The 42,380-nt window shown below is 71.0% G+C and carries 40 protein-coding genes (1 of these 40 only partly in view); 19 read left to right on the top strand and 21 right to left on the bottom strand.

Annotated features, from left to right (window positions below; genetic code table 11):
- Window positions 1–2,279 (top strand): M36 family metallopeptidase (locus tag ABZ671_RS08250; RefSeq protein ID WP_357853226.1); only part of this gene is annotated, 2,279 nt, incomplete at its 5' end.
- Window positions 2,280–2,536: 257 nt separating this feature from the next.
- On the opposite strand, the gene ABZ671_RS08245 is transcribed toward ABZ671_RS08250, so the two are convergent.
- The 4 genes from ABZ671_RS08245 to ABZ671_RS08230 form a co-directional block, all read right to left on the bottom strand.
- A complete protein-coding gene (locus ABZ671_RS08245) occupies window positions 2,537–3,037 on the bottom strand; it encodes an RICIN domain-containing protein (RefSeq protein ID WP_357853223.1) in 501 nt (166 codons plus the stop codon).
- Window positions 3,038–3,180: 143 nt separating this feature from the next.
- Entirely contained in the window at window positions 3,181–4,317 is a 1,137-nt protein-coding gene (locus tag ABZ671_RS08240; protein WP_357853220.1) for an RNA-guided endonuclease TnpB family protein, read from the bottom strand.
- Between the two features lie 203 nt (window positions 4,318–4,520).
- Window positions 4,521–4,910, bottom strand: a complete 390-nt coding sequence (locus ABZ671_RS08235; protein WP_357853217.1) for an MmcQ/YjbR family DNA-binding protein — start codon at window positions 4,908–4,910, stop codon at window positions 4,521–4,523.
- 102 nt (window positions 4,911–5,012) lie between these two features.
- Window positions 5,013–7,289: a hypothetical protein gene (locus ABZ671_RS08230; protein ID WP_357853214.1), complete on the bottom strand. Its 2,277-nt coding sequence runs from the start codon at window positions 7,287–7,289 to the stop codon at window positions 5,013–5,015.
- A 145-nt stretch (window positions 7,290–7,434) separates the two neighbouring features.
- Here ABZ671_RS08230 and ABZ671_RS08225 point away from each other — a divergent pair, with 145 nt between their 5' ends.
- The 5 genes from ABZ671_RS08225 to hypF are packed head-to-tail and all read left to right on the top strand — an operon-like array spanning window position 7,435 to window position 11,618.
- Entirely contained in the window at window positions 7,435–7,812 is a 378-nt protein-coding gene (locus ABZ671_RS08225; RefSeq protein ID WP_357853211.1) for a helix-turn-helix transcriptional regulator, read from the top strand.
- A gap of 10 nt (window positions 7,813–7,822) precedes the next feature.
- Window positions 7,823–8,437: an SIS domain-containing protein gene (locus tag ABZ671_RS08220; protein ID WP_357853208.1), complete on the top strand. Its 615-nt coding sequence runs from the start codon at window positions 7,823–7,825 to the stop codon at window positions 8,435–8,437.
- Window positions 8,434–8,661: a HypC/HybG/HupF family hydrogenase formation chaperone gene (locus tag ABZ671_RS08215; protein ID WP_357853205.1), complete on the top strand. Its 228-nt coding sequence runs from the start codon at window positions 8,434–8,436 to the stop codon at window positions 8,659–8,661. Before ABZ671_RS08220 ends, ABZ671_RS08215 begins: the two co-directional genes overlap by 4 nt.
- A complete protein-coding gene (locus tag ABZ671_RS08210) occupies window positions 8,658–9,323 on the top strand; it encodes an SIS domain-containing protein (RefSeq protein WP_357853202.1) in 666 nt (221 codons plus the stop codon). The genes ABZ671_RS08215 and ABZ671_RS08210 overlap by 4 nt, the downstream gene beginning before the upstream one ends.
- Before the next feature lie 24 nt (window positions 9,324–9,347).
- Complete coding sequence (gene hypF, locus ABZ671_RS08205) at window positions 9,348–11,618, top strand: carbamoyltransferase HypF (protein ID WP_357853247.1); 2,271 nt, start codon at window positions 9,348–9,350, stop codon at window positions 11,616–11,618.
- Between the two features lie 109 nt (window positions 11,619–11,727).
- On the opposite strand, the gene hypE is transcribed toward hypF, so the two are convergent.
- The 12 genes from hypE to ABZ671_RS08145 all read right to left on the bottom strand — a co-directional run bounded on the left by hypE (window position 11,728) and on the right by ABZ671_RS08145 (window position 21,530).
- Window positions 11,728–12,798 (bottom strand): hydrogenase expression/formation protein HypE, encoded by a 1,071-nt coding sequence (gene hypE / locus ABZ671_RS08200; protein WP_357853200.1) that lies wholly within the window; start codon window positions 12,796–12,798, stop codon window positions 11,728–11,730.
- A complete protein-coding gene (gene hypD, locus ABZ671_RS08195; RefSeq protein WP_357853197.1) occupies window positions 12,795–13,922 on the bottom strand; it encodes a hydrogenase formation protein HypD in 1,128 nt (375 codons plus the stop codon). The genes hypE and hypD overlap by 4 nt, the downstream gene beginning before the upstream one ends.
- A gap of 12 nt (window positions 13,923–13,934) precedes the next feature.
- The gene (locus ABZ671_RS08190) at window positions 13,935–14,207 is read right to left on the bottom strand and encodes a HypC/HybG/HupF family hydrogenase formation chaperone (protein ID WP_357853194.1); all 273 of its coding nucleotides are present in this window, start codon (window positions 14,205–14,207) and stop codon (window positions 13,935–13,937) included.
- A 133-nt stretch (window positions 14,208–14,340) separates the two neighbouring features.
- On the bottom strand, window positions 14,341–14,544 hold the full coding sequence (locus tag ABZ671_RS08185; RefSeq protein ID WP_357853191.1) for a hypothetical protein: 204 nt from the start codon (window positions 14,542–14,544) through the stop codon (window positions 14,341–14,343).
- Between the two features lie 14 nt (window positions 14,545–14,558).
- Complete coding sequence (locus ABZ671_RS08180; RefSeq protein ID WP_357853188.1) at window positions 14,559–15,173, bottom strand: DUF5947 family protein; 615 nt, start codon at window positions 15,171–15,173, stop codon at window positions 14,559–14,561.
- Window positions 15,170–15,781: a hypothetical protein gene (locus tag ABZ671_RS08175; RefSeq protein ID WP_357853185.1), complete on the bottom strand. Its 612-nt coding sequence runs from the start codon at window positions 15,779–15,781 to the stop codon at window positions 15,170–15,172. Before ABZ671_RS08175 ends, ABZ671_RS08180 begins: the two co-directional genes overlap by 4 nt.
- Entirely contained in the window at window positions 15,774–17,573 is a 1,800-nt protein-coding gene (locus ABZ671_RS08170; RefSeq protein ID WP_357853182.1) for a nickel-dependent hydrogenase large subunit, read from the bottom strand. Before ABZ671_RS08170 ends, ABZ671_RS08175 begins: the two co-directional genes overlap by 8 nt.
- On the bottom strand, window positions 17,570–18,691 hold the full coding sequence (locus ABZ671_RS08165; protein WP_357853180.1) for a hydrogenase expression protein HypE: 1,122 nt from the start codon (window positions 18,689–18,691) through the stop codon (window positions 17,570–17,572). Before ABZ671_RS08165 ends, ABZ671_RS08170 begins: the two co-directional genes overlap by 4 nt.
- Complete coding sequence (locus tag ABZ671_RS08160; protein WP_357853177.1) at window positions 18,688–19,227, bottom strand: hemerythrin domain-containing protein; 540 nt, start codon at window positions 19,225–19,227, stop codon at window positions 18,688–18,690. The genes ABZ671_RS08165 and ABZ671_RS08160 overlap by 4 nt, the downstream gene beginning before the upstream one ends.
- Window positions 19,227–19,583, bottom strand: a complete 357-nt coding sequence (locus ABZ671_RS08155) for a hydrogenase/urease maturation nickel metallochaperone HypA (RefSeq protein WP_357853174.1) — start codon at window positions 19,581–19,583, stop codon at window positions 19,227–19,229. Before ABZ671_RS08155 ends, ABZ671_RS08160 begins: the two co-directional genes overlap by 1 nt.
- Window positions 19,576–20,142 (bottom strand): hydrogenase maturation protease, encoded by a 567-nt coding sequence (locus ABZ671_RS08150; RefSeq protein ID WP_357853171.1) that lies wholly within the window; start codon window positions 20,140–20,142, stop codon window positions 19,576–19,578. Before ABZ671_RS08150 ends, ABZ671_RS08155 begins: the two co-directional genes overlap by 8 nt.
- On the bottom strand, window positions 20,139–21,530 hold the full coding sequence (locus tag ABZ671_RS08145; protein WP_357853168.1) for a hypothetical protein: 1,392 nt from the start codon (window positions 21,528–21,530) through the stop codon (window positions 20,139–20,141). Before ABZ671_RS08145 ends, ABZ671_RS08150 begins: the two co-directional genes overlap by 4 nt.
- A gap of 190 nt (window positions 21,531–21,720) precedes the next feature.
- On the opposite strand from ABZ671_RS08145, the gene ABZ671_RS08140 reads away from it, so the two are divergent.
- Window positions 21,721–22,596, top strand: a complete 876-nt coding sequence (locus tag ABZ671_RS08140; protein WP_357853165.1) for a S1 family peptidase — start codon at window positions 21,721–21,723, stop codon at window positions 22,594–22,596.
- 7 nt (window positions 22,597–22,603) lie between these two features.
- Here ABZ671_RS08140 and ABZ671_RS08135 read toward each other — a convergent pair whose 3' ends face one another.
- Both ABZ671_RS08135 and ABZ671_RS08130 read right to left on the bottom strand, forming a co-directional pair.
- Entirely contained in the window at window positions 22,604–24,808 is a 2,205-nt protein-coding gene (locus tag ABZ671_RS08135; protein WP_357853162.1) for an ATP-dependent RecD-like DNA helicase, read from the bottom strand.
- Between the two features lie 7 nt (window positions 24,809–24,815).
- Window positions 24,816–25,238, bottom strand: coding sequence for an acyl-CoA thioesterase (locus tag ABZ671_RS08130; protein WP_357853160.1), 423 nt, complete (start codon window positions 25,236–25,238; stop codon window positions 24,816–24,818).
- A 94-nt stretch (window positions 25,239–25,332) separates the two neighbouring features.
- On the opposite strand from ABZ671_RS08130, the gene ABZ671_RS08125 reads away from it, so the two are divergent.
- The gene (locus ABZ671_RS08125; RefSeq protein WP_357853158.1) at window positions 25,333–26,517 is read left to right on the top strand and encodes a D-alanyl-D-alanine carboxypeptidase; all 1,185 of its coding nucleotides are present in this window, start codon (window positions 25,333–25,335) and stop codon (window positions 26,515–26,517) included.
- Window positions 26,518–26,550: 33 nt separating this feature from the next.
- Here the strand turns inward: ABZ671_RS08125 and ABZ671_RS08120 are convergent, their stop codons facing one another.
- From ABZ671_RS08120 to ABZ671_RS08110, 3 genes are all read right to left on the bottom strand, one after another.
- Entirely contained in the window at window positions 26,551–27,111 is a 561-nt protein-coding gene (locus ABZ671_RS08120; RefSeq protein WP_357853244.1) for a peroxidase-related enzyme, read from the bottom strand.
- Between the two features lie 140 nt (window positions 27,112–27,251).
- The gene (locus ABZ671_RS08115; RefSeq protein WP_357853155.1) at window positions 27,252–30,074 is read right to left on the bottom strand and encodes a M14 family zinc carboxypeptidase; all 2,823 of its coding nucleotides are present in this window, start codon (window positions 30,072–30,074) and stop codon (window positions 27,252–27,254) included.
- 160 nt (window positions 30,075–30,234) lie between these two features.
- Window positions 30,235–31,008 carry a hypothetical protein gene (locus tag ABZ671_RS08110; protein WP_357853152.1) on the bottom strand — a complete coding sequence of 258 codons (774 nt, stop codon included), beginning with the start codon at window positions 31,006–31,008 and terminating at the stop codon, window positions 30,235–30,237.
- Window positions 31,009–31,567: 559 nt separating this feature from the next.
- Here ABZ671_RS08110 and ABZ671_RS08105 point away from each other — a divergent pair.
- The 11 genes from ABZ671_RS08105 to ABZ671_RS08055 form a co-directional block, all read left to right on the top strand.
- On the top strand, window positions 31,568–32,548 hold the full coding sequence (locus ABZ671_RS08105) for a LacI family DNA-binding transcriptional regulator (RefSeq protein ID WP_357853149.1): 981 nt from the start codon (window positions 31,568–31,570) through the stop codon (window positions 32,546–32,548).
- Between the two features lie 53 nt (window positions 32,549–32,601).
- Window positions 32,602–33,642 (top strand): BMP family ABC transporter substrate-binding protein, encoded by a 1,041-nt coding sequence (locus tag ABZ671_RS08100; protein ID WP_357853146.1) that lies wholly within the window; start codon window positions 32,602–32,604, stop codon window positions 33,640–33,642.
- A 74-nt stretch (window positions 33,643–33,716) separates the two neighbouring features.
- Window positions 33,717–35,270, top strand: a complete 1,554-nt coding sequence (locus ABZ671_RS08095) for an ABC transporter ATP-binding protein (protein ID WP_357853143.1) — start codon at window positions 33,717–33,719, stop codon at window positions 35,268–35,270.
- The gene (locus tag ABZ671_RS08090; RefSeq protein WP_357853140.1) at window positions 35,267–36,370 is read left to right on the top strand and encodes an ABC transporter permease; all 1,104 of its coding nucleotides are present in this window, start codon (window positions 35,267–35,269) and stop codon (window positions 36,368–36,370) included. The genes ABZ671_RS08095 and ABZ671_RS08090 overlap by 4 nt, the downstream gene beginning before the upstream one ends.
- On the top strand, window positions 36,367–37,278 hold the full coding sequence (locus ABZ671_RS08085; RefSeq protein WP_357853136.1) for an ABC transporter permease: 912 nt from the start codon (window positions 36,367–36,369) through the stop codon (window positions 37,276–37,278). The genes ABZ671_RS08090 and ABZ671_RS08085 overlap by 4 nt, the downstream gene beginning before the upstream one ends.
- A complete protein-coding gene (locus ABZ671_RS08080) occupies window positions 37,275–38,207 on the top strand; it encodes a nucleoside hydrolase (protein WP_357853133.1) in 933 nt (310 codons plus the stop codon). The genes ABZ671_RS08085 and ABZ671_RS08080 overlap by 4 nt, the downstream gene beginning before the upstream one ends.
- A gap of 50 nt (window positions 38,208–38,257) precedes the next feature.
- Entirely contained in the window at window positions 38,258–39,016 is a 759-nt protein-coding gene (locus tag ABZ671_RS08075; RefSeq protein WP_357853130.1) for a glutamine amidotransferase, read from the top strand.
- Window positions 39,013–39,774: an alpha/beta fold hydrolase gene (locus ABZ671_RS08070; RefSeq protein ID WP_357853127.1), complete on the top strand. Its 762-nt coding sequence runs from the start codon at window positions 39,013–39,015 to the stop codon at window positions 39,772–39,774. Before ABZ671_RS08075 ends, ABZ671_RS08070 begins: the two co-directional genes overlap by 4 nt.
- On the top strand, window positions 39,771–40,784 hold the full coding sequence (locus ABZ671_RS08065; RefSeq protein WP_357853124.1) for an acetamidase/formamidase family protein: 1,014 nt from the start codon (window positions 39,771–39,773) through the stop codon (window positions 40,782–40,784). Before ABZ671_RS08070 ends, ABZ671_RS08065 begins: the two co-directional genes overlap by 4 nt.
- Window positions 40,781–41,722, top strand: a complete 942-nt coding sequence (locus tag ABZ671_RS08060; RefSeq protein ID WP_357853121.1) for a ribokinase — start codon at window positions 40,781–40,783, stop codon at window positions 41,720–41,722. The genes ABZ671_RS08065 and ABZ671_RS08060 overlap by 4 nt, the downstream gene beginning before the upstream one ends.
- Window positions 41,719–42,380 carry the 5' portion of an aldehyde dehydrogenase family protein gene (locus tag ABZ671_RS08055; protein ID WP_357853118.1) on the top strand. 820 nt of this gene lie beyond the right edge of the window, so the window shows 662 of its 1,482 coding nt (coding positions 1–662); the start codon lies at window positions 41,719–41,721; its stop codon lies off the right edge, out of view. Before ABZ671_RS08060 ends, ABZ671_RS08055 begins: the two co-directional genes overlap by 4 nt.

The following is a 42,380-nucleotide window of genomic DNA, read 5'->3' as shown; positions in this document are numbered from 1 at the left end:
CGGGGATCTCCGATGAGCCGATCCCGGCGAAGCTGGGTTGGCAGCGGACCGAGAACGGGCTGCGGCTGGCCTGGCAGATGGTGATCGACGACTCCACCGACGACCACCTGTGGAACGCCGCGGTCGACGCCGAGACCGGCGAACTGCTCAACGTCGACGACTGGACCACCCACGAGAACGCTGAGGAGATCTCCAGCAACCTGGGCCGCAGCGTGACGTCAACGTCGAAGTCGCTGTCGACGTCGTCGCCGCTCAGCCCCGCGGACTTCGGCACCCGCAACCCGATCCAGGACGGGTCGAGCTACCGGGTGTTTGCCGGCGCCAAGGAGAGCCCGAACGACGGGCCGCGGACCCTGCTGACCAACCCGGCGGACAGCACCGCCTCGCCGCACGGGTGGCACGACACCGGCCTGCCGGGTGGCAAGTACACCACCACCCAGGGCAACAACGTCCACGCCTACCAGGACCAGGACAACAACAACGCTCCGGACCTCGGCAGCAGCCCGGATGGTGGCGCGAACCTGGGCTTCGACTTCCCGATGGATCATGCCGAGCACGCGCAGAACTACCGGGACGCCGCGACCACCAACCTGTTCTACTGGAACAACGTCATCCACGACGTCTCCTACCTGTACGGCTTTGACGAGGTGTCCGGCAACTTCCAGGCCAACAAGCACGGTCTGGGCGTCGCCGGCGACTACGTTCGCGCCGAGGCGGCCGACGGCGGCGGCACCAACAACGCCAACTTCTCCACCCCGGCGATTGGCGGCACCCCCCGGATGCAGATGTACCTGTGGCCGGGCACCCAGTTCGGCGACCCGAACCAGGTCGTCGTGGACGGCGTGGGCTCGTTCAACGCCTCCTGGTCGCGGTACTCGCCGGCGCCCACAGTGGCCGGCCTGGCCGGGCAGTTCGTCTACGCCGGCACCGGCTGCACCGCGGCCGCGTACCCCGCCACGCTGCCCTCGGGCAACTGGATCAGCGTGGTCGACGGCGGCACCACCGCCTGCAGCTACCTGCAGCGCAGCCAGGTCGCGGAGGCCGCCGGCGCCAAGGGGCTGGTCATCGCCCACAACGCCAGCGGTGCCGCTCCGGTGCTCACCGGCGCCATGACGACCGCGCCGGTCACCATCCCGGCCGTCGCCGTGACCCAGGCCAACGGGGCCACCATCAAGGCCGCCATCGCCGCCGGCACCGTCACCGGTAACGTCCGCAAGCACCCGAACCACCCGGGCATCCGCGACGGTGACTTCGACGCCGGTGTGATCATCCACGAGTACACCCACGGCATCTCCACCCGGCTGACCGGTGGCCTGGGCGTCAACTGCCTGAGCGGCGACCAGCAGCAGGGCGAGGGCTGGAGCGACTACGTCGCGCTCACCATGCTGCTCGACCCGAAGTTCGACACGGCCGACGGCAAGCGCGGCATGGGCCCGTACGTGCTGTTCCAGGACGACCGCAGCGGTGACGGCATCCGGCCGCGGCCGTACTCGCGGAACATGGACATCCAGCCGTTCACCTACGACAGCATCAAGACCGGTGGCTGGCTGAACGGCACTTCCCTGGCGGTCCCGCACGGCATCGGCCACGGCTGGACCTCCGTGCTGTGGGACATGACCTGGAACCTGATCGACCGGCACGGGTTCAACCCGAACATCTACGACCCGTGGAGCGCCGGCGGTAACAACCTCGCGCTGCAGCTGGTCATCGACGGGCTGAAGATGCAGGGTTGCAACCCGGGCTTCGTGACCTCCCGTAACGCGATCATCGCCGCGGACAAGGTGCTGACCGGTGGCGAGAACTCCTGCATCATCTGGGGCTCGTTCGCCCGCCGTGGCCTGGGCTACAGCGCGGTGCAGGTCGGCACCAGCCGCGCCAACAGCAGCGAGGCGTTCGACATGCCGCCGTCCTGCCGGGCTGACTTCGTCAACCAGGCTGCCGCGCCCGCGCTCAACAGCGTCAAGGCCGGTACGAACGTGCAGCTGGCCTTCAAGCTGGCCACCAACCGTGGCCTGGACATCCTGGCCGAGAACTCGCCGTACTCGCGGCTGGTGGACTGCAACTCGCTGAAGACCGTCAACCCGAGCGGGCCGATCACGCCTCGTCCCACTCCGGTCGCGGCCCTCACGCCGGCTGGCCAGAGCATGTCGGCCAACGACAACGGCCGCTACACCTACCCGTGGAAGACCGACAAGGCCTGGGCCGGCACCTGCCGTGAGTTCGTCCTGACTCTCGACAATGGGTTCCAGCACCGCGCCTACTTCAAGTTCACCAACTAGTAACACCAGCACCGGCCGGAGGGAGCGTCCCCACCAGGGAACGCTCCCTCCGGTCCTTGCGTGCTGGGCGCGCCGGCCGCTCAGGCGCGGGCGGACCGGCCGGGGACGAGAGGTCCGACCTGCACGACCAGTTTCCTGGGTGCCAATAGGCAGTAGCTCTCGGTGAGCAGCTCGGCGACCTCGTCCCAGTCGGTTTCGCCGTCAGCCCCGCCGCTACCCGCCCGCAGGAGCTGCCGGCCGCAGGTCGATGGAGTGGTTCAGGAACGCTTCCACTGCTGGTTCGAGCCGCCGTTGCAGTACCACACGATGACAGCCGTGCCGTTGGCTGTGCCGCCACCGTTCACGTCCAGGCACAGCCCGCTCTGCACGTTGGTGATGGTGCCGTTGCTGTTGACGTTCCACTGCTGGTTTCCGCTGCCGCTGCAGTCCCAGGTCTGCAGCTTCGTGCCCCAGGTGGTGGATGAGCCGGGCACGTCGAGGCACCGGTTGGAGGGGACCCCGCGGATCGGAGCGGAGGTGGCGCTGCCGACGCCCCACGCCCACTGCAGCCGGCTGACGCCGGAGGCGTTGGTGTTGGTGAGGGTCAGGTTGGTGCCGCTTCCGCCGAGCGTCGTGACACTGTAGGAGTCCCCGGTGCGCAGCCCCGGCCAGTAGACCGAGCCCATGCCCAGTAGCCGCAGCGTGTCGCTGTCGGCCTGGATGTAGGCGATGTAGGCGTTGCCGTTGATCGGGCCGTTGTAGTTCAGGCCGGTCGTCATCGGCGCGCCCCACTCGTCCTTGACATCCTCTCGGCCCTGAAGGGACCGGGATTCCCACGGTCACCCGTGAGGTTTCCTGTTTCATCGCCGACTGCCTGTCCGGGAGGTTTCCCTTGAGGTCTTACGTCAGCTCCGCAGGCGTTTTACCTCTCCGCCAGCCCGGCGGCGAGGATGTTTCTAGCGGCGTTGATGTCCCGGTCGTGCTCGGTTGCACAGCCGGGGCACGTCCAAGCGCGGTCGTTGAGGGCGAGCGTGGTGTTGATCCGCCCGCATGCCGAGCAGGTCTTGGACGACGGGTACCACCGGTCGACGGGGATCACCTCACGGCCGTACCACTGGGCTTTGTATTCCAGCATGCTGCGGAATTGACTCCAACTCGCGTCGGAGATGACGCGGGCCAGGCGCCGGTTACGCAGCATGTTACGCACGCTGAGGTCTTCGATCACGACCGTTTGGTTCTCGCGGACGAGTCGAGTGGTCAGCTGGTGCAAATGGTCCCGACGCCGGTCGGCGATCCGGGCGTGAATCCGGGCCACCTTGATTCGGGCCTTGGCCCGGTTCGCGGAGCCCTTCTGTTTGCGGGCCAGGTTCCGCTGTGCTCTGGCCAGCTTGCGCCGGTCGGCCTGCCCGAAACGCGGGTTGGCCACCTTTCCATCCTCGTCGCTTATGCCGGGGATGGGGTGGGACAGGGTGAGCAGACTGGTGATGCCCGCATCCACACCCACCGCAGGCGTGGCCGGCGGTAGCGGCTCCACGGTCGGGTCCTCCACCAGGATGGACACGAACCAGCGGCCGGCGGGGTCCCGAGACACGGTGACCGTGGACGGTTCCGCCCCTTCGGGCAGGGGCCGTGACCACACGATGTCCAGCGGAGTATCCATCTTGGCCAGGGTGAGCCGGCCGTCACGCCAGCGGAACGCCGACCGGGTGTACTCCGCCGACGCCCGCGACTTGCGCTTGGACTCGAACCTCGGATACCGGGCCCGTTTGTCCCAGAACGCCGCGAACCCGGCCTGCAGGTGCCGCAGCGTCTGCTGCAACGGCACTGAACTGACCTCGTTGAGGAACGCCAGATCCTCGGTGCGTTTCCACTCCGTCAGCCACGCCGAGGATTGCACGTACGTGGTGCGCTGACGGTCCACCGCCCACGCCCGGGTACGGGCTTTCAACGCCCGGTTGTAGACCAGACGCACGCAGCCGAAGGTGCGGTTCAGCAGTTCCGCCTGTTCAGGGGACGGGTAGAGGCGGTACTTGTACGCGCGCTTCACCACCTCACCCACGCCTCACACTCTAGCGACCATCCAAGCAGGACGATTACTGAGGGGACGAAGCGGTGTTTCCTCCCGGCCCTGAAGGTCTCCACGCCGCAACGCCGATGACCACGCCATCAGAGGTGGTCCGATTTGGCGGTGATCGCACCATCCGAGCAAATGAAGGCGGCAGCCTCGGGGTTCCGATTCCTCGGCACTTGCCGGATCCGGATTCAGCTTGGCTCCGGGGCGGCGTCGAGCTGGGCGATCAGCCGTTTGGGGGCGACCGCCCGGTACGCGTCCTCGCACAGCTCCGCCACCTCTGCCCAACTGGCGCCCCGGTCGAGCCGGACGCCGACCCAGCCACGGTGCCCGACGTACGGGGGCCGGAAGAAGACCTGCGGGTTCGCGACGATCAGCTCCTTCTGAGCCCCCGGGGACGCCGCGCACCACAGGTGTGGGAAGTCGTCGTGGTGGTGCCCGTCCGGCCACAGCTGGGCGAAGGACTTTCTGCCGTTGACGAACCACGTCGGCGTGCCGTGACTGGGACGCTCCGTCACCTCGGCAAAGGCGGTGCAGATCCGCCGTACCTGATCGAGCAGGTCCATCTCTTCGCTGGCCACGGTGTCTCCCGGCGGTCGAACGGCGTGGCCGCAGTCTATGCCTCGTTGGGGCGGATCAGTTCCCGCTCATCGGCGGAACGCTGGGTCCGCGACGCTGACCGATCAGGGCGGCGGAGACTCCGGTCCGGCGGCCGGATCGTTCGTGCCGGTGGGGCCGGCCCGGCCGGCGAGTTCCCGTACGGCCGCCTGGTATTCCGGCTGCGTGTGGTAGGGCCAGTGGCGTTCGATCGGTGGTGGCACGGTGTCGGCCGGGTCGATGGTCACGGCACGGGGGTCGCGGAGCCGGACATCGACGGACCTGGCGGCCGGGTTGGCGCAGGACGGCTGTGCGCCCTGGTGGTGGTCGAAGAGGGGGCCGCCGATCGGATCGGTGTCCCGCCAGAGGTTGCGCCAGCGCCAGTCGAGCCGGTCGCCGAGGTCGCACAGCGTCTGATCACCGAGGTAGGCCGGATAGAGGCGGGCGTAGATGCGGCGCAGGGGACAGCCGTGGCTCAGCAGCGCGACGTTGGGCAGGGCGGACGGGGGCAGTTGCAGGATGGTGGCCGCGGCCAGGACCGAGCCGTGGCTGTGCCCGGAAATGACCACCGGTCCCCGCGCGGCGAGCGCGGAGACCCGCTTGGTCAGTTCGGGCACCGCCCGGGCGGCGTAGCAGGGCGGCGCGAACGGGTGCACCGTGCGCGGCCAGAAGGTGCCCAGGTCCCACAGCACCGCCACCATGCGTCGGGTCTCGCGCGATCGGTATGCGCGGTAGCCGAGGAGGACGAGGCCGACGACGAGCAGGCTGATGACCCAGATTCCGGCGTCGGTGACGTACGCGGCGATCAGCGCGGTGGCGCCGGTCCTGCCGATCCGGGCCGCGAGTTCGGTGGGACCGATCCCGAGCAGGTCGAGTGCGACGGTGGCCAGACCCAGCGAGGAGATCACGAAGAACGCGATAAGGACCGGGACCAGTTCGTCGGTCACCTGGGACTTGGCGATGATCTTGTGGACCAGGCGTACGCGGGCCACCGCGTCCGTGGGGACCTGCGGGTAGTCCTCCTGCACGACGCGGTCGGCCAGGGCGCGCCGACGCCGGCGGCTGAGCGCGAGCGTGGCGGCGACGGCCGCGGCGACGAGTAGCAGTGAGACGAGTCCGGCGAGTGCCGCCCACCAGTACGCGACCGGCGGCTCCAGGGGACCGTAGGAGGGTGGGCTCGGCCCGATCGGATCGGGGATGTAGCCGCGGTCGAGTTGGTCGGCGACGCGGAAGACCAGGGTGGCGGTGAAGGCGGATGCGACGCTGACCGACAACGCCGCCACGACCGGCGTGCCGAGCCCGCGCAGCATCGGGCGGCTGTCGGTGGGAATCGCCCGCTGACGGACGACGGTGACCACGGCGATCGCCACCAGCAGGACTCCCTGTGTCGCGATCAGGCCGCTGGCACTGCCCTCGTAGCCCGGCAACTGCCCGACCACCGGCTGCACCGAGCGGGTCGCCGCGGCGTAGGCGAGGCTCAGGCAGGTCACCACGGTAACGGTCACCCACAGTGGGCGCAGGAGGCGACGGGCCTGCGCCGGGCTGGTCGGCACGGGCAGGCAGAGCAGCACCGCACAGAACCCCACCAGGGCAGCGGCGGCATAGAGCAACATCGGGCCGATCATGCTCCGCCCGCCGGAGACCCCGGCGAGCAGGCTGACGTCGACCGTGCCGGTGCCGATCCCGACGTGGATCTGGCGCAGCCAGGAGGTGATCCGCTCGTCGTCCCAGAACCCCGGCGTGGTGAGGCTCTCAGTCAGCTCCGAGGGTTTCGGTTCCGGTGAGCTCGGGCCGAAGCCCTCGAACGCCTTGGCCGACCGGGCGCCGATCGTCCAGAACAGGCGCAGCGCGAGCAGTGGAATCAGCGACAGCAGAGCCAGGCGCGGGCCCATCGGCAGGTAGACGAGCCAGGCCAGGTAGGAACGGCCGGCTCGGCACATGGCGTACGGCACGCACTGCCAGCCGACGAGGTTCACCGTGGCCCCGACGATCGCGAGCATGAGGATGGCGGTGATGCTGCCGGCGAGCAGGCGGCACAGCGCGCCGAGCAGACCGAACCGGTCGGCCGCTGTCGGGCGCAGCCAGATCGCGAGGTTGCTCAGCATGAACGGCAACAGCAGCAGCATGGACGCGGTGCGCACGACGGCGCCGGCGGTCAGGGCGCCCCAGCGGTACGCCTCGACGGCGATCCCGGGGCTGGCGCCGCCGGCCGCGCCCGTGTCCGGCCGGGGCCGGTAGAAGCCGGCGTACCGGTCCCCGGCGACGCGCACCACGATCGGGTGACCGAGGATCTTGTCGGCCGAGGCGCCCGACACCCCGTGTACGCGCAGCTCGACGGCCTCACCCCCGGGTGCTTCGCCCACGCGGTCAGGGTCACAGACCGGCGACGGGCTTCGCTGCTGAATCTGCTGATTTTCCCACCAGAACAGGAGAAATGGCATATCTCACCTATTTCTGTGTTTAGCTGCAGAAATCGGCGGAAAGTCGCGCCTGGGGGAGGGATCGAGGATGCAGGGACGTGAGCTGCGGGGCCTGCTGCACCCGTTCCTCCTGCTGCTGATCCTCGAGCGGCCCGGCCACGGGTACGACCTGATCGAGCGACTCGACGCGATGGGGGTGTCCGACGTCGAGCCGGGCCACGTCTATCGGGTGCTCCGCGGACTGGAGCGTGACCGGTCGGTGACCTCGACCTGGCAGACCGACGGCGGGGGGCCGGCGCGCCGCTGCTACACGCTGACCGCCAAGGGCCACGATGACCTGCGCTCGTGGGTCACCGACCTGGCGTACCTCAACCAGGTGATCGGCGCCTGCCTACGGCGCTCGGCGGACGCCGTCGAGCGGACCCGTGGCGGGCCTCGCGATCCGTACGCCGCAGTCCGAGGCTGACGGGAGGACCATGCCATCGTCCGTGATCCCGGCGGTCGACCGCGCGTTCGCCCGCCGGCTGGCACCCGGGGAAGCCCTCGCCGCCGACGCGCAGCGGATCGCGCGCGCCTGCTACGCGATGGCCGTGCGTTTCCACCGCCGCGGCAAACTGATCGTGTTCGGCAACGGCGGGCCGGCCACCGACGCGCAGCACGTCGTGGTGGAGTTCGTCCACCCGGTCATCGTCGGCAAGCGGGCCCTGCCGGCGATCTCCCTGACCAGCGACGCCGCCACCCTCACCGGGATCGCCCGTGCGGACGGCTTCGACGAGGTGTTCGCCGCGCAGCTTCGGCTGCTCGCCGCACCCGAGGACATCGCGCTCGGCCTGTCGGCCGACGGCCGGTGCGCCAACGTACGCCGGGGCCTGGCGACGGCCCGCGACCTCGGCCTGCTCACCGTCGGCCTGCTCGGCGGCGACGGCGGCGACATCGCTCGTGACGCGGTCGCCGACCACGTCGTCGTCGCCCGCTCCGACGACCCGTGCATCGTCAAGGAGGTGCACGTGACGATCTACCACGTGCTGTGGGAACTGGTGCACGTGTTCTTCGAGCAGCCGGGGCTGCTGAACCAGGAGGAGATCCGGTGACACCATCGACCGCGCCGGAATGCCACGGCGACGACCACTGCATCACCTGCTCCGACGCGGCGGTGCCCGTCCGCGTCCGCGAGCTGACCGGTGACGGACTGGCGGTCGTCGACACCGACGCCGGCCCGGAGGAGGTCAGCGTCGCCCTGGTCGAGGCGGCGCCGGGCGACATCGTGCTGGTGCACGCCAAGGAGGCCATCGCCGTGGTGGGCAACTCCCGATGAGCACCCGGGTCGAGGGCGCCCTCGGGGCGCTCTATCCGTTCCTCGACGCCCGTCCGTCCGACATGGACGCCGTGCTCGCCGCGGTCGCGACCTCCACCGCCGAGAAGGCGGCGGAGATCGTGGCCCTGCGCAGCTCCCTCGTCGCCGAGCACGGGCAGCGGTTGGTCGACTGCGCCCGCCGGTGCGCCGCCGCCTTCGCCGCCGGCGGCACGCTGTACGCCTTCGGTAACGGCGGCAGCAGCACTGACGCGCAGGACGTCGCGCAGCTGTTCCTGCACCCACCGACGGCCGCCCGCCCGCTGCCGGCCATCTCGCTGACCCACGACGTCGCCCTGATCACGGCGCTCTCCAACGACGTGGGGTTCGACGTGGTCTTCGCCCGACAGGTGGCGGCGTTCGGCCACGCCGGGGACATCGCGGTCGCCCTGTCCACCAGCGGAGGATCTGCCAACGTCCTGCGGGGCCTCGCGGAGGCGGCCCAGCGGGGCATGGTGACGATTGGCATCGCCGGCTACGAGGGCGGCCGGATGGCCGAATCCGACGCCGTCGACCACCTGTTCGTGGTGCCGTCCGCCTCCGTGCACCGCGTGCAGGAGGCACAGACCACGCTCTATCACGTGCTCTGGGAACTCACCCAGCAGGCACTGACCGGCGACCTCTGACCGGCAGCCATGGGCTTGGCCAACGTGGAGCGGATCCACGTCCGCGTCGAGGGCATCGTGCAGGGTGTCGGCTTCCGCCCGTTCGTGCACGCGCTCGCGACGGAGTACCGCCTCGCGGGGCTCGTCGGCAACGACACCGGCGGCGTCTTCGTCGAGGTCGAGGGGGACGGGCCCGCTCTGGCCGCGTTCGTCGCGGACCTGCGCCGGCGCGCACCGGCGTTGGCCCAGGTGGAGCGGGTCACCACCGAAACCGTCACGCCGACCGGGCAGCCCGGCTTCGTCATCGCCGCCAGTGTCACCGGCGCCGGCCGGGACGTGCTGATCTCCCCGGACACCGCCACCTGCCCGGACTGCCTGCGGGAGCTGTCCGACCCGGCAGACCGTCGGCACGGCTATCCGTTCACGAACTGCACCAACTGCGGCCCGCGATTCACCATCGTCACGGACGTGCCGTACGACCGCCGCACCACCACCATGGCCGAGTTCCCGCTCTGCCCGGACTGCGCCGCCGAGTACGCCGATCCGAAGAACCGGCGATTCCACGCCGAGCCGGTGTGCTGCCCGGCGTGCGGACCCGCCCTGCGGCTCGTCACCGCAGCCGGCGACCCGGTCCACGGTCCGCCGCTGGACACCGCCGTGCGGTGGCTGCGCGACGGCCGGATCGTCGCGGTCAAGGGGCTCGGCGGCTACCACCTGGCCGTCCGCGCCGACGACGAACGGGCCGTCGCCGCGCTGCGCGCCCGCAAGCACCGCGAGGAGAAGCCGTTCGCCGTCATGGTTGCCGACCTGCCGGCGGCCCGCGCCCTGGTCGACGTGGCGCCGGCGGCGGTGCCGGTGCTCACCGGCGCCCGCCGTCCCGTGGTGCTGCTGCCCCGCCGCCCGGACGCCCCGGTCGCCGCGTCGGTGGCGCCGGACAACCGCGACCTGGGCGTCCTGCTGCCGTACACGCCGTTGCACCAGCTGCTGGTCGGCCGGCTCGGCACGCCGATCGTGCTGACCAGCGGCAACGTCTCCGACGAGCCGATCGCCCACCGCGACGACGACGCCCGTACGCGGCTGGCGGGCATCGCCGACGGCTTCCTGACGCACGACCGGCGCATCCATGTGCGCACCGACGATTCCGTGGTGCGCGTGTTCCGGGGCCGGGAACTGTCGGTGCGGCGGTCCCGGGGGTACGTGCCCGCGCCGGTGACGGTGCCGTGGCGGTTCGACCGCCCGGTGCTGGCCTGCGGCGCGGAGCTGAAGAACACGTTCTGCCTGGCGAAGGGGCGCCGCGCGTTCGTCTCGCACCACATCGGCGACCTGGAGAACTACGAGACGCTGTGCGCGTTCACCGACGGCATCGCCCACTTCGGTCGGCTGTTCGACATCCGGCCGCAGGTCGTCGCCCACGACCTGCACCCGGAGTACCTGTCGACGAAGTACGCGCGGCAACGCGACGACGTCGAGCTGGTCGGCGTGCAGCACCACCACGCCCACATCGCCGCCTGCCTGGCCGACAACGGCGAGCCCGGCCCGGTGATCGGCGTCGCGTTCGACGGTCTCGGGTTCGGCACGGACGGCACCCTCTGGGGTGGCGAGCTGCTCGTCGCCGACCTGGTCGGCTTCGAGCGGGTCGGCCACCTCGACGCGGTGCCCATGCCCGGCGGGCCGGCGGCGATCCGCGAGCCGTGGCGGATGGCCGCGGCGTACCTCGACGAGGTGTACGGCGACGCGCTGCCGGACCTGCCGGTGCTGCGGCGGCACGAGCGGCGGTGGCCTGCGGTGGTGGCGTTGGCGCGCAGCGGGTTGAATTCGCCGCGTACCTCCAGCGCGGGCCGGCTGTTCGACGCCGTCTCGGCGCTGCTCGACCTGCGCGACCGGGTCAGCTACGAGGGGCAGGCCGCCGTCGCCCTGGAGCAGCGGGCGGATCCCGGCGAGCGCGGCGGCTACCGGATCGACACGTCCGGCCCGGCACCGCTGGTCGACGTCGGACGCCAGTTGGTCCAGTGTGTGGTCGACGATCTGCTCGCCGGCGTGGACCCCGGCCGGATCGCCGCGCGCTTCCACCACGGCCTGGCGGACGCCGTGGTGCGGGCGGCGACGGTCGTACGGGAGCGTACCGGACTGACCGACGTGGCGCTCTCCGGCGGCGTGTTCCAGAACGTGCTGCTGCTCGACCGGGTCGTGTCCGGGCTGGCGGCGGCGGAGTTTCGGCCGCTGGTGCACTCGCGGGTGCCCCCCAACGACGGCGGCATCTCCCTCGGCCAGGCAGTGGTGGCCGCCGCCGGCCACCGCGCCGCCCCATCCGCCTGACCCCCCGCAGCTCGGTGGGTTGATCAAGGAGTTTGCGTCGGAAACCATCGTCCGGGTGACACGTACGCCTTGATCAACGGCGGCATCGGGGTCGGGGTGCCGGGCGAGGTCAGCAGATGCGGGGGAGCGGGTCGCCGACGAGGAGGTCGACGACGCGGGTGCCACCGAACGCGGTCTTGAGCAGCACGATCCCGGACGGATCCGCGGCGACGTGACCGATGACGGCCGCGTCCTGTCCGAGCGGGTGGCCTCGCAGCGCGGCCACGGCCGCCTCCGACTGCGCGGCGTCGACGACCGCGACGAAGCGTCCCTCGCAGGCGACGTAGAGCGGGTCGATGCCGAGCAGTTCACAGGCCCCGGTGACGGCGGGACGCACCGGCACCGCGGCCTCGTCGACGACGACGGCCAACTCCGCCGCCTGCGCCACCTCGTTGAGGATCGTCGCCACTCCGCCCCGGGTGGCGTCGCGCAGCAGCCGCACGCCGGGTGCCGCGTCCAGGAGGGCCGCCACGAGCCCGTGTAAGGGCGCGGTGTCCGAGACGAGGTCGGCCTCGAGGTCCAGTTCGCCGCGGGCCAGCATGACGGTGACGCCGTGGTCGCCGATCGGCCCGGAGACGAGGATCGCGTCACCGGGCCGCACGTGCGGGATGCCCAACCGCACCGGCCGCTCCAGCAGGCCGACCCCGGCGGTGTTGACGTAGCAGCCGTCGGCCTTGCCCCGCTGCACCACCTTCGTGTCACCGGTGACCACCTGGACCCCGGCCCGCTGCGCCGCCGCGGCCATGGAGGCGGTGATCCGCTGCAGATCGGCGACCGGAAAACCTTCCTCGAGGATGAACCCGGCCGCGAGGTACAACGGCCGGGCACCGCTGACCGCGAGGTCGTTGACCGTGCCGTTGACGGCGAGGTCGCCGATGTTCCCGCCCGGGAAGAACAGCGGCGACACCACGTACGAGTCGGTGGTGAAGGCCAGCCGGTCGACGCCCGGGCACAGCACCGCCGCGTCGTCGAGCGCCTCCAGGGTCGGGTTGCGGAACGCGTCGACGAAGATCCCCTCGACCAGGGTGCGGGTCGCCTTCCCGCCCGCGCCGTGCGCGAGCGTGACCCGGCTCTCCCGGATCCTCGGCTTGCGCCGGCGGGCCCGTTCGATGCGCTCCAGCACCTGCTGCTCTGTCGTCATGCCCGTACCGCCTCCGTCAGGCGCTGCCGGGTGAACCGGCCGAAGTTGTAGTAGGCCGCGCACGCGCCCTCGGAGGAGACCATGCACGTGCCGATGGGCGTCTCCGGCGTGCACGCGGTGCCGAACACCTTGCACTCCCAGGGCTTGAGCACCCCCTTGAGCACCTCGCCGCACTGGCAGGCCTTCGGGTCCGCCACCCGCACCCCGGGTACGTCGAACAGCCGCTCGGCGTCGAAGGCCGCGTACTCGTCGCGCATCCGCAGGGCGGAGTGGGAGATGAAGCCGAGGCCGCGCCATTCGAAGTACGGGCGCAACCGCATCACCTGCCCGATGGCCTCCAGCGCCCGCAGGTTGCCCTCCCACGGCACCACCCGGGTGTACTGGTTCTCCACCTCGCAGCGGCCCTCGGCGAGCTGCTTGAGCAACATGAAGACCGACTGCAGGAGGTCCAGCGGCTCGAACCCGGCGCACACCAGCGGCTTGCCGTAGTCGCGGGCGATGAACTCGTACGGCCGGCACCCGATGACCGTGGAGACGTGCCCCGGCCCGAGGAAGCCGTCGAGCCGCAGGTCCGGTGAGTCGAGGATCGCCTTGATCGCCGGCAGGATCGTGACGTGGTTGCAGAAGACCGAGAAGTTGTCGATCCCTTCGGCGGCGGCCCGCAGCACGGTCATCGCCGTCGACGGCGAGGTCGTCTCGAAGCCGATCGCCATGAACACCACCCGGCGGTCCGGGTTGGTCCGGGCGATCTTCAAGGCGTCCAACGGCGAGTAGACCATCCGGATGTCCGCGCCGGCCGCCTTGGCGTCGAAGAACGAGCCGTCGCCGCCGGGCACCCGCATCATGTCCCCGAACGCCGTCATGATGACCCCGGGCTCGTGGGCGATCGCGATGGCGTCGTCCACCCGGCCCATCGGGATCACGCACACCGGGCAGCCCGGCCCGTGCACGAGCTGGACGCTCTCCGGTAGGTAGTCCTCGATCCCGTGCTTGTAGATGGTGTGCGTGTGACCGCCGCAGACCTCCATGAACTTGTACTGCCGGCCCGGCTCGCACAACGCGGCGATCTGGGCGGCCAGTGCCTGGGCCCGGTCCGCGTCGCGGTATTCGTCAACGAAACGCATATGGTCGTTTCCCTAGGTGATGTCGGACTCGGCGAGCGCCTGAAGCTCGTCGGTGTACGCCTGTCCGAGGCCGTTCAACAGTGCCAACGTGGCGGCGGCCTCGGCTTCGTCGATTTTTGACATGGCGAACCCGACGTGGACGAGCACCCAGTCGCCGATGCCCACCTGGTCCTGACCGAGCAGGCCGATGTTGATCGCCCGCCGGACGCCCACGACGTCCACGACGGCGAGATCGTCGCGGCCGGCCTTGAGCTCGACGATCTCGCCCGGGATTCCTAGACACATCGGTCACATCTTTTCGATCTTGATGTAGCGCCGCAGCGCGGGCAGTTCCTTCCAGAACAGCCCGACGACGGCCACGCCGGCCAGCAGCACAAACAGCTTCCGCACAGCTCACCTCTCCTTGGTCGCGTACCGCTCAGCCCGGCGGCAGGTTCGGCATGATCGGCAGGATCGGGCCGAGTTTCTTGGGCCGGATGCCGGTCGACCGGCGGGCGTCCACCGTCCCGTCATCGTGATGGCCCGCCTGCTTCCTGCGCCGCGAGTTGCCCTCTTCGACACCCTTGGTGTGGGCCGGGGCGTCGAGTTCGACATCGGGATCGCCCACCCGGATCTCGCCCATTCCCGCCTCCTTTGTCAGTCGTTGCCGGTCGGCCCGCCATGCCGCCGGCCGAGGTCGTCGAAGAACCGGCGGATCTCCTGCCATACCACGCCGCCCCCCGACATGCCCGTCCAATGCCGGCGGATGAGCGCCACGAGCCGGAAGCAGTCGTCGACCGGCACCAGCCACTGTTGGCTGGTGCCGCGCGGCACGTCCGTCCACACCAGCAGCGCCTCGACGCGTGGTCTCAGCTCGGCCAGCGCGGGTGATCGCGCCTCGACGGCCCGCCAGGCGTCGACGTCGATCTCCGACTCGGTCGTGCCGAGCGGGCTCGGGTAGTGCCCGAGCACCCGCCCGTCCCGCTGCTTCACGAAGAACGCCAGGCCGACCGGCACGCCGAGCTCGTCGGCGGACAGGCCCGCCAGCCGTGCGCCACGGGTGGGGACGAGCTGGTACCGGCCGCCGCCGGCCGCCTCGCGTTCGAACAGCAGCGAGCACGGCGGGCAGGCGCAGATCAGCTCCGCGTCCTGCTCGTCCCACACGTGCCGGTGCTCCGGGCGGACCGGCCCGGCGCACATCCCGCAGCGCTCGACCGAGGCCGCACGAGCGCTCGCGCGGCGGATCGCCCGCTGCAGCGCGCCGGCCGTCACGCCGTGCTCCCCGACGCCACTGGGCCCGTGACCTGCGGCATCCGCTCGCCCGCCGCCGCCCGGTCGGCCGGGGCCTCCGGTCGCTGCCACAGCGTGGCGACCGGGATCAGCGCCGGAGCCGGCGCGGGCGTCACCACGTCGACCGTGGTCAGCTCCGGGGCGAACGCCAACACCTGCTCCCGTACCAGGTCACGCAGGGCCCCCGCACTGCACGAACTCGCCGACAGGCTGATCGTCGCCACCACCTCCCCGACGTTGACCAGGGCGAGGTCGGCGCCCCGCGCGCGCAGTTGCGGCCGCAGGTCGTCCACTGCGTGGGCCACCCGACGCCGCACCGGATCCGGGTGGACGCGGTGCAACAGCAGCAGGTGCCGCAGCAGCTCGTCGCTGGTGAACCGGTCGAGCGCGCCAGGGCTGTCGGCGGCGAGGTCGGTGACCCGGGCCAGCGCCTCGCCGTACACCTCGGTCAGCAGCTCGACGGCCTCCAGCGCCAGCTCGGCGGTGCGGCCGGGGGTCTGCTCGAGTTGGCCGAGCACGGCGTCCAGGCGGGCCAGCCGCGGCTCGACGGCCGGGTCGTCGAGCCGCTGGACGTCCGGCTGCTCACCCATGCGACGCGCCGAACATCGGCGAGTGGATCTTCTGGAGGGTGCGGCCCCCGCCCACGTACATGTGCACGCCGCAGGGCAGGCAGGGGTCGAAGCTGCGCACCGCCCGCATGATGTCCACGCCCTTGAAGTTGTCCGGGCCGTTCTCCTCGAAGATGGGCGTGTTCTGGATCGCGTCCTCGTACGGCCCGGGGGTGCCGTAGCTGTCGCGGGGGCTGCCGTTCCACGGCGTCGGCGGATACGGGTGGTAGTTGGCGATCTTGCGGTCTCGGATCACGATGTGGTGCGACAGGACGCCCCGGACGGCCTCGTGGAAGCCGCAGCCGATGGCCTCGTCCGGCACCTCGAACTCGGCGAAGATGCGCATGTCGCCGGCGCGCATCCGCTCCATCGCCCGTTCCAGGAAGTACAACGCCATCGCCGCGGCGTACGCGATGAAGTAGGCCCGCGAGCGGTCCCGCTCCAGCGCGTTCGACCAGCGGGGGATCTTCCACTCCAACGTCATCTCGGGCAGGGTCTGGCTCTTCGGCAGCGAGATCAGCACGCTGTGCCCGGTCGACTTGACGTACGGGGTGTCGACCATCTTCGCCAGCGCCGTGGTGTACAGCCGGGCGAAGCAGCCGCCGCCGGTGTCCAACGCGAGATGCTCCCCGCTGCTCTTGTCGAACCAGCGGGGGCTCATCACCCAGCTGTACTTGTCGTCGAAGTCGCGCTTGCCGGGATCCGGGAGGGTGGTCTGGTTCCAGGGATGGCGGATGTCGATCGGGTTGCCCAGCGGGTCGTACTTGACGAACGGTTCCTCCTGGCCGGCCCAGTCCTTGTAGTAGGAGCTGCCGAGCAGGATCCGGATGCCGAGGTTGATGTCGACCAGATCGGTGGTGAGCAGCTTGCCGTCGACGACGATGCCGGGCGTGACGTGCATGGCCCGCCCCCAGTTCGACATGGTCTCGTACCGGTAGTCGACGACGTCGGGGTTCTGGAACGAGCCCCAGCAGCCGAGCAGCACCCGGCGGCGGCCGACCTCCTCGTAGCCGGGCAGCGCCTCGTACCAGAAGTCGAAGATGTCGTCGTTCATGGCGACGGCCTTCTTGACGAAGTCCAGGATGCTGACCAGCCGGCTCAGGTAGTCGGTGAACAGCGTCGGCTGCGGCATGGTGCCGACGCCGCCGGGATAGACCGTCGACGGGTGGACGTGCCGGCCCTCCATGAGGCAGAACATCTCCCGGGTGGTCCGGCTGACCTTCAGCGCCTCCTTGTAGACCTCACCCTCGAACGGGTTGTACGCCCGCATGATGTCGGCGATCGTCCGGTAGCCGTGGATGTCCCGGCCCGGCGCGGCGGTGGCCTCCGCGCGGGCGAGCACACTCGGGTTGGTCTGCTTGACCATCGCCTCGCAGAAGTCGACGAAGACGAGGTTGTCCTGGAAGAGGGTGTGGTCGAACATGTACTCGGCGGCCTCGCCGAGGTTGATGATCCACTCTGCGAGGGGCGGGGTCTTGATGCCGTAGGCCATGTTCTGCGCGTACACCGAGCAGGTCGTGTGGTTGTCGCCGCAGATGCCGCAGATCCGGCTGGTGATGAAGCCGGCGTCGCGCGGGTCCTTGCCCTTCATGAACACCGAGTAGCCGCGGAACAGCGACGACGTGGTGTGGCATTCGGCCACCACCCGGTTCGCGAAGTCGATTTTGGTGTAGACGCCGAGGTTGCCGATGATCCGGGTGATCGGGTCCCACGCCATCTCCACCAGCTCGCCGGGCTTGGTGGCGGCGGCCGGCTTCGGCTTCGTCGCGGTCAAGGCTTGTTCCTTTCCATTGCCGCCTGTCGGCGGGGATCCGCGGGACCGTACGGGCGCCACCGGGGGTTGTAGCCGCTGGTGAGCTCCGGGCCGTTGTGGTGCCACTTCGGTTCCCGGTTGGCGGTGGCGTTGGTGATGCCGCGCAGCCGGCGGATCATCGCGCCGTACGGCTTGATGAGCAGGGTCGACAGGCTGCCGCCGGGCGGCATGTCCATGAACGGCATGAACTTGTCGGGGAAACCCGGCATGGTGCAGCCGATGCAGATGCCACCGACGTTGGGGCAGCCGCCCACGCCGCCCATCCAGCCGCGCTTCGGCACGTTGCAGTTGATGACCGGCCCCCAGCAGCCGATCTTCACCTGGCACTTGGGCGAGTTGTAGTCCTTGGCGAAGTCGGCCTGCTCGTAGTAGGCGGCCCGGTCGCAGCCCTCGTGCACGGTCTTGCCGAACAGCCACTGCGGCCGCAGCATGTGGTCCAGCGGCGGAGGTGGCGCCGAGCCTGCGGCGTGGTAGAGCACCCAGGTCAGGGTCTCCATGAAGTTCTCCGGCTGGATCGGGCAGCCGGGCACGTTGACGATCGGCAGCCCGCCCTGCGACCGGAAGTCCCAGCCGAGATAGTCGGCCAGGCCCATGCACCCGGTCGGGTTGCCCGCCATGGCGTGGATCCCGCCGTACGTCGCGCAGGTGCCGGCGGCGACGACCGCCCACGCCTTCGGCGCCAACTGGTCGATCCACCAGTTCACGGTCAGCGGCTCACCGGTGCGCTCGTCGTTGCCGAACGACGTCCAGTACCCGTCGCCGTTGATGTTCTCATTCGGGATCGACCCCTCGATGACGAGGATGAACGGCTCGCGCATCTCGCCGCGGGCCGCCTTCCGGTACGGCGCCAGGAACTCCTCGCCGCCGGCGGCCGGCGACAGCACCTTGTTGTGCAGGTTGACCTTCGGCAGGCCGGGGATGAGCCCGAGCACGATGTCCTCGATCGCCGGCTGACCGGAGGCGGTCATCGACACGGTGTCGCCGTCACAACTCATGCCCTCCGAGATCCACAGGATGGTGATCTCGTCGAACCCGTTCTCCTGCGGGATCACCGCGGTGTCGCGGCTGCTCTGCGTCATGTTCGAGGCCTCCCTTGCATCCGGTCCCGCAACCGGTCGTAGATGGCCACCACCGGCGCCGCGAGGGCCAGCACTGGCGGCTTGTCCGGCGCGTGCGGGTGCGGGCGCGTCGGGGCCCGCTGCTTACCCTGGTCGATCTCCTGGCCCAGCTCGCGCAGCGCCTGCTCGTCGGTCTGGGAGCACAGCAGCGGCATGAGGTCGTCCTCGTCGTCGCGCACATGCCGCTCGACGGCGGACGCCAACCGCTCCATCAGCTCGTCCTGGGCGGGGTCGCCCGCCTGGCAGCGGTCCAGTTCGAGGAGCAGCTCCTTTATCGGACGATGCCCGGCGAGGTGCTGGTCGACGTGCCCGTCGGCGAGCACCTGCGCGGCGAAGGGATAGAAGAGAACCTCCTCGAGCGCGGCGTGCTTCGACAGCTCGCGGACGAGGATCTCCACGACGCCACGGCGCTGCGCGTCCGATTTCGCCGCCCGATAGTCCCGAAACAGCTGTTCCACCACGCGGTGGTCGTGCCGCAGCAGCTCGGTGGCGTCCATCAGACCGCACCCAGCTCGACGCTGGCCACCGTCACGGACTCCAGCACGACGTCGTCGCTGCCGGTGACGTCGATGTCGACGCCCCCGCACTGCGGGCAGGCCACCATCGTGAGGTGATCGGTGATCGGCCCGCTGCGGCCGCAGTCGTGGCACCGCACCGTCATCGGTTCCAGCACCAGATCCACTGCGGCGTCGGCGGCCACCGTGCCGGCCGCGGCCACCTGGATGCCCTGCGTGACGACGTCGGGGTTGACCGGGTGGCCGCCGATCCGTACCCGCAGGCCGGTGACCCGGCGCCCGGCGGCTCTGCGTACCGCCGCCGCCACGATTGCCTCGGACAGACCTGTCTCATGCATCGGCGGTCACCCCCTTCTCGGTTGCCGAACGAGCCACTTGCCGTTCGCCGGCGGCGAGCCGCGCGGCTTCCTCCCGCGCGATCCGGACCACCGTCCGGACCGCCTCGTCGACCGCGCCGGAGACCGGCGCCGACAGCTCCATTCGCTCGTCGAGGACGGCGGGCTGGCAGCCCACCACGAGTACGCGTCCGACACGGCCGCCCAGGCTGCGCAGCAGACGCAGCACCGACTCGGGATCCATGCCGTGCCCGTCGGCGGCCGGCGCCGCCAGCACGTCGGCCGGCCGCAGGGTCCAGCCGGGGTCGTCGAGATCCACCTGCAGGACGGCCAGCGTTCCCGGCGGCTCGTCCAACGGCAACGCGTCCACCATGACCAGCACGTCGTGGCGGCCGTCCAGCAGATCGTAGGCCAGATGCATGCCCCGAATGCCGTAATCGGACACCTCCACCCCCGCCGGGAGGACGACGTCCCGCAGGCGTCGGACGACCTCCACGCCGAAGGCGTCATCGCCGAGGAAGATGTTGCCGATGCCGGCGACCAGCACCCGACCGCCGCTCATCGTGCCTCGACCTCTTCGGGCAGCGGCTCGACCTCCTCGGGGCGGAAGTGACGCAGGCGGCCGTACCACTGGTGCAGGTCCGCGCCCGGGTCGTCGTCCACCGTCACCGCCAGGAACCGCGTCCCGTCCACGTCCAGCAGCACCTGCTCCACCCGGGCGGTACGACCGGCCAGGAACATGTCGTGCGCGTCGGTGCCCCGCCGGCGTGGGCGCAACCGAACCCGGCTGCCGCGCGTCAGCAGGGCGCCCGCGACCAGGACGCTCTCGGCCACCGGTTCGGCACCGGGCTCCCACCAGGGCGTCTGCTCGGCGGCCTCGCCGGGCGGGCGTACCGGTTCCAGGGACCGGATGGCCCCGTGCAGCCGTTCGAGGACCTCGGGCGGCATCGCCTCGACGCGGTCGAGGATGGCCGCGGCGCGGGGATCGGTGGCCCGCACCTCGCGCTTCTCGTCGTCGGAGAGGGTGAGCGTGCGCAGCGACAGGATCTCGTCGATCTCGGTCGCGTCGTGCAGGTCGCCTGGGCTCTCCGGGGCGATCCGTGGATGGTCGTAGAGGATGACGGGGGATGACAGGAGCACATCCGAGGTGCCCGGCTCGCCGGCGAGCACCGGAAAGGTGTGCACGTTCCGGCACTCCCGGGCCGCGTCCGCCGCCCACTCCGGCGGACCGAGCAGCGACAGGAACCGCCCCTGGCCGACGGCGATCAGAGTGTGCGCCGCGAGCAGGCAGCACCGCAGCGCCTCGGCGCGCCGGCTGTCCGCGGGGGTCGTCCGGTCGGTGTTCTCCACGCGTACCGTGAGGCGCCGCAGCAGGAAGGGCGTCGGGCACTCCTCGGCGGAGACGCTGACCGACGCGGACAACGCCCACCGCCGGCGCACCACCCGGCCCACCGGCTCACCCCGGCCGTCGACCACCGGTTCGACGTCCTCGCCGCCGGGAACGTGGAGGTCCAGGCGACGCCCGCGCAGCAGGTCACCGACCCGCGCCTCGACGTCGAACTCCCGGGGCACGGCCTCGTCGAAGCTGAGCTCGGTGCGGTCGCCGGCGTCGATCCGGTCGACCGGCCGGTAGCCGTCGGCCGTCCGCTCCTCGACCGTCTTGCGTTGCAGGTGCAGGAAGCGCAGCCGGATTCGGACGATCGCGTCGTCCGGGGCCTCCAGCAGGCATTCGGTCTGCTGCCACGGCGATTCGGCCGAACCGGCCACGCCCGTGTCGACCAGGCCGTGTGCCGCCGCCCAGGCGGAAGGTACGAGGACCCCGAACTGCCAGCGCACCCGGTTCTTGCCCGACGACCGCCGGTAGGGGTAGAGCAGGTAGCCCTCGTACAGGATCGCCTCGGCGACCGCCTCGGCGCTGCCGAAGCCGGCGCTCGGCCAGCGCGGATCCATGCCGTCAACCCCCTCGGTGCGAGCCGTCACCCTGGTGTAGCCCAGCGGCGCGGACGGCGGTAAGTGCGCGTCGTTCGTAGGCCACGACAGCACTCGTCGGATCGGGTGAGCGCCGTCGAGGGTTGAGTGGCGGGTGACATCGATGGATGCTTGAGAGTCATTGGCCGTCATTGATTTATAGGAGGCCCGAATGCGCCGGCTCCCGTTCGTCGCCCTCGTTCTGGCCGGGGTGCTCACCGGCACCCCGGCCGCCGCCCACGCCCACGCCCGGCCCGACTCGCAGCAGGCGTTCGTGGCGCTCGCCGAGGTGCGTACCCCCGGCACCGCATGGGGCCTCGACCCCGCCAGCGGCCGGATGACCCTCACCGTCGACGACACGGTCGGCGGCGCCGAGCTGGCGGCGTTGCGGGACACCGCGACCCGGGCCGGCGCTGAGCTGCGGCGTGAACCCGGCCGGCTGCGTACCCTGATCGCCGGAGGCGAGGCCATCTACGGCAGCGGCGGCCGCTGCTCGCTCGGGGTCAACGTCCGCAGCGGCAGCACCTCCTACTTCGTCACCGCCGGGCACTGCAGCAGCGCCGTCTGGTACGCCGACAGCGGGCACACCACCGTGCTCGGCAGTTCGGTCGCAGGCAGCTTCCCCGGCAACGACTACGGCGTGTGGCGGTACACCGGCACGATCGACCATCCCAGCGCGATCTACACCTATCCCGGCCGGCGCACCGTCTCCGCCGCCGGCGATCCCGGCCTGCTCACCGTCACCGGCGCCGGCAACGCCTCCGTCGGCCAGGCGGTCTGCCGCAGCGGTGCCGCCACCGGCGTACGGTGCGGCATGGTCACCGGGCTGAACCTGACCGTGAACTACATCGAGGGCCCGGTGTTCGGGCTGATCCGCACCAACATCTGCGCGGAGCCCGGCGACAGCGGCGGTCCGCTCTACGTTCCCTCGACCGGCATCGTCCTCGGCATCCTCTCGGGCGGCACCGGCAACTGCACCGTCGGCGGCACCACCTACTTTCAGCCGATCACCACGGTCCTCGCCAAGTACGGCCTGACCGTCCCGTAGGTCGGCGTCAGGTGAGGCGGTGATCGAGGGCGGTGTGCCGGCGGCCGGCGCCGACGGTGCGTACGGCCGCCGCGAGGGCCCGGCGGGAGCCGACGAGGACCACGAGCTGCCGGGCGCGGGTGACGGCGGTGTAGAGCAGGTTGCGCTGCAGCATCATCCACGCGCTGGTGGTCAGGGGAATGACGACCGCCGGGTATTCGGAACCCTGCGAGCGGTGGATGGTCATGGCGTACGCGTGGGACAGCTCGTCGAGTTCGTCGAAGTCGTAGTCGATGCTCTCGTCCTCGTCGGTGCGTACGGTGAGGGTCTGCTCCTCGGAGGAGAGAGCGGTGACGATGCCGAGCGTGCCGTTGAAGACGCCGGCCCGGCCCTTGTCGTAGTTGTTGCGGATTTGGGTGACCTTGTCGCCGACCCGGAACACCCGCCCGCCCATCCGCCGCTCGGGCTGCCCCTCCAGGTGCGGTGTGAGGCGCTGCTGCAGCAGCGTGTTGAGCGCGCCGGCGCCGGCGGGGCCGCGGTGCATCGGGGCGAGCACCTGCACGTCACGGCGAGGGTCGAGCCCGAACTTCGCCGGTACGCGGGCGCAGGCGACGTCGACGGTCAGCGCGGCGGCGGCCTCGGTGTCGTCGCAGGGGAACAGGAAGAAGTCGGGCAGGCCGTGCAGTACGGGTGGGCGGCCGGCGTTGATCCGGTGGGCGTTGGTGACCACGCCGGACTCGGCGGCCTGCCGGAAGATCTGCGTGAGCCGCACCCGGGGGATGACCGGCGCGGCGAGCAGGTCGCGCAGGACCTCACCCGCGCCGACGGAGGGGAGCTGGTCGACGTCGCCGACCAGCAGCAGGTGCGCCCCGGGTGGCACGGCCTTGACGAGCTTGTTGGCCAGGATCAGGTCGAGCATAGAGGCCTCGTCGACGACGAGCAGGTCGACGTCGAGGGGGTTGTCGCGGTCGTAGGAGGCGTCCCCGCCGGGGCGGAGTTGCAGCAGCCGGTGCACCGTGGCGGCCGGCTGCCCGGCCAGCTCGGAGAGCCGTTTGGCGGCGCGGCCGGTCGGCGCGACGAGGGTGACCTTGGCTTTCTTCGCGGTGGCGAGTTCGACGATCGAGCGGACCGTGAAGCTCTTGCCGCAGCCCGGCCCGCCGGTCAGCACCGCTACCTTCGAGGTCAGCGCGAGGCGGACCGCCTGTTCCTGCTCCGGCGCCAGGTCCGCGCCGGTGCGCGCCCGCAGCCAGGTCAGGGCCCGACCCCAGTCGACGTCGGCGAAGTGGGGCAGCCGATCTGCCCGGTCGTGCAGCAGACGCAGCAACGACCCGGCGAGGGACTGCTCGGCGCGGTGGAACGGCACCAGGTACACCGCCGGCACCGGCTCGCCCTCCCCACCGGGCAGCGTCTCGCGGACGACCCCCTCGTCGGCGACCAGGTCGTCCAGGCAGCGGGTGACAAGGTCGCCCGGTACGTCGAGGATCTTCGTGGCGTCGGCGATCAGGTCGGGTGCGGGAAGGTAGCAGTGGCCGTCGTCGGTGGCCTCGGACAGGGTGTAGCGCAGGCCGGCCATGACCCGCTGGGGGCTGTCGTGGGGGATGCCGACGGCCTGGGCGATGGTGTCTGCGGTCTTGAAGCCGATGCCCCACACGTCCGCGGCCAGCCGGTACGGCTCCTTCGTCACGACCTCGATCGACGCGTCGCCGTACTGCTTGTAGATTCGCACCGCGAGGGAGGTCGACACGCCGACGCCCTGCAGGAAGACCATCACCTCCTTGATGGCCTTCTGCTCCTCCCACGCGGCGCTGATCTTCGCGGTGCGCTTCGGCCCCAAACCGGGCACCTCGACCAGGCGAGTCGGCTCCTCCTCGATCACCCGCAGCGTGTCCAGCCCGAAGTGAGCCACGATCCGTTCCGCGAACACCGGGCCGATGCCCTTGACCAGACCGGAGCCGAGGTAACGCTGAATGCCCTGAATGGTGGCCGGCAGCACGGTGGTGTAGGAGTCGACCTCGAACTGTCGCCCGTACTTCGGGTGCGACGACCACCGCCCGTGCAGGCGCAGGCTCTCCCCGGGCTGCGCGCCCAGCAGCGCGCCGACCACCGTCAGCAGGTCGCTGCCGCGCTCGGTGGCGACGCGGGCGACGGTGTAGCCGGTCTCCTCGTTGACGTAGGTCAGCCGTTCCAGCACCGCGTTCAGCACGGCCAGCGGCGGACGAGCAGGGGCAGTCATCGGACGGTCAGAGGTTGAGCGGCCGGGGGTCGGTGGCCAGTTCCCGGAACCGCTCGCGTGGGTTCGGCACCATCCGCCGGGCGGACAGGTCGAGCAGCCCGGCCACCCCGGTCAGCGTGGCGACCTGGGTGCCGTCCGGCCGCGTGTAGTTCTGGTCGATGTGGAAGGTCTTGCCCTCGCCCCAGCGGAACTCGCAGGACACGTCCACCTCGTCGCCGCCGCGCAGCTCGCGCAGGTAGCGGACGGTGGCCTCCAGCGCGACCGGTCCCACGCCGCTGGCGATGAGCCGGTCCTGGGAGATGCCGGCGGCGCGCAGACACTCCCACCGGGCGTGCTCGCCGTACTGGAGGTACACGGCCTGGTTCAGGTGGCCCTGCGTGTCGAGCTCGTAGCCGCGGACGGTGATGCGCACCCGGAAAGGATCTCCCATGCGCCCGAGCATAGTGGCGGCTCCGACAGCGGCAGCTGCGGCGCTTTCCCCAATTGGACCACCCTCACCCGGCTGGCGATTACCGTACGTAAACGTGACCATCTTTCGCGTGATGCTTGGTGCGGTCCTCACCGTTCCCACCGCGGTGGTCGTGCCAGCGGCGCCGGCAGTAGCCGCGCCGTACGTGCCCTGTCCGGCCGTGCAGCCGCCGGCGCCCCCGCCCGCCGCGCCCTCCCCGCCACCGGTCGACGCCGCCGCGGCGGCGGTCGGCGGCGAGGCGCTGGCGACCGCCGGGCTGGCCGCTCCCGCAGGCGCGCCGAGTGCGCCGGCGGTGACCGCCACCTCCTGGCTGGTGGCGGACCTCGACAGCGGAATGGTGCTGGGTGGGTGCGGCCCGCACGAGCATCGGGCGCCGGCCAGCGTGCAGAAGCTGCTGCTGGCGGCAGCCCTGATGCCCCACCTCGATCCGGCCCAGATCGTCGAGGTGAGCCGCGACGATCTGCGCGATCTCGACCCGGCGAGCTCGCTCATGGGGGTAATCGCAGGCGGCCACTACACGATCGAGAGCCTGTGGCTGGGGCTGCTGCTCAAATCGGGCAATGACGCGGCCAACGTGCTGGCCCGGCTCGGCGGCGGCAGCGCCGGCCGGCCGGGCGGCGTGCAGGCGATGAACGACGAGGCGCACCGGCTGCGCGCCAACCAGACCCACGCGGTGACGCCCTCCGGCCTGGACGGCCCCGGCCAGTACACCAGCGCGTACGATCTCGCGCTGATCGCGCGGGCGGCGTTCGCTCGCGAAGACTTCCGGCGCTACATCTCGACCCGGGTGGCGCAGATACCGGGAGAGCAGGGAACGCCGCCGCTCGCGCTCACCCACGACGTCACGCTGCTGGACACCTACCCGGGGACGCTCGGCGGCAAGACCGGCTTCACCGACCTGGCCCGGCAGACGTACGTCGGGGTCGCCGAACGCGACGGGCGGCGGCTCGCGGTGACCCTGCTCGGCGCGGAGACCGCGCCGCTGGGCAGCCTCGGCGAGGCATCAGCCCTGCTCAACTGGGGCTTCAGCCTCGCGCCCGACACGTCCGTCGGCCGTCTCGTCACCTCCGACGAGAAGAAGGACGACCACCAGGTCGCCGCGGTGTCGAGCGAGCGCCCCACCTGGGGCGCGGGACGGCTGTCGGTGCCGATCGGCCTCGGCGCCGCCGCCGTCGCGCTCATGCTGGCGGCGATCATCCGGCGACGCGTCGGCGCGCATCGGCGAGCCGGCCGCCGATAGCGCGGGCGGCCGGCGGACTCTTACTCCGCGTGCTCACTGGCGGATGACCTCCTGCTGCAGTACACCGAGGTAGCCGTGGGCGGCGATCCGCTTCGCACGGTCGGTGTAGAAGTCGGGGTCGTCCGGCAGGACGGTGGCCAACCCATCGACGTACCGGTTGAACATGCAGAACGCGGCCGCGATCAGCACCGTGTCATGGATCTCCACATCGGTGGCGCCCTCGGCTCGGGCGGCAGCCACCAGGTCCTCGGTGACCTCTTTGCCACCGCGTTGAACCGCGCCGGCGACGTCGAGCAGCGCACGCAGCTTGGCCGACACCGGTGCGCCGTCGACGTTGTCATGAACCTGCTCGACCAGGGCCATGCCCTCGGGAAGCTGGGCTGCCGCATACGCCGCGTGGGCGGAGTAACAATACCGGCACTCGTTGAGACCGGACACATAGGCCGCGATAAGTTCGCGTTCGCCACGAGTCAATGTACCGGGGCCACACAGCAGTGCCTCGACCAGTCCATTGAGCGGCAGCGCTGTCTCCGGCCTGAACCGGAACAGACCGCGAATCCCGGGTTCGTTGGTGTTGAGTGTGATGTGTGGCATGCGCACTCCTTCGCTGACCCCGGTCGGCAACCCGGGCTTCCTGAGGCGGGCTGCCGTCCAGCCTGAGTTACGTTCATCGATCTTGTCAACCGGTCTGGGGTCCGGCCGGCCACCAGGCCAGCCGGACCCCAAGCCGGGTGTCAGGCCACCACGGACCGCAGCGGAATCCCCGCGTCCCGCAGGGCGCGTACCAGGTCAGCCAGGAACGGGTGCTCGTCGACCTGCAGGCCCTCCGGGTTCGGGATCACCAGGTAGGCGGAGGAGTCGGCCACGGACGCCCGCGCGGCGTCGGTGAAGTCGGCCACCACCTGCCGGGTACGGGCCAGGTCGTCGGCCGCCACCTCGACGGTGATCGGCCGCCACTCGCCACCCAGGTTCTCCGGGGCCGGAGCGGCGGCCGCGGCGGCACGGGCCGGATCGACACCGCCCGCACCCTGCGGCGCGAAGGTACGCGCCGCCGGGCTGCCCGCGCCCGGGTAGAGCAGCGCGTTGGCCACCAGGTGCAGCCCGTTCTCGTTGTACGCCCGGAACAGCGGGTTGAACGCGAACAGCACCGCCCGGCCGGCGCCGGTCGGCTCGTCCACCAGCGCCACCGTCCCCTTGAGCGCGTCGCCCTTGACGGTGTAGCCGTTGGACCAGAAGGTGTCACCGGCCGGGTAGCTGAGCACGTTGGTGCCGGTGCTGCTCGGGCCGAGGATCGGGTCGCCGTTGTTGAACTCGAAGTCCTCCGCCGGGCGGCCCAGCGCGACCGGGCTGTCCTGGTCGACGTCGACCCGCAGGTGCGAGCCGATCACCTGGTAGCCGGTCGGCTTCGTCCGCTCGACGGTGGAGGTGAGCCCGGCGGCGCGGGCCATCCGGGTGCCCTCGTTGCGCAGCCCGACGTAGGTGTGGCCCTGAGCGATCCAGTTGCGCAGGTTGGCCTGGCCCGCCGCGGTGAGGCCGCCGGTCGCGTTGCTGCCGTCCGGCACCAGCAGCACCGTACGCCCGGTGAACGCCGGGGTGTTGTTGTTGATGTCGGCGGTGGTCACCGGCTTGAGGTCCAGCCCCCACCGCTTGCCGAGCACGTACCGGGCCTCGCCGTGCGAGCCGGAGGTGGTGGCGATGCCGGTACCCTCGAACAGCCCGACGTCCGGCAGGTCCACCGGGGTTCCGCTGGCCGCTTTGCCGGTCGGGTTCAAGGTCACCCCGAGCGACCGGGCAAGCTGTTCGGTCTCCTTGGTCAGGCTCTTCGCGGGGAAGCCGACCACGCCGGTGTCGAGGTCACGGACCAGCGGCACGCCCCGGCCGAGCAGCCGGAAGGTGAGTTCGGCCGCCGCCGCCGAGTCCAGCGGGTACGCGTACGAGCCCTTCGCCCCGGCCGCCGAGGTCTTGCCGCCGGAGATCTCCCGGACCAGCTTGGCGTGCGGCCGGACGTCGTCGCCGGTGTAGATCGTGTCCACGCCCATCAGCAGCGGGTTGCTCCAGGACGACACGTCGTAGAAGTAGGGGAACGGGACGTACGGGTCCTCGCCCATGATCGCCTGGATCCAGTGCTTCTGTGGCTGGTCCAGCGGGATCCAGTACGCGCCCTCAGGCACCGTGACGTTGGTGGCGGTGCGCCCGCCGAAGACCCGGGCCGTCGGCACCTTGGTCGGCTTGGTCACCTCGTACACCTCGACGTCCATCCGGCGCAGCCGCTCGACCAGCTGGCGTACGTCGGCGACCTGGCGGTCGGGCAGCAGGAAGTAGGACCGGATCTTGATGTCCGGGACCGGGAACTGGACGGCGTTGGTCGGCTGGACCACCTCGTTCGGCTCCAGGGTGCCGGCCCGCCCCTGGGCGAGCGCGTCCGTCCAGATCTTGTAGTAGCCGGTCAGCAGCTCGTGCTTGTGCGCGGCGGCCCAGCCGAGGGTGGACCACTGGGTGTGGAACTGCTGCTGCACCCGGTCGGCCACCGAGGAGGAGCTGCCCTTCTCGAAGGTCATGCCGGCGGCGCCGAAGCCGGCGGCCGGCACCGTGTCGCCGTAACCCATAAAGAACAGGTCGTACGTCGAGTAGTTGAAGTAGCACTCGGTCGTGACGCCGCTGCGGCAGGCGCCGTTGTAGCCGAACCCGGCCTTGTTGGCCTCGCCGATCTGGTTGATCCAGTCGACGACCTCGCTGGCGACCTCATGGTGGATCGGGTCGGCGTTCGGCGGGAAGAAGTACTGCCGGCCGCTCATCTCGTGCGCGTCGACGAAGACCTGCGGCGGGTACTGCCGCATGAGTTCGAGCTTGCCGTCGGTCTCCTGCTGGGTACGGGCGAACCAGTCCCGGTTCATGTCGAAGCCGTACTCGTTCTGCCGGCGGCTGGCGTCGCGCCCGTCCGGGTTCTGAGTCGGCACGATGACCGTGACCAGGTTGTCGTTGCGCTGCTGCACCGCACAGGACAGGCCGGCGGCCAACTCGTACAGGGTCTTGAGGGCCGCGTCCGTGCCGCTCTTCTCGCCGCCGTGGATGTTGGCCGTCACCCAGACGATGGCCGGCTGGTCGGCCGCCGTGTCAGCGGCCTTCTTCGGCTTGGTCTGCCGCGGGTCCCGAAGGTCGCGGATGTCGTCGGCGATCTTGCGCAGGGTTTCCTTCTTGACGTGCCGCTCGCTGGAGACGACGGCGTACGGCAGCGGCTGGCCCAGCACGCTGGTCGCCATGACACCGGTGACCACCCGGTCGGAGGCACGGTCGACGACGTTCAGGTAGGTCCGTACCTCGTCGTTGGTGACCACCCGCTGCTGGCCGAGCCCGAGCGGGAAGCCGAGCACCGCCTCTGGGCTGGGCACGGTGGACAGTCGGGCGGACGGGTCGTTGCTGCAGGTGGGAGTCGGGGCCGCGGCACCGGCGGGGGCGGCCACCGCGAGCGGTGCCGTGCCGGAGAGCAAGAGGATCGCCGCGGCGCCGGCCAGCCGTCGCGTGAGGACTGTTCCGGGTGGATGCTTCGACAGGGGCATGTCGGTACCTGCTTCCGTTCGGTGTTACAACGCAGAGACCGCAGCCTATGGTCGACGTAATTCCATGGTCAAGATCTATTCGCATTGGCATGCCCGCACGTCAAAGCGCGTCTGCCCCGCGCCGTGCTCCCGATGCGTCCCTCTGAGCGGGTGAGGAAATTCAGGATCCGGTCGCCTGGTATCTGCGGAGAGCGGCTTCGGCGAGCTGGGTGAGGTATTTGTGGCCGCCGGGTTCGTTGCCCTCCTCCTGAACGGCCACCAAAGTGGTTCCGATCCGGACGAGTAGGCTGTCGCCCTCCAGCGTGCCTGAGTTGGCCGTCATGCTGTTGCTGACGTGAATACTGTCATCGCCGAGCTGTGGCCCTGGTGCCACTGCGAAGCGGTGCCTGTCGCCGACGCCAAGGCCGGACGACACGACGACGATGGGGCAACGGCCGATGAAGGTTCGCAGGTCGGTCATGGCTCGTCGTGCGCCGTCGTCGGAGTAGGTCCGAAGGAACTCGGTTCCCACCCAGAAGTCATCGGGACCAGCGTCATAGCTGAGGGTGGCTGCGGCCATCGCTGACGGCGTCCCGGTCAGCCGCCTCGCCGACAGCAGCGGGATCGAGCTGTCCGAACAGGACACGTCAGCGTCCGAAAGCTGATCTCCGGCATCCTCCGGCATGCTGGTCGCGATCCCCTCCATAATGAAGCCGGGTGGCAGTGAGTCCGTGGTCAGCAAGCGTGCGGACAGCGTCGCGGAGTAGCCGGCCCCACCGGTCGCCGGAACTGCTGGGGCAACGGGCGTCGTGGCTGCTGCCGAGGTCGGCTGTGCCGTGGAGGGGATCGTCTCGTCCGCCGATCGACTCGCCGTATGAGCCGTTGAAGAACCGCACGCGGCCACCAGGCAGACGGCCACCACCGCGACCGACCGACGCAGCACAAGCCTGAGCATCGGGCCGACCCACCTCTCGCGCGAGACGCGTCAGGCTACCAACGAGGTTGACTTCAGCGGTGGCGCACCCTGCACCGCGTGGGCCTCGCAGCTCCCCGCCAATCGGCCATCGCCCAGTTGGACCGACACCAGCGAATACGAACTTGATGGCGCAGACGATTCAGCCCGGTCGGCCGGCGCGACACCGCCAACTCCCGGCCCTGATTCGTTCACGTCATCAAGTTCTAGCGCGCGAACGAGACACTCGGCCCCCGGCCTGCCGGGCTGACCATCTTGGCGTGAAGTCAGTTGTGCCCGGCACCCCGGTAGAGGTCGAGCTCGCCGTCCAGTTCGGCGATGTCCGGGATGTCCGGGATTGCGCCTCGTCGCCTCCCGGCCGGGTTAACGGGACTAATTGCCCAATCCGGCACATAGTTTTCAGGTCTTACCCTTGGGTCACAGTTTCCCGAGCCGTTTCCATTTCGTGTCTTGACAGTCGCGAAGCCGTAGGACGTATGGTTCCACGCAACCGGTTGCGCAACCGGTTGCGTATCCTGGTGCACAAGGAGGTGCGGGGGAGATGGTCACCATCGGTGATGTCGCGAAGGCGGCGGGTGTGCACCGCTCCACGGTGTCGCGGATCCTTAGCGATCCGAAGGCGTTCCGTGGCGAGACCCGCACCCGGGTGCTGGAGGCGGCCGCCCGCCTGGACTACCGACCGAGCCGGATCGCCCAGGCGCTGAGCGGCGGCGCGTCCCCCCTCGTGCCGCTGGTGGTGCCGGACATCAGTAACCCGTTCTTCGCCCGGGTCGCCCGCGGGGCGGAGGAGACCGCCCGCGCCTCGGGCCTGCACATCGTGGTCTGCAGCACCGGCGGCGACGTCGAGACCGAGGTCGCGTACCTGCAGGCCATGAGCGATCTCGACACGCCGTGCATCCTGTTCACCCCGAGCACCGACACCGTGGCGGAACAGGTGCTGTCGATCGCGCGGCACACCGCCGTGGTGCTCATCGACCGCTCCCTGCCGGAAACCGATCTCCGCTGCGTCCGCGTGGATCACGTGCAGGCCGCGGCGGACGGCACCCGGCACCTCCTTACCCGGGGGCACCGCCGCGTCGCGTGCGTCAGCGGCCCGATGTCGGCCTCCTCCGCTCGTGAGCGGGTCGCCGGCTACCGGGCGGTCATGGACGAGGTTGGGCTGCCCGCCCAGGTGGTGGAGGGCGACTTCACCATCGCCGGTGGCCGGCACGCCGCGGCGCAGCTGTTCGCCGGGGCCGAACCGCCGACGGCCGTGCTCGCCGCCAACGACCTCTGCGCCGTCGGTCTGCTGGCCGCGGCGCGCGACGCCGGGCTGAGGGTGCCCGACGACGTGGCCGTGTTGGGCTTCGACGACCTCGACGTCGCGCAGCACGTGAACCCGAGCCTGACCACCCTCCGGCAACCCTCGGCCGAGCTGGGCGGCCAGGCGGCCCGCCTGGCGCTCGCCGCCGCCGGAATCGGCGACGACTCGGACGTCGTCCTGACTCTCCAGGCCGAGCTCGTCGTTCGGGAATCCGCGTGATCCAGACCGTTCGCACCACCCTTTACCACCGCTGTTGAAGGAAAGGCGTCAAGATGAAGAACCTCCGTGTCCGCCGGCGCTCGCTGGTGGCCCTGGCGGCCGTAGCCACGGCCGCCCTGACGATCTCGGCCTGCTCGTCCGGCACCACCAACGCCGGCGGCAAGGGCGACGGCACCAACGTCGTCTACGTGATGTCCGACAACCTCGGTGACAAGGGCTTCAACGACTCCGCGAAGGCCGGCTTCGACCGGGCCAAGGCCGAGGGCGCCGGTACGAAGCTGCTGCAGGCGTCGCCGAGCGACCCGCAGTTGTGGCGGCAGAACCTCGAGGCCGTCTCCAACTCCGGCCAGTACGGCCTGATCTTCACCGGCCCCGGCATGCACGACAACCTCGCCGCGGTCGCCCCCCAGCACCCCGACCAGAAGTACGTCTTCTTCGACGACGAGCTGAAGGCGCCGAACGTCCTGTCCATCCGGTACGCCCAGAACGAGGGCTCCTACCTGGCCGGCGTCCTGGCCGCCAACGCCTCGCTGGACCCGAAGACGTTCCCGCTGTCCAAGGGCAACAAGAAGGTGGGCATCGTCGCGGGTCAGGACCTGCCCGGCATCCAGGAGTTCATCGTCGGCTTCAAGCAGGGCGTGGCCTCGGTGGACCCGGGCATCGCCGTCAACATCTCGTTCGTCGGCAACTTCAACGACGCGCAGAAGGCGTACGACCTGACCACCACGCTGTTCAACTCCGGCGCGGACGTCGTCTACAACGTGTCCGGCCCGGCCGGTCTCGGCATCCTGAAGGCGGCCGCCGACACCAACCACTACGCGATCGGCGTGGACTCCGACCAGAACGGCCTGCACCCCAAGAACGTGCTCGCCTCGATGCTCAAGCAGATCGGCAACTCGGTCTACGACTCGGTCAAGAAGTACGAGAACAACGAGATCACGTTCGGTCAGACGGTCGTGTACGGCCTGGACAACGACGGCGTGGCGCTGGTCTACAACGACGCGCTCGTGCCCGACGAGGTGAAGCAGAAGATCGACGCCGCCAAGCAGAAGGTGGTAAGCGGCGAGGTCAAGGTCGACTCCGTACTGAAGTAATCATGCCGGTGGCCGCGACGGGCCTCGACGCCCGTCGCGGCCGCGGCCAGATTGTGCCAAGCGAAGGAAGCCATATGGACGCCTCCACCGCGGGTCACCCGATCCTGCATCTGCAGGGGATCCGCAAGACGTTCGGTAGCAAGGTGGCCATCGAGTCCATCGACCTGGCCATCGCTGCCGGAGAGGTCCACGCGATCTGCGGCGAGAACGGCGCGGGCAAGTCGACGCTGATGAACATCCTGGCCGGCATCCACCAGCCGGACACCGGGACGATCAGCGTCCGGGGCCGGGCGGTGGGCATCGCGGGCCCGGCGGCGGCGGCCCGCCTCGGCATCGGCATGGTGCACCAGCACTTCACCCTGGTGCCGTCGATGACGGTGGCTGAGAACATTTTCCTCGGCCGGCAGCCCCGCCGTTGGGGTGGCCTCGTCGCCGACCGGGCGGCGATGCGGCGGGCGGCCGCGGACCTGATCAGCCGGTACGGCTTCGAGCTGCGCCCCGACCAGCGGGTCCGGGACCTGACCGTGGGGCAGCGCCAGCGCGTGGAGATCATCAAGGCGCTCGCCTTCGACGCCGAGATCCTCATCCTGGACGAGCCGACCGCGGTGCTCACCCCTGCCGAGGTCGACGACCTGATGAAGGTCATCGAGGTGCTGCGGGACCGGGGTCGCACCGTCCTGTTCATCACCCACAAGCTGCGCGAGGTCAAGGCGGTGGCCGACCGGGTCACCGTGATCCGGCACGGCCGCAGCGTCGGCACCCGCGACAACGCGGGGCTCTCCGAGTCGGAGATCGCCGACCTCATGGTGGGCCGGGCCGTCTTCCTCGCCGAGCGCAAGCAGACGTCGCCCCGCACCGACCGTGGCGACGATCAGCTGACGGTCACCGGCCTGACCAGCCGCGACGGCACCGGCCGGGCGGTGCTGGAGGACGTCACCTTCGGCATCCGGCCCGGTGAGGTGCTCGGCATCGCCGGCGTGGAGGGCAACGGGCAGACCGAACTGGCCGAGGCGCTCACCGGCCTGCGCGCCGTCACCACCGGCCGGGTCACCCTCGCCGGCACGGACGTCACCGGCTGGTCGGCGGGCCGGCGTCGCGGCGCCGGCATGGCCTTCATCCCCGAGGACCGGCTGGACCGGGGCCTGAGCCCGACCATGTCGGTGGCGGAGAACCTCGCCGCGTCCAACTACGGCCGCAGCGGGCTGATCCGTCGCGGCCTGGTCTCCCAGGCGGCGCTCCGCCGCTTCGCCGCCGAGCAGATTCGGCGCTACGACATCCGTGGCGCAGCCCCGGAGACCCCGGTCGGGACGCTCTCCGGCGGCAACATGCAGAAGGTGGTCCTCGCCCGCGAACTCGCCCGGGAACCAGGGGTCCTCGTCGTGTCCCAGCCGACCCGAGGAGTGGACATCGGGGCGAGCGAGTTCGTCCATCGGCAGATCCTCGCCGCTGCCGAGCGCGGCTGCGCGGTCCTGCTGATCTCGTCGGAACTCTCCGAGGTGCTCGCGCTCTCGGACCGGATCGGGGTGATGCTGCGCGGCCGCCTCGTCGACGTGCTGGACGCCGCCGACGCGACGGAGACCCGGCTGGGCCTGTTGATGAGTGGCGGCCGAGCGGAGGTGGCGGCATGAGCACGACAGAACTGATGATCGACGCGTACCAGGAGACCCGCGCCACCGCCCTGCGTCGGCGGGTACGTGAGACCTGGTCCGCGTCGCGCCGCCCGCTGATCGCCGTGGTCCTCACCCTGGTCTTCGGCTTCCTGCTCGTGGTCGTGGTCTCCGACAACCCGGTGCTCGCCTACCAGCAGCTCCTGCTGGCCAACTTCGCCAGCCCCGCGAACTTCGGCAACCTGCTGATGCGGACCGCGCCGCTGCTGCTGATCGCCGTCGGGATCGTCTTCTCGTTCCGGGCTGGCATCTTCAACGTCGGTGGGGAGGGGCAGCTGTACGTCGGCGCGATCAGCGCCGCCGCGGTGGCCCTGTCGCTGCCCACGCTGCCCGCCGTGCCACTGATCCTGATCTCCATGGCCGCCGGCGTGGTGGCCGGGGCGATCCTGGCCTGGATTCCCGCGCAGCTGAAGGTCCGGCTCAACGTGGACGAGGTCGTCACCACGCTGATGCTCAACTTCATCGCCATGCTGCTCACCAGCTACCTGGTCAGCAAGCCGCTGCGGGATCCGACCGCGTACGGCGCCACCAGCAAGCCGCTGCCGCCGCAGTCCTTCCTGCCGCAGATCCCCGGCCTGCCGACCGCCAACATCGGCTTCGTGATCGCGCTGCTGATGGTGCCGGTGGCCTGGCTGGTGCTGTTCCGCACCCCGTGGGGCGCCGAGCTGCGTGCCTCCGGCAGCAACCTGCGCTTCGCCGAGGCCGTCGGCGTACGCGCCAAGAGCGAGATCATCCGCGCGATGCTGGTCTCCGGCGGCCTCGCCGGGCTGGCCGGCGCGGTCTACGTCCTGGGCACCGGGCACCGCTTCGAGCAGAACTTCTCCCCGGGCTTCGGACTCATCGCGCTGACCGTGGCCCTGCTGGCCCGGCTGCACCCGGTGGCGGTGCTGCTGACCAGCCTCTTCTACGCGGCCATGCTCAACGGCGCCGCCTACATGCAGATCACCACGGACGTGCCCCGCTCGCTGGTCAGCCTGCTGACGGGTCTGCTCGTCGTCCTGATGACCGTCGAGTTCCGTCGTCGGCACCGCGCCCGGGTGCAGAAGGAGGCCGGGGCATGAACCAGTTCCTGTACGCCGCGTTGCTGTCGACCACCCCGGTGCTGCTGGCGGCGCTGGCGGCGATGTTCACCCAGCAGGCCAACATCCTCAACGTCGCCGTCGAGGGCATGATGCTGACGGCGGCCTTCGTGGCGATCGCGGTCGGACAGGCCACCGGCAGCGTCGCCGCCGCACTGCTCGCGGCCCTGGTCGCCGGCCTGCTGATGGCCCTGGTGTTCGGCGTGGTGACGCTGATCCTGCACGCCGACCCGCTGGTCGCCGGTCTCGGCATCAACCTGCTGGCGGCGGGCGTGACGGTGTTCCTGCTCGAGCGGGTCTATCACAACCCCGGCGGGCTGCGGCCGGACAGCTTCCCCGACCTGTGGCGGGTCGAGGCCGGCTGGCTGGAGGCGATCCCGCTGATCGGGCCGGCGCTCAACGGGCAGAGCGTGATCGTCTTTCTGGCGATCCTGCTCGTGCCGGTCTCGTCGATCATTCTCTACCGCACGCCGCTCGGCTACGCCCTGCGCGCGGCCGGTGAGGACGAGGCGGCGGCCCGCGCCGCGGGCATCAACGTGCCCCGGGTACGCCTGATCGCGGTGCTGTTCAGCGGCGTGCTCGGCGGGCTCGCCGGAGCGCAGCTCTCCATGGCCACCCTGCACTTCTTCCTGCCCGACATGACCAGCGGGCGCGGCTTCCTCGGGCTGGCGGCCATGCTGTTCGGCGGGGCCACCCCGGGCGGCGCGGTCGCCGCGTCGGCGCTGTTCGGCGTCGCCGGAGCGGCCGGTGACCGGCTGCAGAGCGGTGCCATCCCCAACCAGCTGGTCCTGGCGCTGCCCTACCTCGCCGCGATCGTCGCGCTGAGCCTGTCCAAGGCGGGCGTGCTGCGGCGCGTCCGCATCCGCAAGAAAGTGAAGGCAACCGCGTGAGCACCCCCATCGTCTACGACTGCGACCCCGGCAACGACGATGCCCTGGCCGTCCTCGCGGCCGTCGGGCACCCCGGGCTCGACCTGCTGGCGGTCACCACCGTGGCCGGTCACCTGGTGGCGGAGGGCACCGCGCGGAACGCGGCGATCGCCCTGGCCGCCGCCGGTTCCGCCGTGCCGGTCAGCCGGGGCAGCGAGCTGCCGCTGGTCCGCGACCAGGTGCTGGCCGGGATCCTCGACCTGGAACAGGGGCTGGACCGGGTCCGGGAAGACCTGCCGGCCGTCACCCTCGACCCGCGCCACTCCGTCGACCTGATCATCGACACCGTGCGGGCCCGGCCCGGCGCCGTGCTGGTCGCCACCGGACCGCTGACCAACGTCGCCACGGCGTTGCGCAAGCACCCGGCCGTCGCCGACGACCTGTCGCGGATCATCACCCTCAGCGGCGCCTGGGGTCTCGGCGGCAAGACCGCCGCCGCGGAGTTCAACGTGTGGTGCGACCCGGAGGCGGCGGCGGTCGTCTACTCGGCTCCGGTGCCGGTCACCGTGCTGCCCACCGAGGCAAGCGGCGGCGTACCCGTCGACGAGGCGCTCGTCGCCCGGGTGGCGCAGCTGCCCGGCCCCGCCGCCGCACTGGCGGTGGAGCTGCTGCAGTCGCTGCGCGACACCCACCGCAGCAACATTCTCGGGCCGACCCCGGTGCCGCTCAACGACCCGTGCGCCGTCCTGTACGCGGCCGACCCCGGGCTCGGTGAGCTGGTGCGGGTCCGCGTCGACGTCGAGCTGGCCGGCCGGCACACGTACGGGCGGACCGTCATCGACCTCGGCGGCCGCAGCCCTGAGCCGCCCAACGTCGACGTGGTGCTCCGCCTGGACGCCGCCGCCGTGCAGGACGCGCTGGTCGACAGCCTCCGCCGGCTCGCCGCCTGACCTCGTACCGAAATTCTCCGCAACCGCGCCTTGCGAAAGGAACCCATACCGTGACCCGCAAATCGGTCCTCATCGCCGGTGAGTCCTGGACTGTCCACAGCATCCACCAGAAGGGCTTCGACAGCTTCACCACCACGGAGTACGCGGAGGGGGTGCGGTGGCTGCGCCAGGCGCTGGAGGACGGCGGCTGGCAGGTCACCTACCAGCCGGCGCACGTGGCGGCCACCGACTTCCCGAGCACCGTCGAGGAGCTGAACGCCTACGACTGTGTGATCATCAGTGACGTCGGCGCCAACAACTTCCTGCTGCACCCGGAGACGTTCACCAAGTCGGTGCCGCGTCCGGACCGCCTCGCCGTGCTGCGGGACTGGGTCCACGCTGGGGGAGGGGTCATCATGGTCGGCGGCTACCTCACCTTCCAGGGCATCGACGGCAAGGCCCGCTACGCGGGCACCGCCATCGAGGAGGCCCTGCCGGTGACCATGCACCCCTACGACGACCGCTCCGAACGGCCCGCCGGTGTCACCCCGGCCGTGAAGCTCCCGGAGCACGCGGCGATCCGCGGCGTGACCGGCCCCTGGCCGGACCTGCTCGGCTACAACGTCGTGCAGCCCCGCCCGGAGGCCGACGTGGTCGTCGCCGTCGACGCCGACCCGCTCGTGGTGACCTGGGACTACGGCAAGGGACGCGGCCTGGCCTTCACCTCCGACTGCGGCCCGCACTGGGCGCCGCCGGCCTTCACCGACTGGGACGGCTACGCCCCGCTCTGGCAGCAGATGGTGTCCTGGACCGCCGGGGAAGGGCGATGACGATGGTGCCGCTCAACGTCGCGTCGTGGGGCGCGCCGGGCGGTCCGGTCTGTGTCTGCCTGCACGGCATCACGGCCAACTCCAACTCGTGGACCCGGCTCGGGCCGCGCCTGGCCGAACTGGGCTTCCGGGTGCTGGCCCCCGAGCTGCGGGGGCACGGCGAGAGCCCGAAGACCGCCGACGGGTACGACACGTCCACGCTGCTGGCCGACCTCGCCGCCGTCGTGCCGGCGCAGCCGGCCGTGCTGATCGGGCACTCGTTCGGCGGCTACCTCGCCCAGGAGGCCGTGCTGCGCGGCGTGTTCCGGCCCGAGGCGTTGATCCTCGAGGACCCGGTCTCGCACCAGCCGGACCAGGAGGTGCCCACGGCGATGCTGGCGTACGACCGGGAGCACCTGCCCCGCGACATCGAGGGGATCATGGCGCTGAACGCGCACTGGACCCGGTTGGACGCCGCCGGCAAGGTGCTCAGCCTCGAACAGGTCGACTGGGCCGGGGCCCGGGCGGCGTTCGCCGGCAACGCCCCCTGGGACCTGCGCGGCGCCGCCGCCCGGGTCGCCGCCACCGTGCCGACCCGCTGGGTGCTGCCCGGCGAGAGCCGGTTCGTCCCCGAGGGCGACGTCGCGGCGCTGCGCGCGGCGGTCGGCGCCGACTCGGTGGTCGTCGTGCCGCAGGCCGGGCATAGCATCCACCGGGACGACCTGGACTGCTTCGTCGATGTGGTGACGTCGCTGTACGACCCGAGGAGCCGTTCGTGACCCGTATCCACCCGGCGCCGGAGCAGTTCGCCTTCACCGTCGGCGGGCGGCCCCCGATCGCCACCGCCGAGGTCGGCGCGGAGCTCGAGGTGTTCACCGAGGACTGCTTCTCGGGTCGGCTGACCTCGGTCACCGGCCGCCCCCGTGAGGTCGCGCCGTTTCCACGGGTGAACCCGCTGACCGGGCCGATCGAGCTGCGCGGCGTCCGGCGCGGCGACGTGGTCGCCATCCACCTGGTCGAGCTCACCCCGGCCCGGGACTGGGGCGTCTCCACCCTGTCGCCCAACTTCGGCGCGCTCTCCGGCACCCGGCTCAGCCCCAACCTGCAGCCGGAGACGTCGGAACACGTGTGGATCTGGTCGGTCGACCCGGCGACGGGCACGGTGCGTACCCGCACGGCAGACGACCGGGAGCTGGCCGTGCCGCTGCGACCGTTCCACGGCACCGTGGGGGTGGCGCCGGCGCACGGCGAGGTACGCACCAGCGCCGTGCCGGACGCCTACGGCGGTAACCTCGACGTGCCGGCGCTCGCCGCCGGCACCACCCTCTACCTGCGGGCCAATGTGGACGGGGCGATGCTCTATCTCGGCGACGGCCACTTCGCCCAGGGCGACGGCGAGTTCGGCGGCACCGCGGTCGAGGGGGCCATGGTCACCCGGCTGCGGACCGCGGTGCTGGCGGAGGAGCACCTCGCGGCCCGGGACGTCGACTGGCCACGGATGGAGACCGACGACGAGATCATCGCCATCGGTGCGGGCCGACCGCTGGAGGATGCCGTACGCGTCGCCGTGCACACCCTCGTGCAGTGGGTGCGCCAGAGCTGCGACCTGACGGCGCACGACGCGTACCAGCTGGTCTCCCAGGGCTGCTCGGCCCGCATCGGCAACCTGGTCAACCCCGCGTACACGGTCAGCGTCTCGCTGCCCAAGGCCCTGCTGCCCGGGCGGCCCGTGCTCATGGGCGGTAGCCACGACCGGCTGCGCGGGCACCGAACGGAGGCCCGCTCATGAGGGGACCGGACGTCGTCGTGGTCGGCAGCGTCAACGCCGACCTGCGCATCGAGGTCGACATGCTGCCCCGGCCCGGTGAGACGATCCACGGTGGATCGCCCGCGTGGCTCAGCGGTGGCAAGGGCGCCAACCAGGCGGTGGCCCTGGCCCGGCTCGGCCGGTCCGTCGCCCTGGTCGGCGCCGTCGGCTCCGACCAGGCCAGCGTCGACCTCGCCCGACAGCTCGCGGCCGAGGGGGTGAACGTCGACCGCCTGGCCGCCGTGGACGGCCCCGCCGGCCAGGCGGTGGTCTTCGTCGACCCCTCCGGCGAGAACTCCATCGTCGTCTCGCCCGGCGCCAACGCGGCCGTCGACGCCGAGCTGGTCGGCCGGGCGCACGCGGAGCTGGCCGAGGCGAAGGTGGTCCTGGCGCAGCTGGAGATCCCCGTCGACGCCGTAATGGCCGCCGCGTCCGCCACCCGTGGCACCCTCGTGCTCAACCCGGCGCCGGCCGTACCGCTGCCGCCGGAGCTGCTGCGCCGAGTGGACGTGCTGGTGCCGAACCGGGGCGAGCTGGCGCAGCTGTGCGGCGCGGAGCCGCCGGCCACGGTGGACGAGGTCGCGACGCTGGCCCGAAGGCTGCCCTGCGCCGCGGTGGTGGTGACCCTGGGCGGCGACGGCGCCCTCGTCGTCGACGGCGACACCGTCCGCCACCTCGCACCGCCCGCGGTCACCGCCGTGGACACCACCGGGGCGGGGGACTGCTTCTGCGGCGCCCTCGCCGACGCCCTCGCCGACGGGCGTCCGCTGGTCGACGCCGCCGCGTTCGCCGTACGGGCGGCGGCGCTCAGCGTGACCGCGGCCGGCGCGCAGGCGGCCATGCCCACCCGGGAGCAGGTGCTGGCTCTGCCGGCGCCGGCCGACCGACACGTCGAGGACAAAATGGGGGTTCCGAAATGACGCGAACCTACGACGACGGGCTCGGCGAGGTCGCGGACGTCGTCGAGCGCGCCCGCCGGGCGGGGCCCGAGCTCGCCGACGCCGGACGCGAGCGGCGAGCTCGGTTGCTGGAGACGATGGCCGCGCACCTGGACCGGTCCCGCGTCGAGCTGGTGGCCACCGCCGCGGCGGAGACCGCCCTCGCGCCGGACGTGCTCGACGCCGAGGTGACCCGTACCGCCGATCAGCTGCGGATGTTCGCCGACGTGGTGCGGGAGGGCTCGTACCTGGAGGCCACCGTCGACTCCGCCCCGGCCGGCGACGTGCTGCGCTGGTTGCGCCCGCTGGGGCCGGTCGCGGTCTTCGGCGCCAGCAACTTCCCCTTCGCGTACGGCGTCGCCGGCGGGGACACCGCCTCGGCGCTCGCCGCCGGGTGTCCCGTCGTGGCCAAGGAGCACCCCTCGCACCCGCGCACCTGCCGGGCCGTGCTGACCGCACTGCGTACGGCGGCGGAGGAGGCCGGGTTCAGCCCGGACGTGATCGGCATGGTCAGCGGGTTCGAGGCCGGCGGTCAGCTCGTCACGCACCCGGCCGTCACGGCCGTCGGGTTCACCGGATCGGTCGGCGGCGGGCGGGCCCTGTTCGACCTGTGCGCCGCACGTCCCGAGCCGATCCCGTT

This window comes from Micromonospora sp. NPDC006766 (assembly GCF_040636055.1).
Classification (GTDB): domain Bacteria; phylum Actinomycetota; class Actinomycetes; order Mycobacteriales; family Micromonosporaceae; genus Micromonospora.
This window is presented reverse-complemented; position numbering and strand designations above follow the sequence as displayed.

What these genes read in the sequence shown, in the direction of transcription:
- ABZ671_RS08245 (WP_357853223.1), bottom strand. Translation starts at nt 3,037, where the DNA reads ATGACGACCGGCCTGAACTACAACGGCCCGATCAACGGCAACGCCTAC.
- ABZ671_RS08225 (WP_357853211.1), top strand. Translation starts at nt 7,435, where the DNA reads ATGCAGGGACGTGAGCTGCGGGGCCTGCTGCACCCGTTCCTCCTGCTG.
- ABZ671_RS08220 (WP_357853208.1), top strand. Translation starts at nt 7,823, where the DNA reads ATGCCATCGTCCGTGATCCCGGCGGTCGACCGCGCGTTCGCCCGCCGG.
- ABZ671_RS08210 (WP_357853202.1), top strand. Translation starts at nt 8,658, where the DNA reads ATGAGCACCCGGGTCGAGGGCGCCCTCGGGGCGCTCTATCCGTTCCTC.
- hypE (WP_357853200.1), bottom strand. Translation starts at nt 12,798, where the DNA reads ATGACGACAGAGCAGCAGGTGCTGGAGCGCATCGAACGGGCCCGCCGG.
- hypD (WP_357853197.1), bottom strand. Translation starts at nt 13,922, where the DNA reads ATGCGTTTCGTTGACGAATACCGCGACGCGGACCGGGCCCAGGCACTG.
- ABZ671_RS08190 (WP_357853194.1), bottom strand. Translation starts at nt 14,207, where the DNA reads ATGTGTCTAGGAATCCCGGGCGAGATCGTCGAGCTCAAGGCCGGCCGC.
- ABZ671_RS08185 (WP_357853191.1), bottom strand. Translation starts at nt 14,544, where the DNA reads ATGGGCGAGATCCGGGTGGGCGATCCCGATGTCGAACTCGACGCCCCG.
- ABZ671_RS08175 (WP_357853185.1), bottom strand. Translation starts at nt 15,781, where the DNA reads ATGGGTGAGCAGCCGGACGTCCAGCGGCTCGACGACCCGGCCGTCGAG.
- ABZ671_RS08165 (WP_357853180.1), bottom strand. Translation starts at nt 18,691, where the DNA reads ATGACGCAGAGCAGCCGCGACACCGCGGTGATCCCGCAGGAGAACGGG.
- ABZ671_RS08160 (WP_357853177.1), bottom strand. Translation starts at nt 19,227, where the DNA reads ATGGACGCCACCGAGCTGCTGCGGCACGACCACCGCGTGGTGGAACAG.
- ABZ671_RS08155 (WP_357853174.1), bottom strand. Translation starts at nt 19,583, where the DNA reads ATGCATGAGACAGGTCTGTCCGAGGCAATCGTGGCGGCGGCGGTACGC.
- ABZ671_RS08150 (WP_357853171.1), bottom strand. Translation starts at nt 20,142, where the DNA reads ATGAGCGGCGGTCGGGTGCTGGTCGCCGGCATCGGCAACATCTTCCTC.
- ABZ671_RS08145 (WP_357853168.1), bottom strand. Translation starts at nt 21,530, where the DNA reads ATGGATCCGCGCTGGCCGAGCGCCGGCTTCGGCAGCGCCGAGGCGGTC.
- ABZ671_RS08140 (WP_357853165.1), top strand. Translation starts at nt 21,721, where the DNA reads ATGCGCCGGCTCCCGTTCGTCGCCCTCGTTCTGGCCGGGGTGCTCACC.
- ABZ671_RS08135 (WP_357853162.1), bottom strand. Translation starts at nt 24,808, where the DNA reads ATGACTGCCCCTGCTCGTCCGCCGCTGGCCGTGCTGAACGCGGTGCTG.
- ABZ671_RS08130 (WP_357853160.1), bottom strand. Translation starts at nt 25,238, where the DNA reads ATGGGAGATCCTTTCCGGGTGCGCATCACCGTCCGCGGCTACGAGCTC.
- ABZ671_RS08120 (WP_357853244.1), bottom strand. Translation starts at nt 27,111, where the DNA reads ATGCCACACATCACACTCAACACCAACGAACCCGGGATTCGCGGTCTG.
- ABZ671_RS08115 (WP_357853155.1), bottom strand. Translation starts at nt 30,074, where the DNA reads ATGCCCCTGTCGAAGCATCCACCCGGAACAGTCCTCACGCGACGGCTG.
- ABZ671_RS08110 (WP_357853152.1), bottom strand. Translation starts at nt 31,008, where the DNA reads ATGCTCAGGCTTGTGCTGCGTCGGTCGGTCGCGGTGGTGGCCGTCTGC.
- ABZ671_RS08105 (WP_357853149.1), top strand. Translation starts at nt 31,568, where the DNA reads ATGGTCACCATCGGTGATGTCGCGAAGGCGGCGGGTGTGCACCGCTCC.
- ABZ671_RS08100 (WP_357853146.1), top strand. Translation starts at nt 32,602, where the DNA reads ATGAAGAACCTCCGTGTCCGCCGGCGCTCGCTGGTGGCCCTGGCGGCC.
- ABZ671_RS08095 (WP_357853143.1), top strand. Translation starts at nt 33,717, where the DNA reads ATGGACGCCTCCACCGCGGGTCACCCGATCCTGCATCTGCAGGGGATC.
- ABZ671_RS08090 (WP_357853140.1), top strand. Translation starts at nt 35,267, where the DNA reads ATGAGCACGACAGAACTGATGATCGACGCGTACCAGGAGACCCGCGCC.
- ABZ671_RS08085 (WP_357853136.1), top strand. Translation starts at nt 36,367, where the DNA reads ATGAACCAGTTCCTGTACGCCGCGTTGCTGTCGACCACCCCGGTGCTG.
- ABZ671_RS08070 (WP_357853127.1), top strand. Translation starts at nt 39,013, where the DNA reads ATGACGATGGTGCCGCTCAACGTCGCGTCGTGGGGCGCGCCGGGCGGT.
- ABZ671_RS08060 (WP_357853121.1), top strand. Translation starts at nt 40,781, where the DNA reads ATGAGGGGACCGGACGTCGTCGTGGTCGGCAGCGTCAACGCCGACCTG.